Annotated in this window: 55 protein-coding genes (2 of these 55 running past the window's edge); 35 read left to right on the forward strand and 20 right to left on the reverse strand. The window is 61.8% G+C overall.

Going from position 1 to position 55,472, the window contains the following annotated elements; all coding sequences use genetic code 11:
* A protein-coding gene (locus C6558_RS04970; RefSeq protein WP_107026877.1) for a LysR family transcriptional regulator crosses the window boundary here: on the reverse strand, positions 1–243 show its beginning. The gene continues 690 nt to the left of window position 1, outside the view; the window shows 243 of its 933 coding nt (coding positions 1–243); its start codon is at positions 241–243; its stop codon lies beyond the left edge, outside the window.
* Between the two features lie 138 nt (positions 244–381).
* Here C6558_RS04970 and C6558_RS04975 point away from each other — a divergent pair, with 138 nt between their 5' ends.
* Complete coding sequence (locus tag C6558_RS04975; protein WP_025426304.1) at positions 382–654, forward strand: DUF2798 domain-containing protein; 273 nt, start codon at positions 382–384, stop codon at positions 652–654.
* A gap of 195 nt (positions 655–849) precedes the next feature.
* Positions 850–1,611, forward strand: coding sequence for a bifunctional 2-polyprenyl-6-hydroxyphenol methylase/3-demethylubiquinol 3-O-methyltransferase UbiG (locus C6558_RS04980; protein WP_225906455.1), 762 nt, complete (start codon positions 850–852; stop codon positions 1,609–1,611).
* Positions 1,612–1,672: 61 nt separating this feature from the next.
* Here C6558_RS04980 and C6558_RS04985 read toward each other — a convergent pair whose 3' ends face one another.
* Both C6558_RS04985 and C6558_RS04990 read right to left on the reverse strand, forming a co-directional pair.
* Positions 1,673–3,832 (reverse strand): inverse autotransporter beta-barrel domain-containing protein, encoded by a 2,160-nt coding sequence (locus tag C6558_RS04985; protein ID WP_025426306.1) that lies wholly within the window; start codon positions 3,830–3,832, stop codon positions 1,673–1,675.
* A gap of 308 nt (positions 3,833–4,140) precedes the next feature.
* On the reverse strand, positions 4,141–5,028 hold the full coding sequence (locus C6558_RS04990; protein WP_025426307.1) for a VOC family protein: 888 nt from the start codon (positions 5,026–5,028) through the stop codon (positions 4,141–4,143).
* A 307-nt stretch (positions 5,029–5,335) separates the two neighbouring features.
* On the opposite strand from C6558_RS04990, the gene C6558_RS04995 reads away from it, so the two are divergent.
* Entirely contained in the window at positions 5,336–5,758 is a 423-nt protein-coding gene (locus C6558_RS04995; protein ID WP_025426308.1) for a universal stress protein, read from the forward strand.
* A gap of 65 nt (positions 5,759–5,823) precedes the next feature.
* Positions 5,824–6,168, forward strand: a complete 345-nt coding sequence (locus C6558_RS05000; protein WP_025426309.1) for a TraR/DksA C4-type zinc finger protein — start codon at positions 5,824–5,826, stop codon at positions 6,166–6,168.
* A 185-nt stretch (positions 6,169–6,353) separates the two neighbouring features.
* Here the strand turns inward: C6558_RS05000 and C6558_RS05005 are convergent, their stop codons facing one another.
* Complete coding sequence (locus C6558_RS05005; RefSeq protein WP_025426310.1) at positions 6,354–6,809, reverse strand: GNAT family N-acetyltransferase; 456 nt, start codon at positions 6,807–6,809, stop codon at positions 6,354–6,356.
* Between the two features lie 236 nt (positions 6,810–7,045).
* Here C6558_RS05005 and C6558_RS05010 point away from each other — a divergent pair, with 236 nt between their 5' ends.
* Complete coding sequence (locus C6558_RS05010; RefSeq protein WP_025426311.1) at positions 7,046–7,708, forward strand: hemolysin III family protein; 663 nt, start codon at positions 7,046–7,048, stop codon at positions 7,706–7,708.
* Between the two features lie 17 nt (positions 7,709–7,725).
* Here C6558_RS05010 and C6558_RS05015 read toward each other — a convergent pair whose 3' ends face one another.
* The 4 genes from C6558_RS05015 to C6558_RS39590 all read right to left on the reverse strand — a co-directional run bounded on the left by C6558_RS05015 (position 7,726) and on the right by C6558_RS39590 (position 11,028).
* Positions 7,726–8,250, reverse strand: coding sequence for a hypothetical protein (locus C6558_RS05015; RefSeq protein WP_025426312.1), 525 nt, complete (start codon positions 8,248–8,250; stop codon positions 7,726–7,728).
* A 114-nt stretch (positions 8,251–8,364) separates the two neighbouring features.
* Positions 8,365–8,772 carry a peptide-methionine (R)-S-oxide reductase MsrB gene (gene msrB / locus C6558_RS05020; RefSeq protein ID WP_025426313.1) on the reverse strand — a complete coding sequence of 136 codons (408 nt, stop codon included), beginning with the start codon at positions 8,770–8,772 and terminating at the stop codon, positions 8,365–8,367.
* 215 nt (positions 8,773–8,987) lie between these two features.
* On the reverse strand, positions 8,988–10,604 hold the full coding sequence (locus C6558_RS05025) for an EAL domain-containing protein (RefSeq protein ID WP_025426314.1): 1,617 nt from the start codon (positions 10,602–10,604) through the stop codon (positions 8,988–8,990).
* Between the two features lie 124 nt (positions 10,605–10,728).
* Positions 10,729–11,028 (reverse strand): hypothetical protein, encoded by a 300-nt coding sequence (locus C6558_RS39590; protein WP_057221497.1) that lies wholly within the window; start codon positions 11,026–11,028, stop codon positions 10,729–10,731.
* Between the two features lie 202 nt (positions 11,029–11,230).
* Here C6558_RS39590 and C6558_RS05030 point away from each other — a divergent pair, with 202 nt between their 5' ends.
* The 9 genes from C6558_RS05030 to C6558_RS05070 all read left to right on the forward strand — a co-directional run bounded on the left by C6558_RS05030 (position 11,231) and on the right by C6558_RS05070 (position 18,809).
* Entirely contained in the window at positions 11,231–13,591 is a 2,361-nt protein-coding gene (locus C6558_RS05030) for a putative monovalent cation/H+ antiporter subunit A (protein ID WP_025426315.1), read from the forward strand.
* Positions 13,588–14,007: a Na(+)/H(+) antiporter subunit B gene (locus tag C6558_RS05035; protein ID WP_025426316.1), complete on the forward strand. Its 420-nt coding sequence runs from the start codon at positions 13,588–13,590 to the stop codon at positions 14,005–14,007. Before C6558_RS05030 ends, C6558_RS05035 begins: the two co-directional genes overlap by 4 nt.
* Complete coding sequence (locus C6558_RS05040) at positions 14,007–14,384, forward strand: Na+/H+ antiporter subunit C (protein WP_025426317.1); 378 nt, start codon at positions 14,007–14,009, stop codon at positions 14,382–14,384. The genes C6558_RS05035 and C6558_RS05040 overlap by 1 nt, the downstream gene beginning before the upstream one ends.
* 7 nt (positions 14,385–14,391) lie before the next feature.
* Positions 14,392–15,954 carry a Na+/H+ antiporter subunit D gene (locus tag C6558_RS05045; RefSeq protein WP_025426318.1) on the forward strand — a complete coding sequence of 521 codons (1,563 nt, stop codon included), beginning with the start codon at positions 14,392–14,394 and terminating at the stop codon, positions 15,952–15,954.
* Complete coding sequence (locus C6558_RS05050; RefSeq protein WP_025426319.1) at positions 15,954–16,427, forward strand: Na+/H+ antiporter subunit E; 474 nt, start codon at positions 15,954–15,956, stop codon at positions 16,425–16,427. Before C6558_RS05045 ends, C6558_RS05050 begins: the two co-directional genes overlap by 1 nt.
* 2 nt (positions 16,428–16,429) lie before the next feature.
* On the forward strand, positions 16,430–16,807 hold the full coding sequence (locus tag C6558_RS05055) for a cation:proton antiporter (RefSeq protein ID WP_371412233.1): 378 nt from the start codon (positions 16,430–16,432) through the stop codon (positions 16,805–16,807).
* 8 nt (positions 16,808–16,815) lie between these two features.
* The gene (gene mnhG, locus C6558_RS05060; protein ID WP_025426321.1) at positions 16,816–17,166 is read left to right on the forward strand and encodes a monovalent cation/H(+) antiporter subunit G; all 351 of its coding nucleotides are present in this window, start codon (positions 16,816–16,818) and stop codon (positions 17,164–17,166) included.
* Between the two features lie 405 nt (positions 17,167–17,571).
* Complete coding sequence (locus C6558_RS05065) at positions 17,572–18,003, forward strand: MucR family transcriptional regulator (RefSeq protein ID WP_025426322.1); 432 nt, start codon at positions 17,572–17,574, stop codon at positions 18,001–18,003.
* A gap of 356 nt (positions 18,004–18,359) precedes the next feature.
* Entirely contained in the window at positions 18,360–18,809 is a 450-nt protein-coding gene (locus C6558_RS05070) for a helix-turn-helix domain-containing protein (protein ID WP_025426323.1), read from the forward strand.
* Between the two features lie 159 nt (positions 18,810–18,968).
* Here the strand turns inward: C6558_RS05070 and C6558_RS05075 are convergent, their stop codons facing one another.
* From C6558_RS05075 to C6558_RS05085, 3 genes are all read right to left on the reverse strand, one after another.
* Positions 18,969–19,391 (reverse strand): SufE family protein, encoded by a 423-nt coding sequence (locus C6558_RS05075; RefSeq protein ID WP_025426324.1) that lies wholly within the window; start codon positions 19,389–19,391, stop codon positions 18,969–18,971.
* 295 nt (positions 19,392–19,686) lie between these two features.
* Positions 19,687–20,409: a hypothetical protein gene (locus C6558_RS05080; protein WP_025426325.1), complete on the reverse strand. Its 723-nt coding sequence runs from the start codon at positions 20,407–20,409 to the stop codon at positions 19,687–19,689.
* 210 nt (positions 20,410–20,619) lie between these two features.
* Complete coding sequence (locus tag C6558_RS05085; protein ID WP_025426326.1) at positions 20,620–21,075, reverse strand: DUF5330 domain-containing protein; 456 nt, start codon at positions 21,073–21,075, stop codon at positions 20,620–20,622.
* A gap of 636 nt (positions 21,076–21,711) precedes the next feature.
* On the opposite strand from C6558_RS05085, the gene C6558_RS05090 reads away from it, so the two are divergent.
* The 3 genes from C6558_RS05090 to C6558_RS05100 all read left to right on the forward strand — a co-directional run bounded on the left by C6558_RS05090 (position 21,712) and on the right by C6558_RS05100 (position 24,676).
* Complete coding sequence (locus tag C6558_RS05090; protein WP_057211476.1) at positions 21,712–23,283, forward strand: HAMP domain-containing sensor histidine kinase; 1,572 nt, start codon at positions 21,712–21,714, stop codon at positions 23,281–23,283.
* The gene (locus tag C6558_RS05095; RefSeq protein ID WP_025426328.1) at positions 23,255–24,220 is read left to right on the forward strand and encodes a peptidoglycan-binding protein; all 966 of its coding nucleotides are present in this window, start codon (positions 23,255–23,257) and stop codon (positions 24,218–24,220) included. Before C6558_RS05090 ends, C6558_RS05095 begins: the two co-directional genes overlap by 29 nt.
* 96 nt (positions 24,221–24,316) lie before the next feature.
* On the forward strand, positions 24,317–24,676 hold the full coding sequence (locus tag C6558_RS05100; protein ID WP_025426329.1) for a DUF1491 family protein: 360 nt from the start codon (positions 24,317–24,319) through the stop codon (positions 24,674–24,676).
* Between the two features lie 142 nt (positions 24,677–24,818).
* Here the strand turns inward: C6558_RS05100 and C6558_RS05105 are convergent, their stop codons facing one another.
* Entirely contained in the window at positions 24,819–25,889 is a 1,071-nt protein-coding gene (locus tag C6558_RS05105) for a DUF2336 domain-containing protein (protein WP_084814547.1), read from the reverse strand.
* 294 nt (positions 25,890–26,183) lie between these two features.
* On the opposite strand from C6558_RS05105, the gene C6558_RS05110 reads away from it, so the two are divergent.
* The 3 genes from C6558_RS05110 to C6558_RS05120 all read left to right on the forward strand — a co-directional run bounded on the left by C6558_RS05110 (position 26,184) and on the right by C6558_RS05120 (position 27,783).
* Entirely contained in the window at positions 26,184–26,867 is a 684-nt protein-coding gene (locus C6558_RS05110) for an SH3 domain-containing protein (protein ID WP_025426331.1), read from the forward strand.
* Between the two features lie 145 nt (positions 26,868–27,012).
* Positions 27,013–27,297 carry a hypothetical protein gene (locus C6558_RS05115; RefSeq protein ID WP_025426332.1) on the forward strand — a complete coding sequence of 95 codons (285 nt, stop codon included), beginning with the start codon at positions 27,013–27,015 and terminating at the stop codon, positions 27,295–27,297.
* Between the two features lie 312 nt (positions 27,298–27,609).
* Positions 27,610–27,783, forward strand: coding sequence for a hypothetical protein (locus tag C6558_RS05120; RefSeq protein WP_164474925.1), 174 nt, complete (start codon positions 27,610–27,612; stop codon positions 27,781–27,783).
* A 163-nt stretch (positions 27,784–27,946) separates the two neighbouring features.
* On the opposite strand, the gene C6558_RS05125 is transcribed toward C6558_RS05120, so the two are convergent.
* From C6558_RS05125 to C6558_RS05135, 3 genes are all read right to left on the reverse strand, one after another.
* Positions 27,947–28,492: a membrane protein gene (locus C6558_RS05125; protein WP_025426333.1), complete on the reverse strand. Its 546-nt coding sequence runs from the start codon at positions 28,490–28,492 to the stop codon at positions 27,947–27,949.
* Positions 28,485–29,072: a DUF1214 domain-containing protein gene (locus tag C6558_RS05130; protein ID WP_025426334.1), complete on the reverse strand. Its 588-nt coding sequence runs from the start codon at positions 29,070–29,072 to the stop codon at positions 28,485–28,487. The genes C6558_RS05125 and C6558_RS05130 overlap by 8 nt, the downstream gene beginning before the upstream one ends.
* Before the next feature lie 150 nt (positions 29,073–29,222).
* Complete coding sequence (locus C6558_RS05135) at positions 29,223–31,427, reverse strand: transglycosylase domain-containing protein (RefSeq protein WP_025426335.1); 2,205 nt, start codon at positions 31,425–31,427, stop codon at positions 29,223–29,225.
* Positions 31,428–31,691: 264 nt separating this feature from the next.
* On the opposite strand from C6558_RS05135, the gene C6558_RS05140 reads away from it, so the two are divergent.
* Together C6558_RS05140 and C6558_RS05145 are read left to right on the forward strand one after the other, a co-directional pair.
* A complete protein-coding gene (locus C6558_RS05140; RefSeq protein WP_025426336.1) occupies positions 31,692–32,159 on the forward strand; it encodes a YcgN family cysteine cluster protein in 468 nt (155 codons plus the stop codon).
* Between the two features lie 108 nt (positions 32,160–32,267).
* Positions 32,268–32,777, forward strand: a complete 510-nt coding sequence (locus tag C6558_RS05145; protein WP_025426337.1) for a GNAT family N-acetyltransferase — start codon at positions 32,268–32,270, stop codon at positions 32,775–32,777.
* A gap of 63 nt (positions 32,778–32,840) precedes the next feature.
* On the opposite strand, the gene C6558_RS05150 is transcribed toward C6558_RS05145, so the two are convergent.
* Both C6558_RS05150 and C6558_RS40270 read right to left on the reverse strand, forming a co-directional pair.
* Positions 32,841–33,176 carry an MmcQ/YjbR family DNA-binding protein gene (locus C6558_RS05150; RefSeq protein ID WP_025426338.1) on the reverse strand — a complete coding sequence of 112 codons (336 nt, stop codon included), beginning with the start codon at positions 33,174–33,176 and terminating at the stop codon, positions 32,841–32,843.
* Positions 33,177–33,498: 322 nt separating this feature from the next.
* Positions 33,499–33,639: a hypothetical protein gene (locus C6558_RS40270; protein ID WP_164474924.1), complete on the reverse strand. Its 141-nt coding sequence runs from the start codon at positions 33,637–33,639 to the stop codon at positions 33,499–33,501.
* A gap of 896 nt (positions 33,640–34,535) precedes the next feature.
* On the opposite strand from C6558_RS40270, the gene C6558_RS05160 reads away from it, so the two are divergent.
* The 12 genes from C6558_RS05160 (at position 34,536) to C6558_RS05215 (ending at position 48,731) form a co-directional block, all read left to right on the forward strand.
* A complete protein-coding gene (locus C6558_RS05160) occupies positions 34,536–34,790 on the forward strand; it encodes a hypothetical protein (protein ID WP_025426340.1) in 255 nt (84 codons plus the stop codon).
* 42 nt (positions 34,791–34,832) lie between these two features.
* Positions 34,833–35,504, forward strand: coding sequence for a two-component system response regulator FeuP (gene feuP / locus C6558_RS05165; protein ID WP_025426341.1), 672 nt, complete (start codon positions 34,833–34,835; stop codon positions 35,502–35,504).
* The gene (locus C6558_RS05170) at positions 35,494–36,879 is read left to right on the forward strand and encodes a HAMP domain-containing sensor histidine kinase (protein ID WP_025426342.1); all 1,386 of its coding nucleotides are present in this window, start codon (positions 35,494–35,496) and stop codon (positions 36,877–36,879) included. The genes feuP and C6558_RS05170 overlap by 11 nt, the downstream gene beginning before the upstream one ends.
* A 172-nt stretch (positions 36,880–37,051) precedes the next feature.
* Entirely contained in the window at positions 37,052–37,495 is a 444-nt protein-coding gene (locus C6558_RS05175) for a membrane protein (protein ID WP_025426343.1), read from the forward strand.
* Positions 37,496–37,586: 91 nt separating this feature from the next.
* Positions 37,587–38,735 carry a c-type cytochrome biogenesis protein CcmI gene (gene ccmI, locus C6558_RS05180; RefSeq protein WP_084814544.1) on the forward strand — a complete coding sequence of 383 codons (1,149 nt, stop codon included), beginning with the start codon at positions 37,587–37,589 and terminating at the stop codon, positions 38,733–38,735.
* The gene (gene ccmE / locus C6558_RS05185) at positions 38,732–39,184 is read left to right on the forward strand and encodes a cytochrome c maturation protein CcmE (RefSeq protein ID WP_025426345.1); all 453 of its coding nucleotides are present in this window, start codon (positions 38,732–38,734) and stop codon (positions 39,182–39,184) included. The genes ccmI and ccmE overlap by 4 nt, the downstream gene beginning before the upstream one ends.
* The gene (locus C6558_RS05190; RefSeq protein WP_025426346.1) at positions 39,181–41,169 is read left to right on the forward strand and encodes a heme lyase CcmF/NrfE family subunit; all 1,989 of its coding nucleotides are present in this window, start codon (positions 39,181–39,183) and stop codon (positions 41,167–41,169) included. Before ccmE ends, C6558_RS05190 begins: the two co-directional genes overlap by 4 nt.
* On the forward strand, positions 41,166–41,621 hold the full coding sequence (locus tag C6558_RS05195; protein ID WP_025426347.1) for a cytochrome c-type biogenesis protein: 456 nt from the start codon (positions 41,166–41,168) through the stop codon (positions 41,619–41,621). The genes C6558_RS05190 and C6558_RS05195 overlap by 4 nt, the downstream gene beginning before the upstream one ends.
* Positions 41,622–41,939: 318 nt before the next feature.
* Positions 41,940–43,499 (forward strand): Do family serine endopeptidase, encoded by a 1,560-nt coding sequence (locus C6558_RS05200; protein WP_025426348.1) that lies wholly within the window; start codon positions 41,940–41,942, stop codon positions 43,497–43,499.
* A gap of 136 nt (positions 43,500–43,635) precedes the next feature.
* On the forward strand, positions 43,636–44,337 hold the full coding sequence (locus C6558_RS05205) for a response regulator transcription factor (RefSeq protein ID WP_025426349.1): 702 nt from the start codon (positions 43,636–43,638) through the stop codon (positions 44,335–44,337).
* Positions 44,334–45,740 (forward strand): HAMP domain-containing sensor histidine kinase, encoded by a 1,407-nt coding sequence (locus C6558_RS05210; protein WP_025426350.1) that lies wholly within the window; start codon positions 44,334–44,336, stop codon positions 45,738–45,740. Before C6558_RS05205 ends, C6558_RS05210 begins: the two co-directional genes overlap by 4 nt.
* Positions 45,741–45,773: 33 nt before the next feature.
* Positions 45,774–48,731: a bifunctional [glutamine synthetase] adenylyltransferase/[glutamine synthetase]-adenylyl-L-tyrosine phosphorylase gene (locus C6558_RS05215; RefSeq protein WP_057211472.1), complete on the forward strand. Its 2,958-nt coding sequence runs from the start codon at positions 45,774–45,776 to the stop codon at positions 48,729–48,731.
* Here C6558_RS05215 and C6558_RS05220 read toward each other — a convergent pair.
* On the reverse strand, positions 48,710–51,070 hold the full coding sequence (locus tag C6558_RS05220) for an ATP-binding protein (RefSeq protein WP_025426352.1): 2,361 nt from the start codon (positions 51,068–51,070) through the stop codon (positions 48,710–48,712). The genes C6558_RS05215 and C6558_RS05220 overlap by 22 nt on opposite strands.
* 183 nt (positions 51,071–51,253) lie before the next feature.
* The gene (gene pepN, locus C6558_RS05225; protein ID WP_084814548.1) at positions 51,254–53,902 is read right to left on the reverse strand and encodes an aminopeptidase N; all 2,649 of its coding nucleotides are present in this window, start codon (positions 53,900–53,902) and stop codon (positions 51,254–51,256) included.
* 419 nt (positions 53,903–54,321) lie between these two features.
* Here pepN and C6558_RS05230 point away from each other — a divergent pair, with 419 nt between their 5' ends.
* Positions 54,322–55,260, forward strand: coding sequence for a DMT family transporter (locus tag C6558_RS05230; protein ID WP_025426354.1), 939 nt, complete (start codon positions 54,322–54,324; stop codon positions 55,258–55,260).
* 15 nt (positions 55,261–55,275) lie between these two features.
* Here C6558_RS05230 and C6558_RS05235 read toward each other — a convergent pair whose 3' ends face one another.
* Positions 55,276–55,472 carry the 3' end of an MFS transporter gene (locus tag C6558_RS05235; RefSeq protein WP_025426355.1) on the reverse strand. Its footprint extends 1,096 nt past the window's final position, so the window shows 197 of its 1,293 coding nt (coding positions 1,097–1,293); the start codon falls outside the window, past its right edge — the gene reads right to left on this strand; the stop codon is at positions 55,276–55,278.

Consider the following 55,472-nt stretch of genomic DNA (forward strand, 5'->3'; position numbering starts at 1 on the left):
TTCGAGATCATGGACAACGCTGCGCACCCGGTCGAAATAGACCCGGCCGCTTTCCGTGAGGCCCAATTGCCGGGTCGTGCGGCTAAGCAGTCTGGCGCCGAGCGCCCGCTCCAGTCGGGCGATATTCTGGCTTGCCGAGGCCGGCGTGATGCCGAGTTTGCGCGCCGCCGCGGCGATACTGCCTTCCTCCACGCTTCGAACGAAACTCTCGATGCCGCGCAACGTATCCATAATGACATCCATCGACTGTGTATTCCCATTCGATGGTTTTGCCTAACTCTGAGCAAGGCTGCAATGGCCTACCTCCGCGCGACGTCATCCGTATAGTGCCGGCCATGCCGCTGGGATGGTTCGTGCGGGCAAGCTATGGAGATCCTCACCATGGAAGATACGATGCCACCGCCGCGGATCGCGCGCAGCCGCAAGCTGCCACCGCGGGCGGTGCCGATTACCTTTGCCTTCTTCATGTCGGCGATCATGGCGTTTCTGATGTGCTGCGTCATCGTCGGCGTAAACACCGGTATCGATGCCGGCTACCCCGGCCGTGTGCTCAGCACCTATGCGCTGGCGATGCCGGTCGCTTTCCTTTGCGTGCTGACAGTCCGCCCCTTCGTGCTAAAACTCGTCGGTGCCGTCTGCCGCATGCCTGGCTGAGCGTGCGGGTCCGTCCCGGATTTCCGGGGCGGCTGTCAAGTCAGAACTGTCGTCGGCTTGCCGCAGCCGATGGTGCCATGCGCGAAGCTCGTCGCATCACAAAAGCGATCGGCGTGACAATTGAACGACACCGCATCGGAGCATGCTGCTGTATAGGATAGGCGTTTCACTTTCTTCAGCAGTTTGGACGAATGCATGTTGAACAATTCTTACGGCAAGCTTGCCTCTCATGTTTATAATTTAGACAAATATATTGGAAAGTCCTTCGGCGACGTCGAGTATTATCTCGAGCGTTTGAACGAGTGTTCCGGCCCGATACTGGAACCGGCTGTCGGCAACGGTCGCGCGCTGATTCCGCTGCTTGAAGCCGGCCTTGACGTCAGAGGCTTCGACGCGTCGCCAGAAATGCTCGGCTATTGCCGGGCGCATTGCAAGGAACGCTCGCTGACACCGGCGCTATCGCAGCAGACTTTCGAGGCCTTTGCCCATGAGGAGCGCTTCGAGGCGATCGTCATTCCCGCCGGATCGCTGCAGCTGATCGCCGACCATGCCACGGCGATTGCGACCGTCAAACGTTTCCTAGACCATCTTCGGCCGGGCGGTCGCCTGATCTTCGACCTGTATCCGCATGATCTTTTCGCCGACACCCAGCCGAGCATCCGCAATTGGCAGACCGAGGCGGGCGACCTGCTGACGCTGACCAGCCAACGGGTCAAGGCCGACCTGATCGCCCAGACGACCGTGTCGCATCTGCGCTACGAACTCTGGTGCGAAGGCAAGCTGGCGTCGAGCGAGCTCGAATTCTTGACGATGCGCTGGTGGGGCGTGGAGGAAATGGCGCTGACCCTGCGTGCTGCCGGCTTCGTCGATCTCGTCGTTTCCGGCAATTACGACTTCGGCAGCGCGCCGAAGCATGGCGACGAGGTTGTCACCTTCGAGTGCCGCCGGCCGCGGTAGCCGACAGCGTTCTCCAGCAAAAGAAAGCCACGCCCCCACATGGAGGGCGTGGCCGCAAATGTTATCGGCAACGGCTTGCGGCGTTGCTCTGGTCAAGCGGCGAACCGTTCACGGTCAGCACCGAGCCGGGAGCCTGCGTGATGGTGCCGGGTGCCCAACCGGTGTCGAGCAGGCAATCCTTCGGTGTGTTGGTGACGCTGACATTGCCCTTTATGTCGGCAGCCGGGCCGGAGAAGTAGAGGCCCGCCGTACCGGCCTTGTCGACCGTCATGTTGTTGAGAACGATGTTGCTCGCGGCGCCGCCGAGGAACTCATAGTCGCTGCCGTAGATATAGGCGCCATAGGTGCCGGCATTGGTGACGGTGACGTCCTGCAGCGAAATGCCCGAGACCGGGTTGAAGAAGATGCCGGCGTTGCGCGTGCCGTCGATCTTCAGGCCCTTGACGTCGACATTGGTGGTCGTCGCATCGAGGTTCGGGCTGGAGATCAACATCAGGCCATTGATGCCGCCGGCGAGGCGCATGTCGTTGATCGCAACGTTCGACGTGCCCTGCAGCACCACCAGATCCATGTCGCGGTCCTGCTTGGAATTGTCGATCGTCACGCGGTCGAGTTGGATGTCCTTGCCGGCGACGAGCAGCACGCCTTCGCGACGAGAGTTGCTGATGGTGACGTTGTCGAGCTTGATATCTGTCGTGCCGGTGATTAGCTCGTATTCGGTGCGGCTGAGTTTCTTGAATTCGCCGCCGGCAAACACGCCATAGGTGACCTTGTCGATCGTCGTGTCGCGTACGGTCACGTTTGTGCTGCCGATCGCGCTGACGGCGGCATAGGGTGCCTTGTTGGGATTGTAGACCGAGAACTCGCAGGCTGTGTTGTTTTCGCAGATGAACAGGTCATGGATGCGGCTGTTCTCAACCACCGCGCCGTCGACGCGCGTGAAGCGAATGCCGTCATGATTGGTGGCGGAGATGTCGACATTGTCGATCGAGACGTTTCCAGCATCGGCTGCGGCGATGCCGGCGAGACCGCCGCGCACGGACAGCGACGCGATGCTGCTGCCGGACGCCATGGTGACGACGTCTTGTGCCGGATTGTATCCGGTGAGGGTCGTTGCCGCTCCGTGGTTGACGAAGGATGCGGTTGCTCCTCTCCTTGCGCCGCGCACCGCAATAGAGCCACCGCCACCGACAAGCGCCTGGCCGGAGCCGAGCGTCAGCGACTGGTTGAGACCGAGATTGCCATCGGCAAGGATGAGCGCATCGGCCCCGGCTGCGCCGATCAGAGCGTTGATCGAGGCCGCGTCGCCGTTCGCCGAGGAGATGTTGACGACCTTGCCGGGGTTGCGGCCGTTGGCAACGAATTGCGCCGCCTCGACATCGCCGGTTGGGCCGGCATGCGTGCGGATTTTGCTCGAGCGCTCGACACGCTGGACCATCGGGTCGAAGGCATCACTTGCCTTCGCCGTCGCCCCGAATGGGATGCGCAGGCGTGCCATGACGGCACCCTTGAGCTTGTCCTCATTGTCGTAGGTGCCGGTAACGCCGAGTGAGACGGTCGATCCCTCGGAAAGCCCGGGCAGGTTGGCGAAGGTCAGCTCCGCGCGCAGCTTGGCGCCGAACATGTCGTCGAGGTTCTTGCCGCCGTACCAGTAGCTGCCGCCGAAGACTTTCAGCTGGACGTCTGATCCTTCGTCGAAGACCGGAAGCCGCCGGCCGATTTCGGCGTCGAGCCCGCGCCGCCCGCGCTCCTTGCCTTCCTGGACGACGAGCACATGGTCGCGAACATAGGCGGCATTGAAGGCGCTCAGCGTCTTGGCGCCGGAAAGCGGCAGATAGAGATTGCTGCGCATTTCGAGGTCGCCGCTGAGCGCCTCGAGACCGAAGGATACCTGGCTGAACGAATTGCCGTACTCGCTCTTCAGATAGTCGTAGTAGCCATAGGCGCCGATGACCCACTGGTCATTGGCGCGGAAGCGGTAACCGGCGCCGATCGAGCCCTGCCGGACCTTATCGTTTTCTATCGTTCCGCGTGTATCGATGAAAATGGCGTTGCCGGAGTCGAGCACGAAAGGCAGGAAGAAGCCGCCACTGACAGCCGAACCGCCGCTGAAGAAACCGCCTTCGATTTCGGCCTGCGGCCTGAACTCCACAGCCAGGGCCGGGGACGAAAGCATCGTGGCGTCTGCAAGCGCAAACGCTAAAATAGTGTTGTATTTCATATTATTAACTCCGCATACACTGGGCGTGGCGACGCCCATGGCGGTGCGGTTAGATTATAAGACTATTTTACTCAAGTTTATTGATAGATTATCCAAAATCTTTCCAGCGGCGCGATGACGCAGGGCGCGCCAGTGCCGCGTGTTTACAATCCTGGCGATAATCTGGGAATTCGTCTCGGCTGCCGAATCCGCTCAGAAAGGCCCCGCCGCTCGGTCGAACTGGTCGTCCAGCAGAAATACGACCGCGTTGCGGAGTGAGCGACGCAGCGCAGTCGTGGCGGCGGTGGAGGAGGGGTCGCGAGGCGGCGTCAGGCTGCAAGCCTGAGGCCGATCCCCCAGGGATCGACGAGATTGTAAGCAGTGCCGTTTCGCTCGACCTGAATGCCCATCTCGTCGAGCTTGCCAACCGCCTTTGCAAGCTCTGCCGGATCCTTGAACTGGATCGTGTAGTCGGAGAGGCCGGTCATATTGTTCTCGCGCTTGGGCGCGCCGCGAGAGTTCCAGATGTTGGCCGCGACATGGTGGTGATATTTGCCCGAGCCGAAGAAGCTTGCGCCCGGGTAGCGCGCCATCAACCCGAGCCCCAGCACGTCCCGAAAGAACGCGTCTGCCTCGGGGATATCGGACACCTGCAGATGGATGTGCCCGATGCCGGTACCGTCGGCAAGCCCGTTCCAGTCGTCTTTCGGCGCCTCGTCATAGAGCGCCTGCAGGTTGAGCGGCAGCGTATCCATGCCGACGGTTCCGTCCGGCTTGAAGTTCCAATCGGTCCGCGGCCGATCACGATAGACCTCGATGCCGTTGCCTTCCGGGTCGGCGAGATAGATCGCTTCGCTGACGAGATGGTCGGACGCGCCCTGCAGGCGGACATTGTTATGGGCGGCATGGGCGAGCCAGCGTCCTAGTTCCTGACGGTTCGGAACGAGGAAAGCGGTATGAAAGAGACCAGGTGCGTTTCGTGGCGCCCTGGCGACATTGCCGGCCGTGGTCAGCGTCAACAGCGGCCGGGCGCCAACGCCCAGCGTCTCGCCGCTGGCGCTCGTCTCAAGCGGCTTAAGACCCATGATGCGCTGATACCACTGCGACACTGTCGCCAGATCCTCCACGACCAGATGCGAATGATCGACATGCGCCGGCATCGCCAATGCGTGATTGGCCGCAATGTCGATAGGCGGTGTGCTCTGGGTGGATATCATCTGTTGTCTCCTTGCGCGGCGAAACCGGTGGCCCTTTCGGGCCTCAGTTTCGTTGAAACTGCCCGGTGAATATGGGCCGAAGTCGGCGTTCACGGAAGACCGTCAGTCATTTGATGTTGTGTTCGATGAGCGTTGACAGTGGCCGTTGTCGCCCTAGCTCAATTACACAGGGCAATGCGATCGCGGCGCTTTCGATTTGATTTCAATCAATGCCGGAAGAACCGTCTGGGCTCAGTCTCGAATGCGTGGGATTTGCCCCCGCATTTCGGTGCCGGCGATCCGGGTAGGCAACGCAAAGGAGTGCAGCATGTACAAGAAGATCATCGTCCCTATTGCCATGGATCAGCTGGAGCATGGCGAGTCCGTGCTCGGCATTGCAGAAAAGCTGATCGATGAAGGGGGCGAGATTGTTCTGCTCAATGTCGTCGAGGATCTGAACGCCTATGCCCAGGGCTACATGATCGTCGATTTCCCGCTTGAGATGGTCGAGGAATCGCGCAAGCATGCGACGAAGACGCTGGAAGCGATGAAGGCCAAGCACGGAATCAATGGACGCATCGAGATCCGCACCGGCGGCGCGGCCGGCACGATCAATGCGCTCGCCCACGAAGAAAACGCCGACCTCGTCATCATTGCCTCGCACCGGCCGGGTCTCATTGACTATTTCATCGGATCGACCGCCAGCCGGGTCGTCAGCCATTGCCCCTGCGCCGTTCTCGTCGACCGGTGAGCCGCCAACAATCAAGAACAGGAGCGGGGCGCGCCCGAAGCGCCACGACTTCAAGGAGTCTTCCCATGGACAAGCTTGCGCTTGACGACTTTCGTGAACGGCTGAGCAGCCGCAAACGCGAACTCTACGGCCGACTGGTGAAGATCGAGCACGATCTCGATGAGCCGATGAATGCCGACGTGCCGGATCGGGTAACCGAACGGGAGAACGACGAGGTGCTGGAGGGCATTGGCCTTGCCGGTCAGGAGGAGATCCGTGGGATCGACGCGGCGCTCGACCGTATTGCGGCCGGCACCTTCGGAACCTGCGTGCGTTGCGGCCTACCGATTTCCGCAGAACGGCTCAATGCCGTGCCCCATGCGCCGCTCTGCCAGGAATGCGCCGCCGAGGTCGCCGCCGGCGCGAAGTGACGATGTTTTTCGGCGACTGTTACTTGCCCTAGAGGCTGCTTGCGATAGGCAGCCTCGCTGCTACGTCTTACAGCGCCGCGCGTCTTACTAGACGCGCAAAGGTCGCTGTAACACTTTGAATTGCTGCATGTTTTTATCCTTAAATCGAATAGGATTTAACGAAACATGCAGTAGGTGATCCGGACTTACCTGACGCTCGTCAGGTCGAGCTTCAATCTCGGCAAGAACCGTCCTGGTATAACAGAGGCGACCACTCCGTCATCGACCGCCCCCAGCCGGCGATAGAAATCGGCTGCGCCCGGGTCGGCATCGACAGTCATGACCTTCGCACCCTTGCGCAGCGCCGTTTCCACGCTCCATTCGAACAGGCGTCGGCCGATCCCGCCACCCAGCGCGGCCGGATCGACGAACAGCTTGTCGAGATCGGCGATCTCTCCGTGATACAGGACCTGCGCCATGCCGACGATATCGTCATCCTGAACGGCAATCTGGATATCCGACTGCATCCAGTCGTCCGCCGTCACCGTCAAGGCCGGGCGGCAGGCGGCCATGAAGGCCTCGTCATAGCCCCAGACGGCCTTTGATCTTAGGCAAAGCGCCGTCAGGATTGCTGCCTGTCCCGGCTCCGGCGTGCGCAGCAAAACTCTCCTTTGGACGTTGTTCTCCCGCCTCTGCGGACAATTTGGTCGCAACCCGTGCTGCAGACAAGGGACGTCCGTCTTCGCAATCACGTCATGTCTCTGTTGTAATGCGTTGCAAAAGTTGATGCTTTCGCCATCGTCGAGCACTTTGCCACGGCGCCAGGCTGTGGCAGGATAAGGCAAATAAGCAAGACGACCGCCGCCTGAGCGCGAAAGAAGGTCGGAAGCGGGGTAAAGTGGAATTCGCCGGCGTCAAGTGGAACTACGATCGATCGGAACTGATTGCCGATGGCATCGTGCACGGCGTCGGCCTTGCAGCGGCCCTCGTCGGCGTAACAGCACTTATCTTTTACGCGATGCTCTGGAGCACGACCGGCCAGCTTGCTGCCGCCGCGATCTATGGCGCGGGACTGCTGGCAACCTTGTCGATTTCGTTCCTCTACAACCTCTACCCGGTTTCGCGGACCAAATGGTTTCTGCGCCGTTTCGACCACTCGTCCATTTTCGTGCTGATCGCCGCCACCTACACGCCCTTCCTCCAGCGCGGCTGGGAGGATCCGTTCCTGTTTGCGATGTTGATTGGCATCTGGGCGATCGCCACCCTCGGCGTGGTGATCAAGTGCCTCTTCCCCGGCCGCTTCGACCGGCTTGCGATCCTGCTCTATCTCGCCATGGGCTGGAGCGGCGTGCTTGCGGTGGGGCCGTTATTGTCGGCACTCTCGGCGACAACGTTCGTGCTGATCCTGATCGGCGGCATCATCTATTCCGCCGGCGTGATTTTCCATGTCTGGGAAAAGCTGCGGTTCCAGAACGCCATCTGGCATTCCTTCGTCGTCACCGGCGCCGCAGTGCATTATTCGGCCGTCGTCAGCTGTCTGAGCGGCACGGCGATTTCCTGATCAAAAAATCCGGGCGCTCAGTTCGGGGCGGCTACGGGGGCTGCCGCCACTGGCGTCTGCTGGCAGCCTTCCGAGGGCCTCAGAGCCTCCGCCATCCGCGAGATGACGCCATCGAAGCTGGTCAACCGGCTCTTGCGGTACTGCAGACGGAAATAGGCGGCGCTGCCGTCGCAGAGTGCGATGGCGCGTGTGTAAAACACTTCCTCGCCGCGTACGCCCGAGAAACTGGCCCAGGCTGAGGTCACGCGTGAATAGGAAATCCGCCATTGGTCTTCCCGCTCGGTCGCCATGCGGTCGTTGACGTCGATCTCGAAATCGCCATCGACAAGTTCACTGCCAAAAACGGAGAGCGTGGCGCCGTTATCGTTGGCATGAAAGCTGACACCGTCGCCATTGTCGGCTTCACCTTGCACTTCGAAGCCCGGCGGAATGTCGAGAATATAGCCGAAGCGGGGATTGGCGTAGGCGTGCCAGTCATTGTCTGCCGCGGCCGGGCAAGCAGCCGAGAACAGAAGAACGAATGCAGCCAGAATGCGACGCATGCGGACCTCCTTCCGGCTTGCTTCGACGGTTTCACTATCAATAGCACATCCGTGCACGAACAGCTGTTTCTATTGGAACAGCGCTGAGCTTGCGAATGCTTCCGTCTGTTTGCGTCAATCCTCGGTAAACGTCATCGCGTGACCATTGAGACAGTAGCGCAGACCGGTCGGCGGCGGGCCGTCGGGAAAGACGTGTCCGAGATGGGCATCGCAGTCGGCGCAGCGGATTTCTGTGCGCACCATGAAGTGCGAACGGTCCTCGATCTCGCGGATCGCCTCGTCGTCGATCGCCGCGAAATAGCTCGGCCAGCCGCAACCGGAATCGAACTTGGTATCGGAGCGGAACAGCGCCCGGCCGCAGCAGACGCATTCATAGGTGCCCGCCTTCTTGTTGGCGAGGAACGGGCCGGTGAAAGGGCGCTCGGTGCCGTGCTCGCGGGTGATGCGGTACTGTTCGGGCGACAACTGCGCGCGCCACTCCGCTTCGCTCTTGATCACTTTCGCCGCCCTTGCGTCTCTCATCGAAGATCTCCCTGTGATTTTCGCGACTATATAGGATCGGCGGTGACGCGCCGCAAATCACGCTCGCGTGCCGATATGGGTGCGCATCGGCGCCAACGAGGCTGCAGCCTATCTCGACAGCCTCGTCGTGTGACCGCGACCGTCAGTTTGGCCGATCAGCGTGCCTTCGCGCCGCAATCGCAACGGATTGATCGTGGACTGGCCGGGCGCCGTTTTCAATCGCCGCCGACGGCCGGCGGCACCTCGGGAATATCTCGTCGGATCACGGTTGGGCCGGCACCGTGAACACGTTTGCTGTCGTTGTAGAATGCGATGAACTCGGGCGCTGGTAGGGCCTTGGAATAGAGCCAGCCCTGGCCGTATTGCACGCCGCGCGCGAGCAGATAGTCCGCCTGCTCCTGTCGTTCGATGCCTTCGGCGACGATGTAGAGGTTCAGCGATTTGGCGATGTCGATGATGTGCGGAGTAACGGCGCTGGTCGCCGAGACGAGACCCACCGTATCGATAAACGACTTGTCGATCTTCAATGCGTCGAGCGGCAGGTCCTGGATATATTGCAGGCTGGAATAGCCGGTGCCGAAATCGTCGATCGCTACCGAATGGCCGAGCCGACGGGCTTCCTCGATCGTTGCGCGGGCGGATTTCACGTCCATGAAACCGCGTTCGGTCGCCTCGAGCCAGATCTGCTCGGTGAGGACGCCGGAGTTTGCAAGCGCCGCCTGGATAACCGGCAGGACGCGCCCGGACTTGATGTCGTCGGCCGACAGATTGATGGCGATGTGTAGCGAGCGGTCGGCGACAAGGACCGGCCCGAGATCCTTGATAACCCCGCCGATGACCTGATCGGTAATGGCCTGGATCAGGCCGCTTTCCTCTGCGAGCGGGATAAAGGTATCGGGCCTGACCAGCGAACCGTCGGGTCTGCGCCAACGGACCAGCGCTTCCGCGCCGACGCAGATGCCGGTCTTCATCTCGATGAGCGGCTGGTAGTGCACGATGAATTCGCGGCGTTGCACGGCGATCGAGAGTTCGCCGAGCGGCGACAGACGCCGCCGCGACAGCCAGAAGACGAGGCCGACCATTAGCGCAGCGACGATCGCGCCGAGCGGCAGGAGCAGTAGCCGTTCGCGGCCGAGATCTTTCAGCAGCAACGCCCGTGACGATGTTGCAATGGCAATCCAGCCGGAGCCGGTCGCGGTGGCAAACAGATTGTCCGCATCGGTGCCGGTCTGCGTATGCTCGATCAGCCGCTTGATCAACGATGCATCCGGGTTGTTCAATTCGCTGACGAGGGTGCCGGTATCGCTGGCGATCGCAAGGCGCGTATCCGGGGTGGCGAGCACGTCGACGAGCCGAGCCGGATCGGTCAGCACGCTGTAGGATCGGTACCGGAATCCCAGCATCGCCCGACCGTTGCTGATCGTCGGATGAACCCGGGCCGACACGCCGATGCCGCTGGCTGTGGTGAAGTCGACTTGCCCGCGGCCGACGCTCGTTTCCGGCTTGCCCCAGGAGGAGCATTTGAGCGCATCGCCCTCGAAGTAACCGATATCCTCGACGGAGCGCGTGTTGACAACCAGAGCGCGCATCGCCGCGATATGTTGCTGGGAGCAGGGCGTGAAGCTGAATTGGTCGGCAGACTTGAGCGCGGATGTTGCTTCGCCGAACGCCGTATTGGTACGCATGATCGCATATTCGGCAAGGCGGCTGAGGCGGGTCTCCTCTCTGCTGGTGGCGACTGACCAGGAGAGATAGAACGCGGCGACGATCGGAAGGATGGCGCCCAGCGCCGCAAGTACACTGGTCACCGCCACAATGTGAGACCGTTCCAAGCCAGACCTCGCAGGTTCAAGAGAAACGCCGTGCAATTCGGTGCATCAGTCAATCAGCGATAACGAACGATCTACAGCGCCGCGCGTCTTGTTAGACGCGCAAAGGTCGCTGTAGCACTTTGAATTACAGCATGCCACGCCCGGCGGGAAGCATGAAATGGCGCTGAAGCCCCTGAAAATTCAAATGCTTGCCTATCTTCAACTTATCGAGGAAAGGGCGTTGGCCTTCGGTCGAAGTCGGCATCTGTGCCGCTGCGTATCTTATATCGGAGATACCATCCAATCGCGACGAATTACCAGATACAGCGCGTTTCATGCCATCGATACCACTGGATGTTGCTAACAACACTTTAATCGCATGCGCAGGCCGATCGGCGGCGATGACCGGTGTTGTGCGGACGTGTATGCCAAGGCGATGTCGCATCGGATGATTTTGCCTTGTCGGTCAAACGTGACCACCAATCTCACGAGAAAACTGGAGATTTTCCGGGCATTTGCCGGACTTAACAGCGCATAACGTCGATTTTACCCGATTTACCCTTGAGGCGCCTTTACCCTTCTTTTATGTCGGGTGTTCGTTCGTTCGTCGATCAATCAATCAAAGCGCAAAGGAGCTGGCCCGGACGATGGATGTTGCGGCCCTGACATTGCTGGCTCTTGCTCTCCCTTTCGTCGCGGCACTCGTCGCGCCGCTCCTGACCCGACTCCTTGGGCATAACGCGGCCTGGATCCTGGCGCTTTTTCCTGCCGCGATCGTCCTGCACTTCATGGGCTTTTGGCCGGAAGTCTCTCGTGGCGAAGTCGTCACCGGCGGCTATGAGTGGATTCCGTCGTTCAATGTCAGTTTCTCCTGGCTGATCGATGGCCTGTCCCTGACCTTCGTGCTTTTGATTGCCGGTATCGGCGCGTTGATCGTGCTCTATTCCGGGGGCTACCTGAAGGGCCACCCCCAGCAGGGGCGGTTCTTCTCGTTCATCCTGATGTTCATGGGATCGATGCTCGGGCTCGTCGTGTCCGACAGTTTCCTGATGCTCTTCGTTTTCTGGGAGCTGACCTCGATCACCTCGTTCCTGCTGATCGGCTTCGACCATTCGCGCGAAGCCGCCCGGCGCGCCGCCCTGCAGGCGTTGGTGGTCACCGGGGGAGGCGGGCTGTTTCTGCTCGCGGGCCTGTTGATCATCTGGAATGTCACCGGTGTCACCCAGCTTTCGTTGTTGACGTCTTTCGGTCCGGAGATGCGCGAGAGCCCGTTCTATCTCGCCGCGTTGCTGTTGGTGCTCGGTGGCGCCTTTACCAAGTCTGCCCAGTTTCCGTTCCATTTCTGGCTGCCCAACGCGATGGAAGCGCCGACACCCGTTTCGGCCTATCTGCATTCCGCAACGATGGTTAAGGCCGGTGTCTATCTGTTGATGCGCCTCAACCCGGTGCTCGGCGGAACGCCGGAATGGCAGATGCTGTTGCCGCTCTTCGGCGGCACCACGCTCATCATCGGCGCGGTTCTCGCTTGTCGCCAGACTGACCTGAAGCTGATGCTCGCCTACACCACCATGGCATCTCTCGGCCTGCTCGTGATGCTGACCGGTCTCGGTTTTCCGCATGCCATCGAGGCGGCGGCGCTCTATCTGGTGGCGCATTCGCTGTTCAAGGGCGCGCTGTTCATGGTCGCCGGCATTATCGACCACGAAACCGGCACGCGCGATGTCACAAAGCTCGGCGGACTGCGCTCCGCCATGCTGCTGACGTTCGTGATCGCACTTGCCGCAGCACTTTCCATGGGCGGCCTGCCGCCGTTTTTCGGTTTCCTCGCCAAGGAGGAGATCTACTACGCGCTGCCTAGTTTTGACCGGCGCGCGATGGTTTTCGCTTCACTTGCCATCCTCGGCAATGCGCTGATGTTTGCCGTCGCTTTCGCCGTCGCGCTCAAGCCCTTCATCGGCGCAAAGATCGAAACGCCGAAGTCGCCGCATGAGGCGCCGCTGCTTCTCTGGCTCGGGCCTGCACTCCTGGCTGCCAAGGGACTGTCGGCTGCCCTGTTGTCCAACCTCACCCACGAGCTTGTGTCGACACCGATGGCGACGGCGATTGCCGGCGAGCCCAGGCAGATCACGATCTCGGCGATCCCCGATATCGGCATGCCGCTGGTGTTGTCCTTTGCCACCATCGCTCTGGGCATTGTCTGCTATCTCAACCTCGCCCGCTTGCGTGCCTTCATCGCGACCATCCTGAGTGACATCGGCTGGGGGCCGGATCGCGGTTTCGATCAGTTCATGCGAAACCTCGTGCGCTTTTCCGTCGCGCTGACCCGCCGGCTGCAGTCAGGTCGCCTTGAAGTCTATATGACGGCGACCTTCGTGCTGGTGGCCGCCGTGCTCCTGGGCGCGCCGATCTACTATGGCGAATTGCCGCGCGCACCGTTCTTTGCGGGCGACGTGCCGCTGCATGAGCTCGCGATCATGGCGATCGCCGTCATCGGGCTCTTCGCTGTCGTTCTCGCCGCCGACCGGCTGACCGCAATCGTCTCGCTCGGCATTCAGGGCTTTGCAGTCGCCGTCATCTTCCTGCTTTACGGTGCGCCGGATCTCGCCTTTACCCAGTTCATGATCGAGACCCTTTCGGTCGTGGTGCTTGCGCTGGTGATGACGCGGTTGAGGCTCTCGCCCTCCGATCATCGGCCGCTCGGCCAGAGACTTCCTGATTTCACCATCGCGCTCGCCTGCGGCATCGGTTTCGGGCTTATGCTGCTGAAGGTGACCGGCGTGCCCTTCGACGCCTCGTTGACCGATTTCTTCAATCTCTATTCGAAGACGGTTGCGCATGGCGCCAATGTCGTCAACGTCATCATCGTCGATTTCCGCGGCACTGATACGCTCGGCGAGATTGCCGTCGTCATGGTGACGGGTCTCGCCATCCTGTCTCTCGTTCGCCTCAGGGCCGGCTCGCTGCGGCGCATCGCCGATAATGACCCGGACGCGGAGGACGGCGCATGAGATCGGTGATCTTCCGTGCCGTTGCGCCGTTTCTGACCAGCCTGATGGTGCTGTTTTCGATCTTCGTCCTGTTGCGCGGCCACAACGAGCCGGGTGGCGGCTTCATCGGCGGGCTGATCGCCGTGTCGGCGCTGGCGATCTACGGTATCGCCTGCGGCGTGGAGACGGTACGTCGCGCCATTTATTTCCATCCGATGGCGATTGCCGGCGCCGGCCTCTTCGCTGCCACCATCGCCGGCCTGATCTCGATGGCTGCGCGCGTGCCGTTCATGACCGGGCTTTGGATCTATCCTTCCTTGCTTGGCGTGGAGGTGCCGCTGTCGACGGTGATGCTGTTCGATGGTGGCGTCTATCTCGTCGTCGTCGGCGCCATCAGCTCGATCGCCCTGTCGCTCGAAGAGCGGGGAGGTGAATGATGGAGGCATGGTTCGCGCTGCTCGTCGGCATCTTCTTTACCGTTGCCATCTACCTGTTGCTGTCGAAATACATCATTCGCGTTCTTTTGGGCGTGGCGGTCCTCGGCAATGCCGTCAACCTTTTGATCTTCACCGGTGGCCGGTTGACGCGCGGCGTGCCGCCCGTCATTCCGGAGGGCGCCGATACGCTCGCAGGGCCGGCGGCGAATGCGCTGCCGCAGGCTCTCATCCTGACGGCGATCGTCATCTCCTTCTCTTTCTTTGCTTTCCTGCTGGTCCTGGCCTGGCGCGCCTACGAGGATCTTTCGACCGACAACACCGACGAGATGCGCGTCGCCGAGCCGGAAGAAGAGCCGGCTCCGCCGCTTGGATACTGACCGACCCATGGCCGTTTCGACTTCACCTCCCGCCGATCTCTCCGCTGCCCTCGTTCTCGAGCCGGTTGCGGCTGCCGACTGGCTGGTGATCCTTCCGGTTGCCTGGTGCCTGGCGATCGGCGCGCTGCTGGTCATGCTGCGCCGTCCGATCGGCCTGCACCCGTTCGTCGCGGTGGCCGGGCTTGCCGGTCTGGTGGTGATCGACGGGCTGCTGCTTCAACACGTGATCGCCAGCGGCCCGGTGACGATGGTCATGGGGCGCTGGCTGCCGCCTTTCGGGATAGCCTTTACCGTCGATCTGACCGGCGCGCTCTTTGCGCTTGCGGCCTCCATCGTCGCGCTTGCCGGCGGCATCTACTCGCTTGCCGATATCAACGACAGCGGCCGGCGATACGGCTTCTATCCCTTCCTGATGCTGTTGATGGCGGGCGTCTCCGGTGCATTTCTGACCGGCGACGTCTTCAATCTCTATGTCTGGTTCGAGGTGCTGCTGATCTCGTCCTTCGGCCTGATCGTGCTCGGCTCCGAGCGCGAGCAGATCGACGGCGCGGTGAAATACGGTTTCCTCAACCTCGTCGCGACGACGCTTTTCCTGATCACCACCGGTTATCTCTACGCAAGCTTCGGCACGCTCAACATGGCCGATATTGCCCGCAAGGCGGAGGGCCTGCGCGGCACCGCGCCGCTGATGACGCTGACGGCCTTGTTCCTTTTGGCCTTCGGCATGAAGGCTGCGGCATTCCCCGTCAATTTCTGGCTCCCGGCGTCCTATCATACGCCGCGTGTCGTCGTGTCCGCGCTCTTTGCTGGTCTGCTGACCAAGGTCGGGATCTACGCTCTGATCCGTGTGACGGTGATGCTGTTGCCGTTGGAACGGGAAGAACTCAGTTTCGTCATCGCGGCGGTCGGCGCCCTGACGATGCTGGTCGGTGTGTTCGGGGCGCTGGCGCAGTCGGATTTCCGTCGCATGCTCGGTTATCTCGTGATCTCCGGCATCGGCTCGATCCTCGCCGGCATCGCCGTTGGCGGGCCGGGTGGCATCGGCGGCGCGATCTTCTATGCGCTGCATTCGATGCTTGTGATGACGGCGCTTTACTTTGCTTCCGGCGTGGCAGCGAAACTCGGCGGCAGCTTCTCGTTGTCCTCGCTTGCCGGTCTTTACCGCCGCCATGTCGGTTTCGCTGCGATCAGCCTGATGCTTGCCTTTGCCGTGTCCGGCCTGCCGCCGTTCTCGGGCTTCTGGCCGAAGGTCATGCTGGTCAAGGCCGCACTCGACATTGGCGCCTGGTGGCTTGCCGCAGTGCTGCTCGTCACCGGTTTCCTCACGACGATCGCCACCGGTCGTTTCTTCCTGCTTGCCTATTGGCGGGACACGGCAGACGGGCAGGCGGCAACGGCCGAGACGCAGATCCCGGCCGCCATTCTTCTGCCGCTTGCGGCGCTGACGATGCTGACGCTCGCGATCGGCCTTTATCCCGAGCCGCTGCTTGCAACGATCCAGAATGCTGCCGCCGGGCTTTCGGAACCGTCGAGCTATCTGAACTCGGTCTTCCCGGGAGCCGCCCGATGATCAAGTTCCTTTGGATCAATCTGATCTTCACTGCGATCTGGGCTGCAATCAGCGGCAGTCTCAGCGTGCCGAACCTGTTGCTCGGCTTTGCAGTCGGCGCGCTATCCCTGTGGCTGATCCGGCGCGAATTGCAGCCTGTTGCCTATCCGGTTCGACCGCTGAAGATCCTGCTGCTGACCGCATTGTTCTTCAAAGAGCTGGCAGTCTCGGCGACCAAGGTCGCTCTCTTGGTCGTTCAGCCGAAAATGCGGCTGAAGCCGGGCATCTTCTCCTACCCGCTGACGATCAAGAGCGACTTCGAGATTGCGTTGCTTGCCAACCTGATCACGCTGACGCCCGGCACGCTTTCGGTCGACGTCTCCGAGGATCGCAAGACCCTCTATGTGCACGCGCTTGATTGTGCGGACCCCGGTGGCCTCAGGCGCGATCTTGCCAACGGCTTCGAGCGTCGGATCAAGGAGGCCTTCGAATGACGATGCCGGAGCAGATACTCAGCGGCGCCACCGTCTTCGCGCTCGCGCTCTTGTCACTGGCGCTGCTGGTGACCGTGTGGCGCATCATCCGCGGCCCAACACTGCCCGATCGGGTCCTGGGCCTCGATATGCTCGTGGCGATCGCCATAGGCCTGATTGCGGTCGTTGCCATCCGCACCGGCTTCAATCTCTATATCGATATCGCCATCGCCCTTGGACTGGTCGGCTTTCTCGCAACCGTCGCCTTTGCCCGCTTTGTTCTGGCGCGCGGTCTCTCGCCGGAGAAGGCGAGCCCGGAGCAGGCTGCGGCCGGTGCCGGAAAGCGAGGTCGGACGCCGCAGGCGAAAGTTGCCCGACGCAAACGCAAAGGGGGACGCTGATAGAACCGATGTTTGAGGCCATCATTACGCTTTCTGTTGCTGTCCTGCTTGTCGGCGGCGCCACCTTTTCCCTGCTGGCGGCAATCGGCATCGTGCGCTTTCCCGACCTCTACACCCGCATGCATGCGGCCTCCAAGGCGGGCACCGTCGGTTCGGGCCTGCTGCTTCTGGCCGCGGGACTGCACTCGCTCGACGTGGCAATATTGTTTCGGGCGCTGGCGGGCTTCTTCTTCTTCGTACTGACCGCTCCGATTTCTGCCCATCTCTTGGCAAAGGCTGCTCATCAGGCGGGTTACAGGCTGGCGAAACAGTCGGTCATAGATCAGCTTCCGCAAAAGGAAGAGCCGCGCCGGCATTGAACGGCAACGTTTCTGATTTTGTATTTCAGAACATTCCGATAGAGCGCCGCCGCGTCAGCAATTTCGAAATAAAGTTGCTAGCGGCGGGCAAATTTATGTTTGGAATTTTCGCTGATCAATGTTAATCGAGTAAATGTAAAGTGTCGTTGTGAAAAATACTTAGAGCTGAAATTCCAGCTTGAGTTGTGAATATTGGCTGTTGCTTTGAGAGGTTGGTTGTTCCAGCGACTCGGCAATAGGTTTCGTGATCAAAATTCCAACTCTTGATATTGCGGCAAGAATTTGTCCTTGCTGTACGATTGATGGTCTATCCCAAGGCAGCGAAGGCTTCCCGACGGCATTTGCACGTATTCCTCTCCCTGAAACATGTTTCGGGCTTGTGCTGTATTCCGATAGGAGAAAGAAATGACTGAAACAACGCTTGGCGCGAGCCATGAACTTCTGGTTGAGCTGACGGCTGAGATCGTGTCCGCTTACGTCAGCAACCATGTCGTTCCGGCTGCCGAGCTCTCCACGCTGATCGCCGACGTCCATTTGGCTCTCAACAACACGGCGGCACCTACGCCGGTCGTGGTCCCCGTTGAAAAACCGAAGCCGGCCGTATCGGTCCGCAAATCCGTGCAGGACGATCAGATCACCTGCCTGGAATGCGGCGGTACCTTCAAGTCGCTGAAGCGCCACCTGATGACGCATCACAGCCTGTCGCCGGAAGAATATCGCGAGAAGTGGGATCTGCCGACCGACTACCCGATGGTTGCTCCTGCCTATGCCGAAGCACGTTCGCGGCTCGCCAAGGAAATGGGTCTCGGCCAGCGTCGCAAGCGTCGCGGCAAGTAAGCTGACCTGCCGCCCATCGCCACGACCGCGCCCTGCGCCGGTCTGGTTCGAGGGGCGGAGCGTAACTGAACACACAAAGGCCGGGCTGTCGCCCGGCCTTTGTGTTTTTCAGCTTGGGAAAATGTGCCTATTCGCGACGCTACAGCGCCGCGCGTCTTATTAGACGCGCAAAGGTCGCTGTGGCACTTTGAATTGCTGCATGTTCTTATCCTTGAATCGGATACGATTTAAGGAAACATGCAGTAGGCTGTAGCTGCAACTGGACGCAAAAGGGGCGGGAAAGTGTGCAAAAAATTTCCTTATTCCCCTCCCGAGAAATGGATATATGAATTAATTCCTATTGAAGGGGTTTTCATATGTCCTTTATCGAAGCCGACGGCCGAAACGAATTTTCATCCGGGACGGTCCATCATCTCAAGACGGCCGCGTTGACGGCAGGGCAGGTTGCTGCAGTGAAGCGCGGGCAGGGCGGCGCGCGTGAGATGTCGACGCGGTTGACCTGCCGCCTCGTGCAAAATCTGACGGCCGAAGCGGTGCATCTTGCCGCAGACCGGATACCGCTTCTTCGTGATAGGAGACGCGCCAAATGCCATGTGCGCCAGATCGCCATGTATGTCTGCCATGTCGTCCTGCAAATATCGCAAGGCGATATCGCCAACGCTTTCGAGCGAGACCGGACGACCGTCCGGCATGCCTGCTCCGTCATCGAGGATCGACGGGATGCTGCCGATTTCGATGCGTTCATAGAGACGATCGAGCGCCTGGTGTCATCTGCGTTCACCGCACAAGCGGAGCGGGGTGAATAGCTGTTCGCCAGGCATTCGGCCGGTAGCGATTGGCCGGCACGGATCCTCAGGCATTGTCAGCGTCAAAATGGCTGCGTCGCGCAACGCTTGTGGTGCCGGGCGACGCTCACATTCGCGCAAGTTCGGCGATTGTGTGAATGCATGGGGACGGCCGCGATCTCAGGCGGCGAGGCGGGTCTCGGCTTCGTTCTTGATCCGCCGGATCATCGAGCGCAGGCCGTTCGCCCGTTGCGTCGACAGATGTTCGATCAGGCCGATCTTGCTGAAAGTAACGATGGCATCCAGCCTGGAAATCTCGGAGGCACGCTTGCCGGAATAGATCGTAAGCACAATGGCGACCAGTCCGCGCACGATGTGGGCGTCGGACTCGCCTTCGAAGAGCAATACCGGATCTTCCGGGTCGCCGGTCGCCTGGGTGGCGAGCCAGACCTGGCTGGCGCAGCCTTGCACCTTGTTCTCACTGGTGCGCTTGGCGTCCGGCATCTCGGGCAGGGCCTTGCCGAGTTCGATCACATAGCGGTAGCGATCCTCCCATTCGTCCAGGAAGGCGAAGTCGTCGATGATCTGGTCAAGCGTGGTCATGGTCCGGTCCGTTTGTCGACACCGTCAGGCGGCGCGCTTGTCCGCCCGAGGTCAGTGCCTCTGCTCCGATCCCCAGCAGTCCTTACGGTGCCGGGATCGTTGTGACCCTCATATAGGTGATGGTAGCACAGATGAGAACCGCGAATTGCCAACTCGGACGCATCAGAGTTCGATTCGGGCGAGGATCTACAGCGCCGCGCGTCTTATTAGACGCGCAAAGGTCGCTGTAGCACTTTGAATTGCTGCCTGTTGTTATCCTCAAATCGAATGGGATTTAAGGAAACATGCAGTAGCGCTAGATCGAAACGCTTGTAGGAATTGCGATGGCACCGGCAGCCGCGCCGACTGTTGAATCCAGAGATGCAATCGAGGTGGTGAGGGAGGCGCTTGCTTTCCTGGCGTCGTCCGCGTCGCTGCCAGCGCCCTCAGCGCGCAGATCCTGCTCCGCTTTCCTCAGCAATTGCTTGAGCTGTTCGGCAAGTGCCTTGAACTCTGCAACCGTCCTCGCATCGGAGTTTTCCTCCGAACTCCCGGAGCTGAATTCGCGGTAGGCGCGTTCGGCAAGGGACGATGGCTCTGTCTTGTCGGCGCTGTTGCCTTCTTCGCCGCCGGCATTCGCCATCTCGTCGGCATTCACTTCCATCGCCGCCGATGCAACCGTTGTTGCTGCGGATGCGGCACCGGCCGCCGTGTCGCCACCGGCCAGGCCGGACGAGCCGCCACCGGCGAATTGCTGTGCGGCCGCGCCAAGCTGCTGGGCCAACTGTTTTGCAAGCCTTGCAAGCGTCTCCGGGTCCGAGGCCCAGAACCGCAGCATCTGCATCTGCTCCTTCAACTCGTCCAATTTCTTCTTGGCAATGGCCTTGCGGTTGGCGGCGGTCTCATCGTCCGTACGCAAAAGATTGAGAAGGGAAGATCTGCTCTTTTGCTCCAGCGGCGCCACGTCGGTGCCCGCTTGCGATCCGGCCGCGGGGACACGCGTTGCGCTCGCATTTGAAAAGAACCCGTATATCTGCATCGGGGCAGTCTCCGCTGAATGTGCGGGGACCTAAACAGCCATGTCTTGTGCGGACCTGTTGCTGGACCGCCCCTCGGTTGCAAACCGAAAAAAGAAAACGCCGCGAGGGGATGGGATCCTCGCGGCGGCCGCAAGAAGGCGGCAAGTCAGGCAGTGTCAAAGGATGGCTCGGCGGCGGTCGCGCGGACCTGCTGCCACGGCAAGAAATGTTTACTTGGCGAGGGACGCCTTCGGGTCGAGGCGCTTTTCCGGAACCGGCGTACGCTTGAACACCGGAGCCGTCTCCGCAGCGGTCTGTTCGACCGGCGCCACCAGCGTGGCGGCAGCCTCGGTCGCCTGACCGACAGTGCCGGTCGTTACCTTGGCATCGGGCTTGATCGCATCGGTTTCGGCAAACTGGGTGTCAAGGAATTCATAGGCGATGCGGGCGCCTTCCCGGGCCCGATGGCCAAGTGCGACGAAGGTTTCAGCACCCTTCTCGCAGACCTCCGGCTTCTGGATGCAGATGGCGCTGATATACTGGAATGCCTCATTGGCGGCCGAGAAGGTATCGCCGAGCTCGACCTTCGGTCCGTGCTCCAGCTTCTGCGCGCTCGACGGATCGAGGAACGGCAGCAGCACCAGCACCATCGAAAACCAGAATGTCGCCTTGATGAGAAACCACATGTTCTGCCCATCCTATATTCGGCTGCCGCGCCCGCCGGTCTTCTAGCCGGTTTTACTGCTTTCGGCATCCTGGAGCGCCGCAGTATCCCCTGATACCCGTTCACGCCCGCCGTCGTTTGCATGAGGACCGCCGTCTTTCGTCGCCCGGCCCTTTGTTGAGACTGACATTAGGCAGGGAATCACAAGACCGTTTTTCAAAAACCCGCAGCATTTGTTTCGAATTTTAATGAAATTCCCGATTTTGAGGATTTGCCGGGCATTTGTGTCGCATTTTAGCTTTCGCCGTTAAGGTTCATGGCGGCGGGCCGCCGGCAAAGGCCGAAAGCGTGGGCAACGGCACCGGGGCGCCCTGCCCAAATCCTTAACGTGAGGCGGAAAATGCACGGAAATCCGTTGCTTACGCCCCGTTAACCACAAGAAATGAAGGTCGCCCGAATTGCCTCAAAACGGGATTTTTCAGGCATTTGGCGCCGTTCCGGGACAGTCCCGTTTATTCTTTCATTAAGCCGGGGATGCGAGATTCCGACATGTCACGAGGCAGTTCGAATGGCGGCCCGCATGAAGCGGAAATCGGTCACGCTCAGTCTCGCAAGAACAACAAATGTGGCAGGGTAAGGCGTGAGCGTATTGCGTGACATGGCTGGCAGATGGACGTCCCGCGTGGACGAGGCCGCTGCCCTGTGGTTGCCCCGCCGCGAGGCTGGCTCCGCCATTGGCCGTCGGGACCTCAAGCGTCTGCGTACGGTCGCTGCCGTCTCCCTGACAGCACTTCCGGCAGTACCGCTGGCGCTTGCGCTCGCCATGCCCGTTTCCTCCGCATTGCCGCTTGGGACCGCTCTTTGGGCGTCCGCCTCGCTGCTGGCCGCTGCTACCGCCATTGCTCGTGGACGCGGCAACCAGGCCTCGGAAACGCTCGAGCCGGCTGTACCAGATCTTCCGGATCTTTCGGCCGCCTACGACCTTTTTGCCGGTCTTGTCACCGTGCACGATCTGCGCGGCAATGTTCTCTCCATTCACGGCCGTGACTCGGCCGAGCATCTGACCCTGATGCGCGACCCGGGCGGCCGCGGCTTCATCGAGCAGATCCACGTCTCCGATCGCATCACCTTCCTGAGCGCGATCGATATTCTGCGCCAGGGCGGCGAGCGGGCGACCGTCAACATTCGCATCGAGCGCCGGTCGCTGCCGGCTGAAGGCGAACAATTCGTCCATATGTGCTGCGAACTCGCACCGCTTCTCGACCGCAACGGCGGTCTGACGGCGATCCTGGCACAGTCGCGCGATGTATCGCAGGAAGCACGGCTGCGCGTCGAAGCTGCGGCGAGAACCGCAGAAGCGGAATCGGCCAACGATGCCAAGACCCGTTTCCTTGCCGCCGTCAGCCATGAACTGCGCACGCCGCTCAACGCCATCCTCGGCTTCTCCGACGTGCTGACGGGCGAGTATTTCGGCAAGCTCGAAAACGACCGCCAGCGCGAATATGTCAGCCTGATCCACAAGTCGGGCGAGCACCTTCTGTCGGTCGTCAATACGATGCTCGACATGAGCAAGATCGAAGCGGGCCGCTACGAGCTGGTTCCCGAGCCCTTCCGCGTGGCCGAGGCGGTCGCGGCCTGCGAAGCGATGCTGTCGCATCAGGCCCAGGAAAAGGGCGTCAAGCTGGCGAGCCGCGTGACCCGCAGTGTCGGCGAGATCAATGCCGACCAACGCGCCTTCCAGCAGGTTCTGATCAACCTTGTCGGAAACGCCATCAAGTTCACCGACCACGGCGGCATGGTGACGATCGACGCCGAGCTTGACGGTCCGGCCTTGAAGCTGACCGTCAGCGACACCGGCATCGGCATCGCCGCCGACAAATTGCAGATGTTGGGGCAACCCTTCGTCCAGATCCAGAACGACTACACCCGCCGTTACGAGGGCACCGGTCTCGGTCTCTCGCTGGTCAAGGGCCTCGTGGCGCTTCACGGCGGCGAGGTCGCGATCCGCAGCCGCGAGCGCGAAGGCACAGTCATCACTGTTACGCTGCCCAGCGACGGGTCCGGCATCGTCGAGGCCAATCGCGAGGAACCGCGCTCGGCCGTGACCGTCGAATTTCCGCCGCGGCTGAGAGATAGTGACACGCAGGCGGTTGCCGATGGCGACCGATTCGAAAGGACGGGTTTGAACGAGGAACGGGGATATGGCGCCGCGCAAGCGAAAACAGCCTGATCGCAAGAAGGCGGCGCGTTCCGCGCCAGGCCTTGCCATGCGTGGGCTGGCTCTCGCCGGCCGCGGGGTTGCGCTTGCTGGACGGCTGGCGGCCCGGCACCCGTTGAGTGCCGGCGGTTCGGCTGCCTTTGTTGTGGTCTTCTCCTTCGTTGCTGCAAACGCCATGTGGTACCAGCATGGCGCCCATCCATCGCCGTTGCTTCGCACCCGCGTGCCGCTTGTCAGTCCAGAGACCGCCGAGCGCATCGCCGTCGCCAAGGGCGCCGAGATCGAGCCGCGCAACGTCACCACCTTCGTCATCAAGCGCGAGGACGACAAGGCGACGGAAAACGTCGAGGAGGTGATCGCGGCGGTCCCGTCTGAGGCGCCTGCCGAAAAGCCGTCGCCCGAACGTGTCGCCTCGGTGCCGGAGACGTCCGCGTCACCACTGGTCGCCGATATCCAGAAGGAACTGAACCGCATCGGCCTTTATGATGGCGTGCCGGATGGACGCACAGGCCCGCGCACGTCAGCCGCAATCCTGCGATTTGAGAAGCAGGCCGGACGCACCGAGACAGGCGCCGTGAGCGCCGAACTGCTGCGCGCCCTGCGCACGACATCTGGCCAGAAGATGGCCGCGGCACTGCCGGCAAGCCGGCCCTACGCCGATCCGAAACGTGCAGTTGCCGATGTCGACCCTGTCGCCGCAGCCATCCGCTCGGCCGAGACCGACAAGATGCTGATTCCGCGTGCCGAGATCCCGGTGTCGAGCGAGCTGGTCCTGGACATCCAGAAGGGCTTAAGCAACCTCGCCTATGCCGACATCGTCGTCGACGGCGTTGCGGGGGACCAGACGCGTGCAGCGATTCGCCATTTCGAGAAGCACTACCGGTTGCCGCAGACCGGTGAGCCCAATGCCAAAGTGCTGAAGAAGCTCAAGGAGATCGGCGCGCTTTGAGGGACCTTCTCACGGGCGCGTCTCCCATCCGTTGAACACATTCTTGTCGCGGCAGCCAATTTGCATGCCTGGCTCCGCCCGTGTACAGGCATGTCCATGCGTCTCAAATCCCACATTTTCGTCTCCGCGTTGCTGCGCCGCGCCTTTGCGCTCGGTGGGTACGCAGCTATCCTGCGCAAGGGGGCGGAGGACGCTGGCGCGATCTTTATTCGTCAACGCACGCGGATGGGTACCGAAACGCTGTTTGCACCGGCGCCGCAGAACTTCTTCGATGACGACGCCAATATCGGTCGCAAGTTCGAGATCCGCTTGAAGGATCGCGATGGCGACGCCGTGGATGATGCACTCTCCCGTGAAATCCGTTTCGATCCGGATTGCTGGATCGTCGAGATCGAGCTGGACGATCGCGCCGACCTGTTCGATGTCGTGCCGGAAGACGGCGCAAACCACTCTTGAACCATATGTGAGAGCTGGGCCGGCTCGGTCGTGACCAGGACTAGAGCATTTCCAGGAAAAGTGCGAAGCGGTTTTCCGTCAGGAAATGCGTAAAAACAAAGAGATAGAGCGTTTGTTCGGTTCCGTCTAAATCGGAAACGCTCTAACGGCGGCCGAACACCCGTTGCGGCTTGGCGCCGCCGGCGGCCCCGGCTACCTTGCGGACGGTCAGCTGGCACGCATCATTGGCATGGTCATCCGCAAGATAGGGCTGGTGCCGTGCCGCGGGCGCGTCCCGTTCCTCGGATTGCAGCCAGGCGTCAAGCTGTTCGCGGCTCGATGTCGGGTCCATGGCGCCGGTCAAGGCTTCAGCGCGCGTGGTGCCGCCGATGCGTTCGGCGAGGTGCGGATAAAGCGACTGCAGCACGAAGGTGAGATCGTCGGTCGGCAGCGATAGGGCGATCAGGCTCGTCGCCAGCTGTTGGCCGGAAACGTCGAGAAGAATGCGCTCGACCAGGTGCCCTCCGGCATCGAGCGCCGTCGCCAGCGCACGCGAAAACAGGATGATCTCGCCGCTGCGGGCAAAGCGCACCAGGAGGGCGCTTAGCGTAGTGCTGATCGGTATAATGGTAGATGCGGCGGCAGCCGCCTCGTGCGCCGCGACACGGGCAAGTGTCTTGATTTCGGTGCGCAAGGTTTCCTCGCGCGCGGCCCTTGCAGCATCGACATCCGGCTCGGCCAGCGTTGAAGGCGCAGCGACTGTCTGTTGCCGCACGTCCGGGCGGGCGGAAAGGCCGGCGGGGTTGTGGTGCTCGACCAGGGCATCGATCACGGAAGGCGACAGAGCGGTGCGGCGGGCGATTGCACCGGCGTGGGCCGCTCCCTGCTGGCGGATGATGCCGATAAGCGTTCGATCCGACAGGGCCTGCGAACGGGTCAGGAAAATGGCGGCGATCGAGATCGGCATGCTGCCGATCAGGGCTGCGACCGGCTCCGGAACATGGGGGCACTGCGACAGCGCGGCGGCGGCCTGACGGCGCGCTTCGCTGCTGGAGCCGAGGAACAGCGGCTCGAACAATTCGGAAAATTGCTTCATGTCGGACTTGCGAGGGATCCGCAGGCTTTCGAAACCGCTGACGGTTGCCATCAGGACGACGTCCTTCAAGCGGCCCGTCTGTGGCCTTTCCAACTCACGAAAGCGTTCCGTCACGATAAATCCTTGCACGCAAAACATGATCGCCATTGCCGGCGATCCGGAACGGCACACGTCACTAAAAATAAAAGAAAAGCGTTAGCGTACTGTTAACTATGGACGTTGGGGCTTTATTCAGGCTTGCGGCGTGCGAGCGGCTGGTGATTTTGTGCGCTTTCTATCGCAAAGCCCTGCTTCCTGTGGGCTCGATCGTTTCCAGCCTTAAAAAATCCACAAGCGGCTTTAAGTGATCGCGGTGACGGTGAAGGGTTCCGGACGCCCGCCGACGCAAGAGGGCTTAGTGAAGAGGGGCCTTCCGATGGGAGAAAGCTTACTGTGAAGAAAATAGTGTTGCGCGCAGCGGCCATATGCGCGCTTTTCCTGGCGCCGGCGATTGCCGAGGCGGCAGAGGGGTTTGCAACCGCCAACGTCAATATGCGGTCCGGTCCGAGCACGCGCTATCCGGCAGTGTCGTTGATCCCGGCCGGAGAAGCCGTCGAAATCCACGGCTGTCTTGCCGATCTGCCCTGGTGTGACGTTTCCTTCTTTGGCGGCCGCGGCTGGGTCGCCGGACGCTATGTGCAGGCGGATTATCGTCGCAACAGGGTCTATGTCGAACCGCAATATTACCGCCCGCTCGGTATCCCGACGGTGGTCTTCCAATTCGATCGCTACTGGGACCGCAACTATCGCGGCCGTGACTTCTATCGCGACCGTGACCGGTGGCGTCGTGGGCCGGATTGGGTCGACGACAACCGTCGCCCGCGGGACTGGGAACGTCAGCGTGACCGCGATCGCCGCGAGTGGGAACGCGACCGCACCCGGCAGGACTGGGAGCGTAACCGCAGAGACGGCGAGCGCTGGGACGATCAGGCAGGCGGCGATGACCGCCGCGACTGGGAACGTCAACGGGACCGCGATGGCACCCGCGTGCGCGAGGACTTCGAAGATGGTTACGGCGGCGCTCGCCCGGTTCCATTGATTCGATGCCAGGCGATGGACCCATCCTGCGTGGAGTGATGCGAGTGGTGGGCGATGCGCCCAGCTTTCGGACGGGCGGCCCAAGGGCCGCCCGTTTTTCGTTGGCGTTCGGATTTTCGCTGCTCTCGATCGGAACCATTGCCGTTGCGATGCGTTGAAAGCGGGCAAGAGAAGGAGCGTTGCAATGGTAGAAAAGAAACTGCAGGCGGTGCGTGACACGGTCGAGAGTGAAGTCGAAGCATCGGCTGCTCGCGTCGAGTTGGAAGCGCAGATTGCCGAGTTGCGCGCCGAGATTGCCCGGCTGACCGATAGCGTGTCGGCGATCGGGTCCGGTGCAAAAGCGGTTGTTCAGAGCGAAGCGGAGTTGATGACCGAGCGGGTGCGAGAGCGCGTCCGTGAAGAGCCGATTTCGACGCTTCTGACCGTTGCCGGCGTTTCCTTCCTGTTTGGACTGTTGTCCAGGCGCTAGCCATTCCCGTTCCGCCCGAAGCTGTTACCCCGGATACAGTGTTTTGTTTTTCCGGGGGACATACTCCCACAGGTTAGGGGTGCAGATGCGGCGTTAACCATCTGTTAACCAGCCTATGGCTCAATCGAAGCGGACCGTCTATGATTGGTCTGTACCACTTGAGCAAGCAGCAACCTCCGGGCGACCGGAAGAAGGAGAAGATGAGAAAAGCGCGCCTGTCCGGGCACTGCCCGGGAAAATGCGCTGGCCCCGAAAGGGCAGGGTGAAATCTGTACGGTAGTTCATCCGTCTCAAGCCTATATGGAGACGAGCATGGCAGACGTGATCAGAATGCAGGACCACAAGGTCCAAATGCCACCACGCAGACCTCCGGCCATATCGGGCGGAGCAAAAGTGCTTCTGTTTACCGGAATCCGCTACGAGCGTCTCGATGGCCGCGATCCGCAGCCAACCGCGCCCGACGGACGTCGGATCAAGAAGCAGTAGTTATATCCACCGCCCATGTGTCGGCTGCATCGGCCGGCCTGCGCACGGCTTTGCTTGTGCCAACAACGCTCCGCCCCTTGCGGTCGCGTTCATCTTCTCCACGACATCGAGATAGGAACGGCAAGGCTGAAGGCCGCGTACCCTGTCCGAGGGACTGCGCTGACTAACGACGGAACGGCTCGCAGCTTGATTCCGCCAGGAAGTTCCGGACCTGATCCTCGAAGCTGTCGAGCGGCGCCATGGCGCGCAGCACCGCATAGCCATCCTCTTCCTTCATCTCCACCATGATCGATTGTGCCAGAGCTTCCGGCGGCGTCTTGCGCAGTTCCACCAGCTGGATCGGCGTCGCAACCACGAGGTCGAGCCTGCCGTTGACGGCGGTGTGGTCGTTCATGCTGAAGACCTCATTCGATGCGCTGTCGAAAACCGCAAGCGACCAGAAAGGTACCGCGCCTCTGGCGAGGAACCGCGCCGGACCGTCGGTGATCGAAAAGCTGCAGACGGCCGTGCGGAGATAAGGGTCGTCGTTGCTGAGGCCGGTCGGTCCAGGGGTACTCGTCAAAGAAAAGAAGCTGTCCATCTCGAGAAGACCGAGAACGCGCGTATAGGCGTCGCGACCGGTAAATTGCGGCAGCACCAGCACGATGATGATATGCAGCAGTGCTGCGCCCACGAGACCAAGGATGGAAGCGAACAGAACACTACGCATCGCCGCATCCCGTTTTCACGATTTTCGGCATGGCGAGATCGATAAGGCCGGAGGAACCTGCCGTCGGGGTATCGAGCAGCGTCAGGACCAGCCGGAAGGTTCCGGAATGCCGTAACGCTACCCAGTTGTCCGGCTTGGCGTTCGGCGAGACATGGATGGTGAAGGAACTGTCTTCGGCGCGCAGCACCGTCCACGAGTTGATCGCCGAAGGCAGATCCGAGCCGGGGCGCAGCGGCACGCCATCGGCATTCGCTGCATAGAGCGTCCAGAATCGCGCCTGCGGCGTCAGCCCCGAGACATCGTAGGAGCAGGCGGCCGACAGCTTCTCGCCCCTGTCGTCGACCTGTGCCATGAACATCAGCCCTTCGGCGCCGCCATAGAGCAGTTCGCCGGCCCGGGCGCGATGTGCCTTGGCATAGGGGTCGGCATTCTCGGTCTGTGCTTCGGGGAAGGCGACCCACGGGCCGATCGAGATCGAGCCGAAACCGACCGTCGCCTTCAGCGCCCAGACGGCTGAAGCGATGCCGCCGCCGAAGGCGATGGCAAGGGCAAGGGCGACGAGGAGGGGAATTCGGAACAAGGGCGGCTCTATCGAATATGGTTATGCATAGGCGCAATGCGCCGCGCAGCCCATGTCTCGCCCAAACGGGCGCGCGACGCAACGGCGATCATCGCGCCGACCTGGCAACCGGTATCGATCCGGCCGTTCAATTCAAGGTTTCGAGCGCGTTCAATTGCTGGCGGCATTCGGGAGAGCCTGTTGGGAGGACCCGCCGTCGGCGGCGCCGAGTACGGCGACTTTGCCGCCGCTCCTTTCCGGCGCCTTCAAGGCGGGGGCCTTTTCGAAGGTATCGCCCACCGAACGCAGGAGCCGTGTCACGTCTGCCGATAGCGACCGCGGCCGCACCAGCGGCGGCAGGGCATTTTCATCCGGCTTGGCATTGGCGACCTCCGGTTGCTTGCTCGGTGCAGGCGCCGGGGACGTTATCCCCGGTATCTGGCGGTGCTCGATGCCCTGTTCGGCATAATCCATCAGCCGCTTGAAGGTCATTGCCGGCAGCGAACCGCCGGTCATGTTGTTGGTCGAAGTATAGTCGTCGTTTCCGAACCAGACCGCCGTCGTGTAGTCACCGGTAAAACCGACGAACCAGGCGTCGCGATAGGCCTGGGTGGTGCCGGTCTTGCCGCCGGTAACGATGCCGTTGTCGAGGGCCGCCTTGCGTGCCGTGCCGATCACCGGGATCTGCGTCAGCATCGAATTCATCGATGCGTTGGCCTGCTCGGAAAGGATGCGTCTGGCCGGCGGTTCGTCGCGGGAAAAGTCGTAGAGGATGTCGCCGTCATAATTCAGGATCTGGCTGATGCCGTGGCGGCGTGATTGTAGGCCGCCGGCTGGGAACACGGCATAGGCCGTCGCCTGGTCGAGTACCGTCACTTCGGAGGTGCCGAGCGGCATCGTCTTGTCGGTGCGCAGTGGCGTTTCGATGCCCATGTTCTTGGCGGTCTGCGCGATCAGCTCCGTGCCGAGCTTGTCCTTGGCGAGGCGCACCGGGATCGAGTTGATCGACCTAGCGATCGCCGTCAGGATGGTGATGCGGCCGGCATAGCTGCGGCCGTAATTCTGCGGTGACCATCCGCGCCAGGTGATCGGTGCGTCGACGACGATGGTCTCCGGCGTCATGCCTTTTTCCATGGCCGCCGCGTAGGTGTAGACCTTGAAGGAAGACCCCGGTTGGCGCAGCGCCCGCGTGGCGCGGTTGAACTGGCTCTCGCCATAGTCGCGGCCGCCGACCATCGCCCTGACAGGACCTCCGTTTTCGACCATCACCAGTGCGCCCTGCTTCACATGGAAGCTCTCGCCATATTGCCGAAGGCTGGACTCGACCGAATCCTCGGCCGCATTCTGCAGCCCCATGTCGATGGTGGTGCGCACGATGAGTGAATGCTGGGCAAATGGCCGGGCGATGCGCTGCACTTCGTCAAACGCCCAGTCGAGGAAGAAGTCGGGCGCCTTCACCTGGGCGCGATCGATGACGGTTGCCGGGTTGAGACGTGCCGCAATCACTTGGCCCTCAGTCATCAGCCCGCCCTGGACGAGGTTTGTCAAAACCTCGTTGGCGCGGCCGCGGGCGGCCGGCAGGTTGACGTGCGGGGCGTAGCGCGCCGGTGCCTTGAAGAGGCCGGCGAGCATGGCGGATTCCGCCAGGTTGACGTCGGTGATCGCCTTGCCGAAATAAAACTGCGCCGCTGCCGCAGCACCAAACGTCCCGCCGCCCATATAGGCGCGGTCGAGGTAGAGCCGCAGGATCTCTTTCTTCGAAAGGTTGGATTCGAGCCAGATGGCCAGAAACGCTTCCTTGATCTTGCGCTCGATCGTGCGCTCGTTCGACAGGAACAGGTTCTTGGCGAGCTGCTGCGTCAGCGTCGAGCCGCCCTGGACGACACCGCCGGCGCGTGCATTCTCGGTCATGGCGCGGGCGAGCCCGAGAAAATCGATGCCGTAGTGGTCGAAGAAGCGCCGGTCTTCCGTTGCGAGCACAGCCTTGATCAGATGATCCGGCAATTCGTCGATCGGCACGGAATCTTCGTGAATGATGCCGCGATGGCCGATTTCGTTGCCGTAGCGGTCAAGGAAGGTGACGGCGAAATCGCTTTGCGCCCGCCAGTTGCCCTTGGTCTCCTCGAAGGCCGGAAGAGCGAGAGCCAGCATCAGCACCGAGCCGGCCGTTCCCCAGGTCATACCTTCACCGAGGACCTCGAAGACCGCCTTCTTCCAGCCCGTGACGCGGAAGCGGCGGAAGAAAATAGTGGTATCTTCCCACCATTGTGAGAGTTTGAACCCGGCATTCCAGACCGTCGAATCGATCCAGGAATCGATTCTCAGAAAGATGTGCCGCTTTTTCGGCCGGTTATCGTCTTTCCTCGGTTCCCGCACGGTCTCAACGTCCTGAAGGCTTTTGGCATCATGCCGGTGCCGCGCGATATTTGCACGGCGTCAAATTCCAATCTACTTGCATATCGCGCCGGTGGCCTTAAAAAACCGGCAATTTTCTGCGAAATTTCTCTCCTGCATGTTTCCTTTGGTCGTCGCCGATTAAAGGACAAACCTGCAGCAACTCAAATCGCTACTGTGACCTTTGCACGTCTGATAAGACGTGCCGCGCAGTAGCGCGACCGATTTGACGAAAGTGTGATGGCGATGGGCGAAATGCCTTTCTGGAAGGCGAAGAGCCTTGACGAGATGAATGACGCGGAGTGGGAAAGCCTCTGCGACGGCTGCGGGCTCTGTTGCCTCAACAAGCTCGAGGATTGGGAAACGGCAGAGATCGCCTGGACCTCGATCCGCTGCACGCTGCTCGACGGCGAGAGCTGTCGGTGCAAGGACTATCCGAACCGTCAGGCAACGGTGCCGGATTGCATTCAGCTGACGCCGGACGCGGTGCGCGAGATTACCTGGCTGCCGCCGACCTGCGGCTATCGGCTGGTGGCGGAAGGCCGCGACCTCTATTGGTGGCATCCGCTGCTCTCGGGCGATGCCGAGACGGTGCACACCGCCGGCATTTCCGTGCGTGGCCGCACCGTTGCGGAAGACGGCATCGACATCGAGGACTACGAGGATTACCTCGTGACCTGGCCGCTGGAAGTCGGCGAGAAAAGTTTGGGTTAACAGCCTGTTAGCTGCCCTTGCGGAATCGGTTTTGGAACGGGGCGCCATTGCAGGCACTGCGGAGAGCAGCTAGAGATCGGTGGTATTCCATCGTTCTCAGGCATTCCGATGATCAGCACCGACCGCCTCATTCTCCGCAGACCGCAGCTGGAGGATTTCGAGCCCTATCAGCAGATGTGGTCGGATCCAGAGATCCTTCGTCATATCGCACCGGCCCCCTTTTCCGGCGAACAGATGTGGACGCGGTTTTTGCGTCAGGAGGGCGGCTGGCAGTTCTTTGGCTTCGGTTATTTCGTGATCGTAGAGAGAAGCTCCGGGCGCTTCGTCGGGCAGGTCGGCTTTCAGGAACTGCGCCGCGAGATTTCTCCCGCCCTGACCGGGACGATGGAGACCGGCTGGACGATCGCGCCTGAGGCGCAGGGACGCGGTTATGCCAGCGAAGCTGCGCATGCGGCTTTCGGCTGGGCGCGGGAACATCACGCCGGACGCCGCGTAACCGCTATCGTCAGCCCGGCCAATGCGGCATCGATCAGAATCGTGGAGAAACTCGGCATGCGGCCGTTCGCGCAGACGGAGTATCACGACAAGCCGGTCACGCTTTTCGACTATGTTCTCTGAGACGATTGCCTGCGGATAGAAGGTCGTCTGCAGACGGCTTTCGAAACGTCGATGCCGGCCGCGTCAATGACGGCCGTTCTTCTTCACCAGGCTTTTGGGGGCAACATTGCGCCACGCGGTTTCCATCGACTGGCGAACGAGATCCTCGTCGGCCTCGACAAAGTAGAGCGAGGTCCAGCCCTTGTTGCCCCAGCCACCGGGGACCGCAGCGCAGACGCCGGGTTCCATTTCCAGCAGCATGCGCTGCTGATCCGGTGTGAACTTGAAAACCGCCCGCCCTGCCTCGGGCAGAGACATGAAGATGCGCTTGCCCACACGGAAGTCCCGCGTGCCGAAATGGGCATTTTCTTCCGTTCCCGGCAGGCTCAGCGCCAGTTTTTCAATCTCGTCGGTCAGCATGGAAAAAGAGTAACACGGTTTTTCCGATTGGCCAAAAGGCAGGAAATCGCCACACGGCTGGCCATACGCGCGGCTCGATACGCCACCGCGGGAGGCGGGATTCACAGCGTTGTCAGCTTCTTTTGGGGCTGCGCGGGCGGGGGGAATACCAGCTGGATGCGACCGATCACCCCCGAGAACGAGAAGGCTCTTCAAGACACAAGGCGCTTAGAGCTGCATTAAGCCAAAAAGCGAAAGCCGCTCGCGGCGTTGACCGCGGGCGGCTTTAAGGTCGATGGGCATAGTCGTGTCGACAAGCCTATTCTCGCGCGCTAGCGCAGGCTTATTCAGCCGGCTGAACGGGCTTCGGTGTTGTCTGGGTGGCTGAGCGCATTTCGCGCCATTCGCTTTCGAAACGGTCCAGCAGCGACTGCGGTACCTTGGACTGCTGAGATGCCGGCTGGTTGTTTACGAGCGTCTGCATCCGATCCTCCCGGGCCTGTTGCAAATTCATGACTAGTTGACGGGCGGACAATTTCACATCGTAAACGCTTTGTAAATCAGTGGCTTAAATCATTTAAACGATTGAAAAATCTTTAAATCGATTAATTTTTCAATGATCCACAGTTGCATTCAGCCGACCGGGGACAGCGGGCCAATTTGGCGCTCGGTGAGTCGGGAGGGCGGTCTTTTGAGCAAGCGGCTTTGGCGATCAGGCGCTGTAGTGGGTTGATAGCGCGCGTGCGCGACGTCACCGCAAAGCGAGCAAGTTCAGTTGCGAACGGCGTTTCGATAATCGCGATCTGGCTGTGAGATGAGAGTATTTGACCCCATGAGGCGGCCTGAAGGCCCGACGTGCGCGCGGCAACACCAAACAATGCAGAGGCTTAGATGAGGGGTCGGACTCTTCGCCGGATCGCGCTCATTCAACCCCGCAAGAGCCGGACTCAACTTTGGAAGATGTGCGGCCAAGAGATTCAAAGGACTCGGGATTTCGAGCCCACTTCAAGTCTTGCCGTAAGCCGAGCGACGGAGGCTGCGGCCATCTGGTTCTCGACCGAGTACCCAACGATAGCAGGAAGGGCTTAACAAATGGCTGATCGTCAAGCCGGCGGCTCCGTCGCGGAATGCGCCTCGTTGATTGGCGGCTGGCACGGCGCTGCAGCGGATCGATGTTCGGCACGGACCGCTGTCAGGCGGAGGTTTTCTTCCGTCGAGTTTCACCGTCGAAGGAATCGTTGCAATCTGCGGTCGGGTCACTGTGGATACAGCCATTCACAGGTGGCTGTTCGCCCGGCTGGGCGGCCGACATTCATTTGCCATTCAGCCTCTATCGGTTATTGCTTTTGCCATGATGCTTCCCAAGTCGAAAGTGCGTTCATGTCTTCACCAGTGATCATAGCCGCGCTTGCCGCAGGCCTTGCGGGCTTTGCTCCGCCTGAGGTCAACGTGCCCACGGACTTTGTCGTCCGCGTGGCCGGCGATTGCAGCGCGGCTGCTCAGCAAGTCGTTTCGGAAACCGGCGGCGAACTGCTGTCGGCACAGCCGACGTCCGATGGCCAGTGCGTGATCACGGTGCTTGTGCCGGGCAATGGCGGGCGACCGAAAAAGGTGACCGTAAGGGTGCCGATGTAATTCGCCCGTGACGACGGTGCGAAAGAGGAAAAGTGGGTACGAATGCGCATTCTGATAGTCGAGGACGACGTCAACCTGAACCGGCAGCTCGCCGAAGTGCTGAAGGAGGCCGGCTACGTCGTCGATCAGGCCTATGACGGCGAAGAGGGTCACTATCTCGGCGATGCCGAGCCCTATGACGCCGTGATCCTCGATATCGGCCTGCCCGAGATGGACGGCATCACCGTTCTTGAAAAATGGCGCGGCGGCGGCAAGAGCATGCCGGTGCTGATCCTGACGGCGCGTGATCGCTGGAGCGACAAGGTGGCCGGCATCGATGCCGGTGCCGACGATTATGTCGCCAAGCCGTTCCATGTCGAGGAGGTGCTTGCCCGCATCCGCGCGCTGATCCGCCGGGCGGCCGGCCACGCAAGCTCGGAAATTGTCTGCGGCCCGGTGCGGCTCGACACAAAGGGGTCGAAGGCAACCGTCGACGGAACGGCGCTGAAGCTGACGTCGCACGAGTTCCGGCTGCTCTCCTACCTCATGCACCACATGGGCCAGGTCGTATCCCGGACGGAACTGGTCGAACACATGTACGATCAGGACTTCGACCGCGATTCCAACACGATCGAAGTTTTTGTCGGCCGTCTTCGCAAGAAGATCGGCAACGACCTGATCGAGACGGTGCGCGGCCTCGGATACCGCATGCAAGCGCCCGGCAATGGCAATTAGATCCCTTACGGCCCGCGTATTGGCGGTTTCGACCGTCTGGGCCGTCGTTGCCCTGGTGGTGATCGGGGTTGTCATCTCAGCCCTCTACCGGCAAGGATCGGAACGCGGCTTCAAGGACCTGCTGCGTGCCCAGCTTTTCAACGTCGTCAACTCGATTTCGGTCAATGAGAAGACGGTGCTTGCCGGCAGTCCCCAGCTCGGCGACCTGCGCTTCTCCCAGCCGCAGACCGGCTGGTACTGGATCGTCGATCCGATCGGCGAGTTCGACACGCCGCCGCTGATTTCTACCTCGCTCGGCAACGCGAAGCTGCCGATCGCGAGCGTCGACGAAGTCCCCTTCGATACCGGTTACGTCCGTTTCTACACCACCAAGGACCCGTTCGGAAACGAGGTCGAAGTGGCCGAGACCGAAGTCGTTCTCGACATTCAGGGCCACACCGCCCGTTTCCGCGTTGCCGGCAATCGTGACGTTCTAGAGGCGGACATCAACCGCTTTACCCGCAATCTGACCATCGCGCTCTCGATCTTCGGCCTCGGCGGGCTCGGCATGAACGCGCTGACCATTCTCTTCGGTCTCAGACCGCTCGACCAGGTCCGCCGCTCGCTGGAGAAGATCCGGGCCGGCGAAAGCGAAAGGCTCGATGGTGCCTTTCCGCGCGAGATCCAGCCACTTGCAAACGAAGTGAATGCGCTGATTGACAGCAACCGCCGCATCGTCGAGCGGGCGCGCATGCAGGTCGGCAACCTCGCGCACTCGTTGAAGACGCCGATCGCGGTCCTCCTCAACGAGGCCCGCGTGCTTGAGGCGTCGCATGGCGAACTCGTCAGAAACCAGGTCGATGCGATGCAGATGCAGGTTCAATCCTATCTGAGCCGCGCGCGGATCGCCGCCCAGCGCGAATCCATTCTCGCCCGCACAGAAGCGCAGCCGGCGCTGGAGCGGCTTGTGCGCGTGATGCGCAAGCTCAATCCGGAAAAAGAGGTTCATCTGTCGATCAACCCGCCGGGCCTGGTGCTAGCGATGGAGCTGCAGGATGTCGAGGAGACTGTCGGTAACCTGCTCGAAAACGCCGCTCGCCACGCCAAGGGCGAGGTCTGGCTGAATGTTCGTCCGGCTACAAACGAAGAGCACGCAAAGGAAACCGGTCGGCAATGGATCGTTCTCGACGTCGACGACGACGGAGCTGGCCTCGACCCGGATCAGATCGCGCTGGCGATGAAGCGCGGCAAGCGGCTGGATGAGAGCAAGCCGGGAACGGGCCTCGGTCTGTCGATCGTCAGTGAAATCGTACGGGAATATCAGGGCACGCTGACGCTGTCGCGCCGGGAAGAGGGCGGGCTGCGCGCCGAGCTCGTGCTGCCGGCTGCGGTTTAGGTGTCACACTGGCGCGCGAAAGTATCGCGTCGACTGCCCTTCCAGTTGCCTCTGCCAACAGGGAATGCCAAAAGAAAATCAAAGGGAAGTCTCCGCTCGGCCCCGCCGGTCGGCGCAGGCGGAGCCCCGCGTTAGAAAGTACATGTCGCGGATCATGAGGAACCAGGCAGAAATGACACGAACTATTGTCGTCAGCGGCAGGATCGCGTTGATCGCGTCGGCGGTGGCTCTTGCCGGCTGCAGCACCACCTCGGGCGGACAGACCGCGGCGGCCGGGTTGGGCACGACCGCGACCCGCAGCGTGTCTTCGACGACCTACATCACGGCCCTGCAGGGCGGCGTTATCGGCCGGCTCAGCAATCTCGATATCGGAACGTCGGACCGCCAGCGTGCGCTCGAGGCCGAGTACCGCGCCCTGGAGGCTGCTCCGGGCGGTCAGCCGGTCAACTGGCAGGGGCGTAGCGTCACCGGTTCGGTCGTCGCCGCCGCACCTTATCAGGTCGGTTCGCAGAACTGCCGCCAGTACAGCCACACCGTGACCGTCAAGGGACAACCGACGACGGCGCGTGGTGCGGCCTGCCGGAATTCCGACGGAAGCTGGACGCCGCTCAGCTGACCGGATTTCCGGTTGCGGCGAAACGCCTCAAATCTCTGTCATTGCAGGTTTTCGAGTTGGAATGGCATGGGTGCCATAGTATTGAGCATCCATGTTGTTCTGGATCCTCGTCGCCACGTTGACGGCGGCTGTAGCTGTCGTACTCATCCTCCCGCTCTTGCGGGCGGCAGCGCCCGCATCGTCTCCCCATAGTCATGATATCGAAGTTTATCGCGATCAGCTCGATGAACTGACGCGTGACCAGGAGAGCGGCCTGATCAGCGGCGACGATGCCGAACTCGCCCGCGCCGAGGTCGCCCGCCGGCTGCTTGCGGCTGGCGAGATCGACAATGCCGCCGAGCCGGCCGCAGCCACGCGCCGCGGCGTCAACATCGTGGCGCAGGCCTTCGTGCTTCTCTGTCTTCCCGCAATTGGGCTCTGTCTCTACATGTTCACTGGCAGCCCAGGGGTTCCGGCGCAGCCTTTGGCGGCGCGCCTTGCCGATCCCGGTGCCGATATCAACATTCTGATTGCGCGGGCGGAAAATCACCTGGCGCAGAACCCGAACGACGGTGCCGGCTGGGACGTGCTGGCGCCAATCTACATGCGCAACGGTCGCGTCGAGGAGGCGGTCGCCGCCTATGACAGCGCCGTGCGCCTGCTGGGGCCGACGCCGGCGCGGCTGGGTGGCTATGCCGAGGCGGTGATCACGCTGTCCGGCGGACTTGTGACCACCGAAGCGCAGTCGGCTCTCCGCAGATCCCTCGCCATCGACCCGAACGACCCGCGTTCCGAATTCTATCTTGCCCTTGGCCTGAAGCAGGAAGGCAAGAAGGACGAGGCGCTTGCAGCCTTCAACAGGCTGATCGCCAGTTCCCCGGCGGATGCGCCCTGGGTGCCGCTCGTCAAGCAGCACGTGGCCGAGCTTTCAGGTGGCGCTGCCGGCAATGTTGCGGGCGCTGCACCGGGAAATCCGAGCGCGGACGATATCGCCGCCGCACAGGACATGAACGCCGGCGACCGCCAGGAGATGATCCGCGGCATGGTCGAAAGCCTGGCGAACCGGCTTAAGGAAGACCCCGCCAACGCCGAAGGCTGGGCGCGGCTGATCCGTTCGCATGTTGTGCTTGATCAAAGAGACCAGGCGGCGGCCGCCCTAAAGGAAAGCCTGAAAACCTTCCCGGCGGACGGCGAACAGGGAAAACAGCTGCTTGCGCTGGCCCGTGAACTCGGGATCAAGACGGACGGAGAGACGCAATGACGCGAAAACAGAAGCGACTGGCGATCATCGGCGGTGGCGTCGGCTTTCTGACGCTTGCCGTCCTCCTCGTAATGTTCGCCTTCAGCCAGGCGATCGCCTATTTCTACGTGCCGAGCGATCTCGCCAAGACCGACGTGCCGCCGGGAACCCGCATCCGTCTAGGCGGGCTGGTCGAGGCCGGTTCGGTCAAGCGCGGCGACGGCAAGACCGTGACCTTCACCGTTACCGATACGCTCGGCCAGGTGCCGGTGACCTATACCGGCATCCTGCCGGACCTGTTCCGTGAGGGGCAAGGCGTGGTCACCGAGGGCACGTTCGTTGCCGGCAGCTCGGTCTTCGTTGCAGACTCCGTGCTCGCCAAGCATGATGAGACCTATATGCCGAAGGATGTCGCCGACCGCTTGAAGGCGCAGGGTGTCGAACTCAGCGGGAAGGAAACCGTTCGATGATTATCGAACTTGGACATTATGCGCTGGTTCTGGCGCTTGCGACCGCCTTCGTGCAAGCGGCTTTGCCGATCCTTGGCGCCAGGCTCAACGATCGCGCCCTGATGGAGCTCGCCTCCAGCGCGGCGATTGCCTGTTTCCTGCTCGTCGCCTTCTCCTTCGCCGTGCTGACCTTCGCCTATGTCACGTCGGATTTTTCGGTCCGCAACGTCTGGGAGAACTCGCATTCGCTGAAGCCGCTGATCTACAAGATTTCCGGCGTCTGGGGGAACCATGAAGGATCAATGCTGCTCTGGCTCTTGATCCTGGTGTTCTTTTCGGCGCTGGTCGCCACATTTGGTCGTAATCTGCCGGAAACGCTGAAGGCGAATGTGCTCGCGGTGCAGGCCTGGATTGCCGTGGCTTTCACGCTGTTCATCCTGCTGACATCCAACCCTTTCGCCCGCCTTATCCCGGCACCGGGCGAAGGCAAGGACCTGAACCCGATCCTGCAGGACGTCGGTCTCGCCATTCACCCGCCCTTACTTTATCTGGGCTATGTCGGCTTTTCCGTCTGCTTCTCCTTTGCCATCGCCGCCCTGATCGAAGGGCGTATCGACGCTGCCTGGGCGCGCTGGGTGCGTCCCTGGACCCTTGCTGCCTGGACGTTCCTGACGGCCGGCATTTCGATGGGCTCCTATTGGGCCTATTACGAGCTTGGCTGGGGTGGCTGGTGGTTCTGGGATCCGGTCGAAAACGCCTCGTTCATGCCGTGGCTTGCCGGCACCGCGCTGCTGCATTCCGCTCTGGTCATGGAGAAGCGCGAAGCGCTGAAGATCTGGACCGTGCTGCTGGCGATCATGACCTTCTCGCTGTCGCTGCTTGGCACCTTCCTCGTTCGCTCTGGCGTGCTGACTTCGGTTCATGCCTTCGCGACCGACCCGACCCGCGGCATCTTCATCCTCGCCATCCTCGTTTTTTTCATCGGCGGCGCCTTTTCGCTGTTTGCCTACCGCGCATCGCGGCTGAAAGCCGGCGGCATCTTCGCGCCGGTTTCGAAGGAAGGCGCTCTTGTCTTCAACAACCTCATCCTGACGACCGCGGCCGCGACCGTGCTGACCGGCACGCTCTACCCTCTGGTGCTTGAAGCGCTGACCGGCGACAAGATTTCGGTCGGGCCGCCCTTCTTCAACATGACCTTCGGGCTGTTGATGCTGCCACTCCTGTTTGCGGTGCCCTTCGGTCCCCTGCTGGCCTGGAAGCGCGGAGATCTCATGGGCGTTGCCCAGCGGCTGTTTGCAGCGGTTGCCGTCGGCCTCGTCGTCGGCTGCGTCTATTACTACGCCATGAACGGCGGACCGATCCTCGCTTTGTTCGGCATTGCGCTGGGCGTCTATCTGATCGCCGGTTCGGTGACGGATCTGGCGCTGCGCTCGGGGCTCGGCAAGGTCGCGGGCAACGTCGCCTGGCGGCGGTTCTCCGGCCTGCCGCGCTCGGCCTTCGGCACCGCACTTGCGCATATCGGCCTCGGCGTCACGCTGATCGGCATCGTCGCCGTCACCGCCTTCGAAACCGAGACCGTCGTCGAGATGAAGCCGGGTATGACCGTGGACGCGGGAGGCTACACCCTGCGGTTCGACGGCATGCGCAACGGTAGCGGTCCGAATTATTCCGAGGAATCCGGCCATTTCACCATCAGCAGCGGTGGCGTCGTCGTCACCGACATCTGGTCGTCGAAGCGGCTCTATCAGGCGCGGCGCATGCCGACCACCGAAGCCGGTATCCGTACCTTCGGCCTGAGCCAGCTCTACGTTTCGCTCGGTGACCAGATCAGCGAAGGCGGCATCGTCGTGCGCATCTGGTGGAAGCCGATGATCCTGTGCATCTGGGGCGGCACGCTGTTGATGATGGCGGGAGGTTTCGTCTCGCTCAGCGATCGCCGCCTGCGCGTTGGCGCGCCGACGCGCGCCAAGCGGCCGAAGACGATCCCGGTGGGAGCGGCCGAATGAACCGATTGCTGCTGGCGTTCTTTCTGTTTCTGGCGTCGCTCGGCCCGACCTTCGCGGTCAATCCGGATGAGGTCTTGTCCGATCCGGCACTCGAAGCACGGGCGCGGGCGATCTCGGCCGAGCTCCGCTGCATGGTCTGCCAGAACCAGTCGATCGACGATTCCAACGCAGAGCTTGCCAAGGATCTCAGGGTTCTGGTGCGCGAGAGGTTGGCAAATGGCGACAGCGACGAGGCGGTGATCGACTATGTCGTCTCGCGCTATGGCGAGTTCGTGTTGCTGAAGCCGCGGTTCGAAACCAAGACGATGATCCTGTGGGGCATGCCGATCCTGCTTTTGCTGGTCGGCGCCGCGACGTTGCTGGTGGCGGCACTCAAACGCGGCCGGCAATCGCGCGGCACGCCGCTTTCCGACGACGAGAAGGAAAAGCTGAAGAAGCTGCTTCAGCCGTAGAGCATTTCCAGGAAAAGTGCGAAGCGGCTTTCCGCCAGGAAATGCGTAAAACAGAGAGATAGCGCGTTTCTGCGACTCCGCCTAAGGCGGAAACGCTCTCGATCCCACGGGCAATGCGCCGTTGCAGACGCCCGCCACCAACATTACCAAAAATTCATCCTCCGGACAGAACTCAGTAAGGTCCAATCCGTTACATCTTTCGTCATCGGCTGTTCCTCCAGTCAGCCAAGAGCGAAATCGCTACCCCCGCGGCGATCCTCGAAATCAAGATGCCGAAGCTGCTTCCAGCGGCTTCAAGGAAGAGAAAAGGCAAAACGGATGATTACGACCAAACTCCTGCGTCCCTCCCTCAAGACTGTTCTGAAGACCTCGACCGTTGCGGGTCTTGCGGCCGTCATGCTGACCTCCGGCCTGCCGGCCACGATTGCCCAGTCCTTCGCCGAACCCGTCAAGGTCGATGCGCCCCAGGTGCCGAGCTTTGCCAATGTCGTCGACGCGGTTTCCCCGGCCGTAGTCTCCGTCCGCGTCCAGTCGCGTGCTAATCCCGTTTCCGACGAGGGCAATGGCTTCACCTTCGATTTTGGCGGTCGCGGTCTGGATGAGCTTCCCGACGATCACCCGCTGAAGCGTTTCTTCAAGGAATTCGGCGGCCCGCGCGGCGATGACCGTGCCGAACGCGGCCCCGGCCGTCGTGGCCCGCACGGCGAAGGTCGCCTGCGCCCGACTTCGCAAGGCTCCGGCTTCTTCATCTCCGAAGACGGTTACCTCGTCACCAACAATCACGTCGTTTCCGATGGCTCTGCGTTCACGGTCATCCTCAATGACGGCACCGAGCTTGACGCCAAGTTGATCGGCAAGGACAGCCGCACCGATCTCGCCGTGCTCAAGGTCGATGACAAGCGCAAGTTCACCTATGTCAGCTGGGCCGACGACAACAAGGTCCGCGTCGGCGACTGGGTCGTTGCCGTCGGCAACCCCTTCGGTCTCGGCGGCACGGTAACCTCCGGCATCATCTCGGCCCGTGGCCGCGATATCGGTTCGGGTCCCTATGACGACTATCTGCAGGTCGACGCAGCGGTGAACCGCGGCAACTCGGGTGGTCCGACCTTCAACCTTTCGGGCGAAGTGGTCGGCATCAACACCGCGATCTTCTCGCCGTCGGGCGGCAATGTCGGCATCGCCTTCGCCATTCCGGCATCCGTCGCCAAGGACGTCGTTGCCGACCTGATGAAGGACGGCTCGGTATCGCGCGGTTGGCTCGGTGTTCAGATCCAGCCGGTGAGCAAGGATATCGCCGAATCGCTCGGTCTGTCTGAGGCAGCCGGCGCACTCGTCGTCGAGCCGCAGGCCGGCTCGCCGGGCGACAAGGCCGGCATCAAGAAGGGCGACGTGGTCACTGCGCTCAACGGCGACACGATCAAGGATCCGCGCGATCTTGCCCGCAAGGTAGCCGGCATGCGCCCGGGCACCACGGTCGACGTTGCACTGTGGCGCAACGGCAAGTCGGAAACCGTCAAGCTCGAGATCGGCACGCTGCCGAAGGACGACAAGGAAGCGGCCACGGATCAGGGCAACCAGTCCGAGGAAACCCAGCCGTCGAGCGAGCAGGCCCTGGCCGACCTTGGCATGACGGTGACGCCGTCGGATGACGGCAAGGGCGTGACGATTGCCTCGGTGGACGAGGACTCGGACGCCAGCGACCGTGGCCTGAAGCAGGGCGAGAAGATCGTTTCCGTCAACAATCAGGAAGTGAAGTCGGCGGACGATATCCTCAAGGTGATCAACATCGCCAAGAAGGACGGTCGCAGCAAGGCGCTCTTCCAGATCGAGGCCGAGAACGGCAGCCGCTTCGTGGCGCTTCCCATCGATCAGGGTTGATCGCGGCTGCGAATGAATGACCAGGGCGCCGCGATATCCAAGCGATTTCGCGGCGCCGGCCGTTTGGGGCGAAGTGATCGCCATGCCGGTTGTCGGAAGAACCGAAACCGGTTGAGACAGACAGGGGTCCGGGACTATGGTCACGCGTATGAAGATTCTTATTATTGAAGACGATATCGAGGCAGCCGCCTATCTGGCAAAGGCGTTCCGGGAAGCCGGCATCGTCTGTGATCACGCGAGCGACGGCGAAAGCGGCCTCTTCATGGCCAGCGAAAACAGCTACGACGTTCTCGTGGTCGACCGCATGTTGCCGCGCCGCGATGGCCTGTCGGTGATTTCGGAGCTGCGTCGCAAGGAAGTCCATACGCCGGTGCTCATTCTGTCGGCGCTCGGCCAGGTCGATGATCGGGTGACGGGTCTGCGCGCCGGCGGCGACGACTACCTGCCGAAACCCTATGCCTTCAACGAGCTTCTCGCCCGCGTTGAAGTGCTCGGCCGCCGCAAGGGTACGCCGGAACAGGACATGGTCTACCGGGTCGGAGATCTCGAGCTCGACCGCCTGTCGCACTCGGTTCGCCGCCAGGGCAAGGAAATCCCGCTGCAGCCGCGCGAGTTCCGGCTGCTCGAGTACCTGATGAAAAATGCCGGCCAGGTCGTGACCCGCACGATGCTGCTCGAAAACGTCTGGGACTATCACTTCGATCCGCAGACCAATGTCATCGACGTGCACGTGTCGCGACTGCGTTCCAAGATCGAGAAGGACTTCGATCTGCCGCTGCTCCGAACCGTGCGCGGCGCCGGCTATATGATCAAGGATGACCGGACCGCCAGCGCATGAGCAAACTCGGCGTCCTGTTGAGGACAACCGCCGTCCGGTTGTCCGCGCTCTATCTGATCCTCTTCTCGCTCTGCGCCGCCTTTCTCGTCTTCTATGTCACCGGCATGTCCGAGCGTCTGCTACAGCAGCAGACGCGCGACGCAGTGACCGCAGAGGTGACCCAGATCGAGCAGGTCTATACCCGTGCGGGGATCAATGGGCTGCTGCGCTCATTGGAACGGCGCGCGCGCCAGCCTGGCGCCAATCTCTATGTGATCGCCGGGCCAAGCGGTGAAATCCTTGCTGGCAATGTGGCGAGCCTGGAGCCGGGCCTTCTCGATCGCGAAGGCTGGACGGAGAAACCCTTTGCCTACCAGCGCTATACCGACGAGACCCGCCAGGACAGCCATGTGGCACTTGCCCATGTGCTGATGCTCGACAACGGCCTGCGCATCCTTGTTGGCCGTGACCTGCAGGAGCCGCAGAAGTTTCGTGCGCTGGTGCGCCAGGCGCTGATGGTCGCCCTCGGCATCATGGGCCTCGGTGCGCTGATCATCTGGTTTGCCATCGGCCGCAATGCGCTGAAGCGCATCGACCGCATGTCCGAGGCGAGCACCAAGATCATGGCGGGCGACCTGTCGCAGCGTCTGCCGACCAGCGGTTCCGGCGACGAATTCGACCGGCTTTCCGAATCGCTGAACGCGATGCTCGGCCGCATCGAGAAGCTGAACGAGGGGCTGCGCCAGGTCTCCGACAACATCGCCCACGACCTGAAGACACCGTTGACGCGGCTGCGCAACAAGGCGGAAGCCGCACTTGCGCGCAAGGGTACAAGTCAGCGCGGCGCGCTGGAGGAAATCATCGGCGAGTCGGATCAGCTGATCCGCACCTTCAATGCGCTCCTGATGATTTCGCGCGTCGAAGCGGGTTCGGCTGCTGCCGAGATGAGCGAGATCGACCTTTCGCAGATTGTGTCGGATTGCGTCGAACTCTATGAACCAGTCGCCGAAGATGTCGGCCTGCGGCTGGAGGCGGATGTGGCGCCAGGCATGGTGATTTCGGGCAATCGCGAGCTTGTCGGCCAGGCGCTCGGCAATCTACTCGACAATGCGATCAAATATGCCGAAGGCGCCGCCGATCCGCTGATCAAGGTTTCGCTCGGCAGGCGCGACGGCAAAGTCGTTCTTTCGGTTGCCGACCACGGGCCGGGTGTTCCTAGGGAAAAGCGCGACGAAGTCGTCAAGCGCTTCGTTCGGCTGGATGAGAGCCGCTCCAAGCCCGGCACGGGTCTCGGCCTGTCGCTCGTCGAGGCAGTGATGGAGATGCATCATGGTGTGCTGGATCTGGCTGCAACCGATGCTGATGGCGCTGACAACTGCAAGGGACTGACGGTACACATGGTTTTCCCGGCGTCCGCGACCTGATAGACCGGTTTGCGGAGAACACGGGGGAACGGTATGCAGGACACGATGGCAGGGCACTGGTGGGGCATGGAGACGGCGCCGATCAAACCGGCAAGCCAGGCTGACGCCAAATCCGCGCTGTCGGTGCTGAAGGATATGGCCAAGGGCCATGACCAGATCAGCCGTCTGCTGGCATCCGAAACGCCGTTCAAGGCGTTCATCGTCGCTGCCTTTGCCCTGTCGCCATTCCTGCGCGACACCGGCGGCAGCCAGCCCGGCATACTCGAACAGCTCCTGTCGGAGCCGCTGCAGGAATTTCTCACCGAAAGGGTCCGGCGGGCGCGGGATGCCTGGGTATCGGCAGAGCCCGGCGTGGCACTGCCAGATACCGAGATCATGACGCGGCTTCGAAAGGCCAAGCGCGAGCTAGCCTTCGCCGTTGCGCTTGCGGACCTCTCACGACATTTCGACGGTCGCGAGACGACGCGCTGGCTGAGCGAATTTGCCGGCGCTGCCGTTTCGGCAACGATCGATCATCTGCTGCTGAGCGGTCACCAGGGCGGCAAGCTCGCGCTCAAGGACGTGACGGCCCCGAGCCGGGGGTCTGGCGTTGTCGTGCTCGGCATGGGCAAGCTCGGCGCCTTCGAGCTCAATTACTCCTCCGACATCGATCTCGTGGTCTTCTACGATCCGCAGTCCGGCATCATCATCGATCGCGACGATGCATCCGAGACCTTCGGCCGGCTTCTGCGCCGCCTCATCCGCATTCTCCAGGAGCGCAGCGGCGACGGCTACGTCTTTCGCACCGACTTGCGGCTGCGCCCGGATCCCGGCTCGACGCCACTCGCAATCCCCGTCGAGGCGGCGATGCTCTATTACGAGAGCAGGGGGCAGAACTGGGAGCGCGCAGCTTTCATCAAGGCGCGGCCCGTTGCCGGCGACATAGCTGCGGGCGATGCCTTCTTGAAGGAATTGACGCCGTTCGTCTTCCGCAAGTATCTCGACTATGCGGCAATCGCCGACATCCATTCGATCAAGCGGCAGATTCACGCCCACAAGGGCCATGGCGAGATTGCGGTCAAGGGACACAATATCAAGCTCGGCCGCGGCGGCATTCGTGAGATCGAGTTCTTCGTTCAGACCCAGCAGCTGATCGCCGGTGGACGCATGCCCGAACTGCGGCTGAAGGCGACGGAGCCGATGCTGCATGCGCTGGTAACGGCCGGCTGGATCGACGAGACGACCGCGGCCGAACTGGTCGAGGCCTACTGGTTCCTTCGCGATGTCGAGCACCGCATTCAGATGGTGCGTGACGAACAGACCCATGTGCTGCCGGAGACCGAGGCAGAGCTGAAGCGGATCGCCTTCATGCTCGGCTTCGAGGATACGGCTTCCTTCTCCAAGGCGCTGTCGAAGGTGCTGCGCACCGTCGAGCGCCGTTATGCCCAGCTCTTCGAGCAGGAGGCGAAGCTTTCGAGCGAGACGGGCAATCTGGTTTTCACCGGCCAGCGCGACGATCCCGATACGCTCGAGACCCTAAGAAAGCTCGGCTTCCAGCGGCCGTCGGACATCTCGCACACGATCCGCACCTGGCATTACGGCCGCTACCGCGCGACGCAGTCGGTCGAGGCGCGCGAGCGGCTGACGGAGCTGACGCCGCAGCTCCTGCGCGTCTTCGGCGAAAGCCGGCGCGCCGACGAGGCGCTCCTGCGTTTCGACCATTTCATCTCGGGCCTGCCGGCCGGCATCCAGCTGTTTTCGCTGCTCGGCAACAATCCGCGGCTCTTGTCATTGATCGTCAACATCATGTCCTCGGCACCAAGGCTGGCCGAGATCATCGCGGCGCGGCCGCATGTGTTCGACGGCATGCTCGACCCGGGCCTTCTGGCGGAGCTGCCGACCCGGGATTATCTGGCGCCGCGCATCGCCAACTTCGTTGCCGGCGCCCGCCACTATGAAGAGGTGCTCGACCGGCTGCGCATCATCGCCGCCGAACAGCGGTTCCTGATCGGCATCCGCCTGTTGACCGGCTCGATTTCGGGCGCGCAGGCCGGTCGCGCCTTTACCGATCTCGCCGACCTGATCATCGCTGCCGCAGTGGACGCGGTGCTCGCCGAGGTCCGTTCGGTCCATGGCGATTTTCCGGGTGGGCGCATTGTCGTCGTCGGCATGGGCAAGCTCGGCAGCCACGAGTTGACGGCGGGCTCCGACGTCGACCTGATCCTGCTCTACGACTATGACGACGCGGCCCCGGAATCGGATGGCGGCAAGCCGCTCGATCCGATGCGCTATTTTACCCGGTTGACGCAGAGGTTGATTGCAGCGCTCTCAGCGCCCACAGCCGAGGGCGTACTCTATGAGGTCGACATGCGGCTGCGGCCGTCCGGCAACAAGGGCCCGGTCGCCACCCGCATCAACGCCTTTGCCAAGTACCAGCGGGAAGAGGCCTGGACCTGGGAGCATCTGGCCCTGACGCGGGCGCGCTGCATCTGCGGCGACGACAGTCTGAAGGCGCAAGCCGATGCCATCTTCGCCGAAGTGCTCGGCCACACGCGTGATGTCGCCAAGGTCAGCACTGACGTGATCTCGATGCGCGAGATGATCGACAGCGAGAAGCCGCCAAGCGACATCTGGGATTTCAAGCTGATCCCCGGCGGCCTGGTCGATATCGAGTTCATTGCGCAGTACCTGGCGCTGATCGCTCCCGCCAAGGGCGTGCCGCCGCTTGAGGCCGGCGCCCACACGGCCGACGCCTTGAAGGTCCTCGGCGGTGCGATGATGAACCCCAATGATCTCGACACGACGATGGAGGCGCTGAGCCTCTTTACCGAGCTGTCGCAGATCGTGCGCCTGTGCATCGAAGGCGAGTTCGACCCGAAGGAGGCGCCTGCCGGTCTTGTCGATCTCGTCTGCCGGGCAGGGGACTATCCCGACCTGAAAACGCTGGAGGCGGATATCAGGCGGCTGTCGAAGGCCGTCCGGCGTATTTTTCAGTCGGTGGTTTCGGGATAGGGCTGCGGGTCGCTGTCGCGATCGGGCATGCGCAATGAAATGATGGTGCCGACATTTTCGGCGGAATGGATCTTCATCGTTCCGCCGTGAAGGCGCGTCAGCGACCGGGAGATGGCAAGCCCGAGGCCGGAGCCGCCCTTGCTCTTGGCATACTGGCTCTGCACCTGCTCGAAGGGCTGGCCGATCTTCTGCAGGGCATCACGCGGGATGCCGATGCCGGAGTCGGCGATCGTCAATGTCACAGCGCCCGTGACCTTGCGGGCGCGCAGCGAAATGCGCCCGCCTTCATTGGTGAACTTGACCGCGTTCGACAAGAGATTGAGCAGCACCTGCTTCATCGCCCGCCGATCCGCGACCACGGTCAGGCCCGAGGCGATTTGCTGCACCACATGGATGTTCTTCTGCTGCGCCGGGATCGTGGTGAAACGCAGCGTCTCCTCGATCAGCGGCGCGAGATCGATGGTCTCGCGGCTGATGCGCATATGGCCTGCTTCGATCTTCGACATGTCCAGGATGTCGTTGATGACGTTCAGCAGGTGTTTGCCGCTGTCGTGAATGTCGCGCGAGTATTCATCGTATTTCTCCGAGCCGAGCGGCCCGAACATCTGGGTCTGCAGGATCTCCGAAAAACCGAGAATGGCGTTGAGCGGTGTCCTCAGCTCATGGGACATATTGGCCAGGAATTCCGACTTGGCGTGGTTCGCCGCCTCGGCCCGTTCTTTTTCCGCCTGGTAGTTGGCGTTGGCGATCGACAGCTCGGTCTTCTGCCGCTCCAGGGTCATGCGCGAAGCCGAGAGATCGCCGATGGTCGCCATCAGCCGGCGCTCGGATTCGCGCAGCCGCACCTGGTGACGCTTGAGCAGCGTGATGTCGGTACCAACAGAAACGAGGCCGCCGTCGCGCGTGCGCCGCTCATTGATCTGCAGCCAACGCTCGTCGGCGAGCTGCACTTCGGTGGTCTGCGAATGGTTGCTACGGTCAGGATCCGCAATGCGGCGTTCCACTACCGGGCGTGCCGCAGCGGCGTGTACGGCGATGCGTTCGGTGCCTGGCACCAGAACGTGATCCGGCAGCTTGTAGGCTTCCTGGTAGTGCGTGTTGCACATGACCAAGCGGTCCTGCTTGTCCCAGAGGACGAAGGCCTCGGACGTACATTCGATGGCATCGGCCAGACGCTGATCAGCTTCGGCATAGCGCTGGGCGAGGCGGTGCTGCTCGGTGACATCCATGGCGATGCCGATGAGATGGGCGCGGCCTGAAACGGTGCGGATGATCTCGGCGCGGGCGCGCAGCCAGACATAATGGCCGTCCGCATGCCGCATGCGGAACACCTGGTCGATCTGTCGCGCATCGCCGCGGGCAATTGTCCGCGCCACGCCATAGATACCGCGATCGTCCGGATGCATCAGCCGTGCGGCGTCGCCGAAGGAAAGCACGCTGCTTTCGCCGGGCATGCCCAACATCTCATACATCGACCGCGACCAGAACAGCCGTCGGTTGGCAAGATCGAAATCCCAGAGGCCGCAGCGGCCGCGCGACAGGGCGGTTTCGACCCGCAGGTTCGATTCCGCAAACACCCCGTCGGCGTCGCGGGCGCGTTTGGCCTGGATGTAATAAGCGTAAAGCACCACCAGCAGGATCGCCGAGATGCCGGCAAACAGCGTCACATTCAGCGAAACCTCGTCGCGCCAGGCCGTTTCGAGCTGGGTCACCGGCGTTGCCGCCAGGACGACGCCGGCCGCTTCCGGCAACTGCGCCAAAGCGACGATATGGTCGACGCCGTTGATGGCCGTCTTCATGACGCTGGAATGTTCGCCGTAATACTGCAGCGTGGCGATATCGGGTGCAACCGAGGCAAGCGTCCGGCCGATCAGCGGCACACCATCAGGTGTGCTGGCGAAGATCCGTCCATCCTTGCGCACGGTCAAAAGAAACATGCCCGCGTCGAGCATGGTGTTGGGCAGGTATTGGGTCAGCCGCTGTTCGGCATCCCAACGCCGGCCCTCTTCGAACAGCGTCATGCCGTCAGCCTGGAACGCCGCGACCGCCGTTGCCGCGGCAAGCCCGACCGTCTGGCGCGAGTTGTCTTCCATCCGGGCGTGCTCGCCCATGATGCCGGACATGCGCGAAACGGCGACTATGATCAGGAATGCGATGATGAGGATGGGGATAGAGCGCTTGAGAATAGGTTCCGCGCTCGCAAGACGCTGCGACGTCGGCTCGGCGAAAATCTTCGCCTGCGAGATGAACTCGCGTTCCAGGCCGGAAAAGCCCGAAAACTTGAGTCGCAACCGCCCGTCGGCTGCGCTCGCTGGTCGCGCGTCCGCCATCTTACCCAATGTGAAACCCTCTGATGATTCGGCGCGCCGCTCGCCCGAATCTGACTCAATGAATCACAGGGCGATTCGCCTTGTCCAGAGGTAATGGTAAAGATTTCTTAACCATTTCTAATCGTTGGGAAATAATAGGCCGGGTCGAGCGAGCGACCCGGCCCTTGAAAAATGCCTGCATTCCCGGCCTTTTCAGGCCTTGAGCATGCGCTCGACGATGTCGCTGACATCGGCCGAAAGCTTGGTCGCGCCAGCGATTTCCTTCAGCGCATTGCGGGCATGATCGGCGCGCGTGTCTTCAAGCGAGCGCCAGGAGCGCATCGAAGTCAGGATGCGTGCCGCGAGCTGCGGATTGCGCGGATCGATATCGAGGATCTGCTTCGCGAGGAAACGGTAGCCCTCGCCATCGGCGCGGTTGAAGCCTGTCGGGTTGGCGAAGGCATAGCTGCCGACCAGAGACCGGACACGGTTCGGATTATTGCCATTGAATAGCGGCTCGGTCATCAGCGCCTTGACGCGATTGAGCGTCCCGGCCCCGGGGATTGTCGCCTGCACCGCGAACCACTTGTCGATGACGAGCGCGTTGTCGGCAAACCGTTTCCGGAAGGTTGCCAGTGCCTGAGCCGTCTCTGGCGCATCCGGGAACCGGTGCGCGAGCAATGCCAGTGCATGGCTGAGGTCGGTCATGTTGTCGGCGGCTGCGAAGACTTCTGCTGCCCGTTTCGGATCATCCTCGCCATGGACGAGATAGGTGAGTGCGGCGTTGCGCAGGGCTCGACGTCCCGCACTTTCCGCATCCGGACTGAAGGAACTCGTCGACGCCATTTCGTCGGCAAGCCGAAGGAAGGCTCCGCGGCCGGAAACCGCAATCGCCTTGAGGATCTGCTGCCGGGCGGTATGGATGGCATCGGGGTCGTTGTCGGCGCCGATCTCGCGGGCGATGTCGGCTTCGCTCGGCAGCGACAGCGCCTGCGACCGGAAAGCCGGCTCCAGTCCGTCGTCAGCCGCCGCGGCGACAAGGCCGTCGAGCAGCGCCTTTTCGCAGGTCACGGATTTGCCCGCACGGGCGTTGGCCGTCGCGGATACCAGATTGGCAAGTGCAATGGCGTTGAGTGCCTGCCAGCGTGCGAAGAGATCGCTTTCGTGCCGCGCGATCAGCGCCAGGTCGTCGTCGGTCTGCTCGATATGCAGGTTGATCGGAGCGGAAAAGCCGCGGTTGAATGAAGGCACCGGGCGCGAAGTAATGCCGGAGAAAACCACCGTCTGCTTGCGTTGGGTGAGGTGCAGCACGTCGCCGGTGATATCTGCGCCCGCCACGCTCGAAAGGTCGGCTTCCGCGCCGTTTCCAAGGAGCAGGCCCATGCGCAGCGGAATGTACATCGGCTCCTTGGCGCTTTGGCCCGGCGTCGGCGGCACGGTCTGTTCGAGCGACAGGGTGAAGGTCTGCTTGCCTGCGTCATAGGCGCCGGAGGCTGTCACCAGCGGCGTTCCCGCCTGATGGTACCAGAGCGAAAACTGGCTGAGATTGCGGCCGCTGACATCGGCGAAGCAGGCGACGAAATCCTCGATCGTCACAGCCTGGCCGTCGTGGCGTTCGAAGTAGAGATCCATGCCCTTCTTGAACAGGTCGCGGCCGAGAAGGGTCGCGATCATCCGGGTGACTTCGGAGCCCTTCTCATAGACCGTGGTCGTGTAGAAGTTGTTGATTTCACGGTATTTCGTCGGCCGGACCGGATGGGCAAGGGGGCCTGCATCCTCTGGGAACTGTTCTGATTTCAGGTGCCGGACTTCGGCGATGCGCTTGACGGCGCGCGAGCGCATGTCGGCGGAAAACTCGTGGTCGCGATAAACCGTCAGGCCTTCCTTGAGGCAGAGCTGGAACCAGTCGCGGCAGGTGATGCGGTTGCCGGTCCAGTTGTGGAAGTATTCGTGCGCGATGATCGCTTCGATATTGGCGTAGTCGGCGTCGGTGGCCGTTTCCGGATCGGCCAGCACGTACTTGTCGTTGAAGACATTGAGCCCCTTGTTCTCCATGGCGCCCATGTTGAAGTCGGAGACGGCGACGATCATGAAGATATCCAGATCGTATTCGCGGCCGAACGTCTCTTCGTCCCACTTCATCGAGCGCTTCAGCGCGTCCATGGCGTAGGCTGCGCGCGGCTCCTTGCCGTGTTCGACATAGATCTTCAGCGCGACCTCGCGGCCGGACATGGTGGTGAACGTGTCTTCGACCACGCCGAGATCGCCGGCAACCAGCGCGAAGAGATAGCTGGGCTTCAGGTGCGGATCGAACCAGGCGGCGAAATGCCGGCCATCGCCCATGTCGGCGCCGCCGAGATAGTTGCCGTTGGACAGCAGCAGCGGAGCGGATTTCTTGTCGGCGATGATGTTGACCGTATAGACGGCAAGTACATCAGGACGATCAGGGAAGTAGGTAATGCGGCGGAAGCCTTCCGCCTCGCACTGCGTGCAATAGACGCTGTTGGTGCGGTAGAGACCCATCAGCTTGGTGTTCGTCTCGGGCGAGAGCATCGTGGTGATGGTGACTTCGAACGGGGCGGTCTCGGGCAGGCCACGGATCGTCAGCGTGTCGTCGGTCACGTCGTAGAGCGCGGCTGCAAGCTCTTCCTGGTCGAGCAGCAGGCCGGTCATGACCAGCTCGTCGCCGTCAAGCACCAGCGGGGCCGATGCGTCCACGCCTTCCCGCCGATGCAGGATCAACCGCGCTTCGACCTTGGTTTCCTTCGGGTCAAGCTCGAAGGTCAGATCCACTCTTTCAAGTACGAAGTCGGTCGGCCGGTAGTCTTCCAGATGAATGATCTGGCCAGTATTTGTCCGCATGGTCAGTCCCGCTCGCGCCTTGCTACTGGTGGATTTGTAGAGGGCGCTTGTGATGGTGAAAAGGCCAAAGGGCGAAAAGCCGGATATGCCACACGATTGTGATGCCGGCGACCGCACTTCCGGCAGAAAAGACATGGTGTCCGGTATTCTTCCCGCTCCCTTATCGCCTTGACGTGTATCGAAGTGGCACTAACAAGAAATAAACCGGAAAGGTTTTTTTCGACCCCGCTAAAGAATTCTCGGCGATTGTCTTTGCTGCGATGAACTCATCAAGAAAAAAAGTCGGTTCATCAAGAAGATTGATCCGACTTTCGCGGCCGGCGCAGCTAGAGTGACATCGTTCTCCGGTGAGCCTCTCACCCAAATCTCCCAAACTGTCGCCGCCGCGGTCCTCCGCTAAGGCTCGAAAAGCGTTTTCCATGGATGCCGAAGTCGAAAACCCGATGAAGGGGATCCTGCTCAAGGTCCTTTCGGTCGTCATCTTCGTTTGCATGTCGACCTTGATCAAGGCGGCCGGGAGCGAGATCGCCACCGGCCAGATCACCTTCTACCGCTCCGCCTTCGCCATGGTGCCGATCCTCGGCTATCTCGCCCTTCGCGGACAGTTGCGCGACGCTTTCAAGACGAAGGATATCGGCGCTCACATCGCACGCGGCTTCGTCGGCATCCTGGCGATGAGCTTCGGCTTTTACGGCCTCGTGCACTTGCCGCTCCCCGAAGCGATCGCCATTGGCTATGCGATGCCGTTGATCGCCGTTGCCTTTGCCGCGATTTTTCTCGGCGAAACCGTTCGGCTTTATCGCTGGTCGGCCGTCGTCATCGGTCTGGTCGGCGTCATGATCATCACCTGGCCGCGGCTGACGCTGTTTCGCGAAGGCGGTCTCGGGTCGTCCGAGGCGCTCGGGGCGGCGGCGGTCTTGCTGTCGGCGGCGCTCGGCGCGATCGCCATGGTGTTGGTGCGCAAGCTGGTGAGGGCCGAGCGCACCCACACGATCGTGCTCTATTTCTCGCTCTCGGCCTCGGTCTTTTCGCTCGCGACCCTGCCGTTCGGCTGGCCGAGCATCTCGCAGAAAGCCTTCCTGTTGCTGATGATCGCCGGCTTCTGCGGCGGCGTCGCGCAGCTCCTCTTGACCGAAAGCTACCGTCACGCCGACATGTCGACGATCGCACCGTTCGAATACACCTCGATCGTGCTGGGCCTGATCATCGGCTATTTTCTGTTCGAGGACATCCCGACGAGCACCATGCTGATCGGCACCGCCATCGTTGTCGGCGCCGGTATTTTCATCATCTTCCGCGAGCATCGGCTTGGATTGGAGCGCAGGGGTGCGCGCAAGCACGTCACGCCACAGGGCTGACGGCCCCTGTTTCATTCATTCCGGCTGTCGTTCCCAAGCAGGCACCGTGTCGTCCTCGATCAGGCCGTCCTGCGACGCCTGCTGGGCGGTCGGGCTGGTAACGTCGGGTCCGGGTGTCGGCAGCACCGTGGTCGCCTGGAAGTCGGTCTTGGCGACGAGACCCTCGTGCTGCTCCCGCCGCAGGATGCGCCAGGCGGCGTAGCCTGCATAGA

The organism is Ensifer sp. NM-2 (assembly GCF_003024455.1).
Lineage (GTDB): Bacteria > Pseudomonadota > Alphaproteobacteria > Rhizobiales > Rhizobiaceae > Ensifer > Ensifer canadensis.

What these genes read in the sequence shown, in the direction of transcription:
- C6558_RS04975 (WP_025426304.1), top strand. Translation starts at nt 382, where the DNA reads ATGGAAGATACGATGCCACCGCCGCGGATCGCGCGCAGCCGCAAGCTG.
- C6558_RS04980 (WP_225906455.1), top strand. Translation starts at nt 850, where the DNA reads ATGTTGAACAATTCTTACGGCAAGCTTGCCTCTCATGTTTATAATTTA.
- C6558_RS04985 (WP_025426306.1), bottom strand. Translation starts at nt 3,832, where the DNA reads ATGAAATACAACACTATTTTAGCGTTTGCGCTTGCAGACGCCACGATG.
- C6558_RS04990 (WP_025426307.1), bottom strand. Translation starts at nt 5,028, where the DNA reads ATGATATCCACCCAGAGCACACCGCCTATCGACATTGCGGCCAATCAC.
- C6558_RS04995 (WP_025426308.1), top strand. Translation starts at nt 5,336, where the DNA reads ATGTACAAGAAGATCATCGTCCCTATTGCCATGGATCAGCTGGAGCAT.
- C6558_RS05000 (WP_025426309.1), top strand. Translation starts at nt 5,824, where the DNA reads ATGGACAAGCTTGCGCTTGACGACTTTCGTGAACGGCTGAGCAGCCGC.
- C6558_RS05015 (WP_025426312.1), bottom strand. Translation starts at nt 8,250, where the DNA reads ATGCGTCGCATTCTGGCTGCATTCGTTCTTCTGTTCTCGGCTGCTTGC.
- msrB (WP_025426313.1), bottom strand. Translation starts at nt 8,772, where the DNA reads ATGAGAGACGCAAGGGCGGCGAAAGTGATCAAGAGCGAAGCGGAGTGG.
- C6558_RS39590 (WP_057221497.1), bottom strand. Translation starts at nt 11,028, where the DNA reads ATGCGACATCGCCTTGGCATACACGTCCGCACAACACCGGTCATCGCC.
- C6558_RS05030 (WP_025426315.1), top strand. Translation starts at nt 11,231, where the DNA reads ATGGATGTTGCGGCCCTGACATTGCTGGCTCTTGCTCTCCCTTTCGTC.
- C6558_RS05035 (WP_025426316.1), top strand. Translation starts at nt 13,588, where the DNA reads ATGAGATCGGTGATCTTCCGTGCCGTTGCGCCGTTTCTGACCAGCCTG.
- C6558_RS05040 (WP_025426317.1), top strand. Translation starts at nt 14,007, where the DNA reads ATGGAGGCATGGTTCGCGCTGCTCGTCGGCATCTTCTTTACCGTTGCC.
- C6558_RS05045 (WP_025426318.1), top strand. Translation starts at nt 14,392, where the DNA reads ATGGCCGTTTCGACTTCACCTCCCGCCGATCTCTCCGCTGCCCTCGTT.
- C6558_RS05055 (WP_371412233.1), top strand. Translation starts at nt 16,430, where the DNA reads ATGCCGGAGCAGATACTCAGCGGCGCCACCGTCTTCGCGCTCGCGCTC.
- mnhG (WP_025426321.1), top strand. Translation starts at nt 16,816, where the DNA reads ATGTTTGAGGCCATCATTACGCTTTCTGTTGCTGTCCTGCTTGTCGGC.
- C6558_RS05065 (WP_025426322.1), top strand. Translation starts at nt 17,572, where the DNA reads ATGACTGAAACAACGCTTGGCGCGAGCCATGAACTTCTGGTTGAGCTG.
- C6558_RS05070 (WP_025426323.1), top strand. Translation starts at nt 18,360, where the DNA reads ATGTCCTTTATCGAAGCCGACGGCCGAAACGAATTTTCATCCGGGACG.
- C6558_RS05075 (WP_025426324.1), bottom strand. Translation starts at nt 19,391, where the DNA reads ATGACCACGCTTGACCAGATCATCGACGACTTCGCCTTCCTGGACGAA.
- C6558_RS05080 (WP_025426325.1), bottom strand. Translation starts at nt 20,409, where the DNA reads ATGCAGATATACGGGTTCTTTTCAAATGCGAGCGCAACGCGTGTCCCC.
- C6558_RS05085 (WP_025426326.1), bottom strand. Translation starts at nt 21,075, where the DNA reads ATGTGGTTTCTCATCAAGGCGACATTCTGGTTTTCGATGGTGCTGGTG.
- C6558_RS05090 (WP_057211476.1), top strand. Translation starts at nt 21,712, where the DNA reads ATGGCTGGCAGATGGACGTCCCGCGTGGACGAGGCCGCTGCCCTGTGG.
- C6558_RS05095 (WP_025426328.1), top strand. Translation starts at nt 23,255, where the DNA reads ATGGCGCCGCGCAAGCGAAAACAGCCTGATCGCAAGAAGGCGGCGCGT.
- C6558_RS05100 (WP_025426329.1), top strand. Translation starts at nt 24,317, where the DNA reads ATGCGTCTCAAATCCCACATTTTCGTCTCCGCGTTGCTGCGCCGCGCC.
- C6558_RS05105 (WP_084814547.1), bottom strand. Translation starts at nt 25,889, where the DNA reads ATGTTTTGCGTGCAAGGATTTATCGTGACGGAACGCTTTCGTGAGTTG.
- C6558_RS05115 (WP_025426332.1), top strand. Translation starts at nt 27,013, where the DNA reads ATGGTAGAAAAGAAACTGCAGGCGGTGCGTGACACGGTCGAGAGTGAA.
- C6558_RS05120 (WP_164474925.1), top strand. Translation starts at nt 27,610, where the DNA reads ATGGCAGACGTGATCAGAATGCAGGACCACAAGGTCCAAATGCCACCA.
- C6558_RS05125 (WP_025426333.1), bottom strand. Translation starts at nt 28,492, where the DNA reads ATGCGTAGTGTTCTGTTCGCTTCCATCCTTGGTCTCGTGGGCGCAGCA.
- C6558_RS05140 (WP_025426336.1), top strand. Translation starts at nt 31,692, where the DNA reads ATGGGCGAAATGCCTTTCTGGAAGGCGAAGAGCCTTGACGAGATGAAT.
- C6558_RS05145 (WP_025426337.1), top strand. Translation starts at nt 32,268, where the DNA reads ATGATCAGCACCGACCGCCTCATTCTCCGCAGACCGCAGCTGGAGGAT.
- C6558_RS05150 (WP_025426338.1), bottom strand. Translation starts at nt 33,176, where the DNA reads ATGCTGACCGACGAGATTGAAAAACTGGCGCTGAGCCTGCCGGGAACG.
- C6558_RS40270 (WP_164474924.1), bottom strand. Translation starts at nt 33,639, where the DNA reads ATGCAGACGCTCGTAAACAACCAGCCGGCATCTCAGCAGTCCAAGGTA.
- C6558_RS05160 (WP_025426340.1), top strand. Translation starts at nt 34,536, where the DNA reads ATGTCTTCACCAGTGATCATAGCCGCGCTTGCCGCAGGCCTTGCGGGC.
- feuP (WP_025426341.1), top strand. Translation starts at nt 34,833, where the DNA reads ATGCGCATTCTGATAGTCGAGGACGACGTCAACCTGAACCGGCAGCTC.
- C6558_RS05170 (WP_025426342.1), top strand. Translation starts at nt 35,494, where the DNA reads ATGGCAATTAGATCCCTTACGGCCCGCGTATTGGCGGTTTCGACCGTC.
- C6558_RS05175 (WP_025426343.1), top strand. Translation starts at nt 37,052, where the DNA reads ATGACACGAACTATTGTCGTCAGCGGCAGGATCGCGTTGATCGCGTCG.
- ccmI (WP_084814544.1), top strand. Translation starts at nt 37,587, where the DNA reads ATGTTGTTCTGGATCCTCGTCGCCACGTTGACGGCGGCTGTAGCTGTC.
- ccmE (WP_025426345.1), top strand. Translation starts at nt 38,732, where the DNA reads ATGACGCGAAAACAGAAGCGACTGGCGATCATCGGCGGTGGCGTCGGC.
- C6558_RS05190 (WP_025426346.1), top strand. Translation starts at nt 39,181, where the DNA reads ATGATTATCGAACTTGGACATTATGCGCTGGTTCTGGCGCTTGCGACC.
- C6558_RS05195 (WP_025426347.1), top strand. Translation starts at nt 41,166, where the DNA reads ATGAACCGATTGCTGCTGGCGTTCTTTCTGTTTCTGGCGTCGCTCGGC.
- C6558_RS05200 (WP_025426348.1), top strand. Translation starts at nt 41,940, where the DNA reads ATGATTACGACCAAACTCCTGCGTCCCTCCCTCAAGACTGTTCTGAAG.
- C6558_RS05205 (WP_025426349.1), top strand. Translation starts at nt 43,636, where the DNA reads ATGGTCACGCGTATGAAGATTCTTATTATTGAAGACGATATCGAGGCA.
- C6558_RS05210 (WP_025426350.1), top strand. Translation starts at nt 44,334, where the DNA reads ATGAGCAAACTCGGCGTCCTGTTGAGGACAACCGCCGTCCGGTTGTCC.
- C6558_RS05215 (WP_057211472.1), top strand. Translation starts at nt 45,774, where the DNA reads ATGCAGGACACGATGGCAGGGCACTGGTGGGGCATGGAGACGGCGCCG.
- pepN (WP_084814548.1), bottom strand. Translation starts at nt 53,902, where the DNA reads ATGCGGACAAATACTGGCCAGATCATTCATCTGGAAGACTACCGGCCG.
- C6558_RS05230 (WP_025426354.1), top strand. Translation starts at nt 54,322, where the DNA reads ATGGATGCCGAAGTCGAAAACCCGATGAAGGGGATCCTGCTCAAGGTC.